The sequence below is a fragment of the Agrobacterium tumefaciens genome, from assembly GCF_009649785.1.
Taxonomy (GTDB): Bacteria; Pseudomonadota; Alphaproteobacteria; order Rhizobiales; family Rhizobiaceae; genus Agrobacterium; species Agrobacterium tumefaciens.
This window is the reverse complement of record NZ_WJOK01000029.1, coordinates 1-57,671: the sequence shown is the minus strand read 5'-3', so window position 1 is coordinate 57,671 and position 57,671 is coordinate 1. Positions and strand designations below refer to the sequence as shown.

45 protein-coding genes and 2 pseudogenes (1 of these 47 running past the window's edge) are annotated in these 57,671 nt (G+C 56.8%); 19 read left to right on the top strand and 28 right to left on the bottom strand.

The window, feature by feature from the left end; genetic code table 11:
- From GH784_RS23550 to GH784_RS23525, 6 genes are all read right to left on the bottom strand, one after another.
- On the bottom strand, positions 1–4,998 hold the 5' portion of the coding sequence (locus tag GH784_RS23550) for a hypothetical protein (protein ID WP_153793899.1). It extends 1,833 nt beyond the left edge of the window; the window shows 4,998 of its 6,831 coding nt (coding positions 1–4,998); its start codon is at positions 4,996–4,998; the stop codon falls past the left edge of the window.
- Entirely contained in the window at positions 4,995–14,117 is a 9,123-nt protein-coding gene (locus tag GH784_RS23545; protein WP_194843002.1) for a hypothetical protein, read from the bottom strand. Before GH784_RS23545 ends, GH784_RS23550 begins: the two co-directional genes overlap by 4 nt.
- Before the next feature lie 1,044 nt (positions 14,118–15,161).
- Entirely contained in the window at positions 15,162–15,818 is a 657-nt protein-coding gene (locus GH784_RS23540; RefSeq protein WP_153793897.1) for a hypothetical protein, read from the bottom strand.
- Between the two features lie 134 nt (positions 15,819–15,952).
- On the bottom strand, positions 15,953–16,519 hold the full coding sequence (locus GH784_RS23535) for a hypothetical protein (protein WP_210251792.1): 567 nt from the start codon (positions 16,517–16,519) through the stop codon (positions 15,953–15,955).
- A 353-nt stretch (positions 16,520–16,872) separates the two neighbouring features.
- Positions 16,873–17,244, bottom strand: coding sequence for a DUF1330 domain-containing protein (locus GH784_RS23530; RefSeq protein ID WP_153793895.1), 372 nt, complete (start codon positions 17,242–17,244; stop codon positions 16,873–16,875).
- A gap of 110 nt (positions 17,245–17,354) precedes the next feature.
- Entirely contained in the window at positions 17,355–18,212 is an 858-nt protein-coding gene (locus tag GH784_RS23525) for an SDR family oxidoreductase (protein ID WP_153793894.1), read from the bottom strand.
- Positions 18,213–18,371: 159 nt separating this feature from the next.
- Between GH784_RS23525 and GH784_RS23520 the strand changes: the two genes are divergently transcribed.
- Positions 18,372–19,328 carry a LysR family transcriptional regulator gene (locus GH784_RS23520; protein ID WP_210251791.1) on the top strand — a complete coding sequence of 319 codons (957 nt, stop codon included), beginning with the start codon at positions 18,372–18,374 and terminating at the stop codon, positions 19,326–19,328.
- A 342-nt stretch (positions 19,329–19,670) separates the two neighbouring features.
- Here the strand turns inward: GH784_RS23520 and GH784_RS23515 are convergent, their stop codons facing one another.
- From GH784_RS23515 to GH784_RS23485, 8 genes and pseudogenes are all read right to left on the bottom strand, one after another.
- Positions 19,671–20,786: an alkene reductase gene (locus GH784_RS23515; protein ID WP_246670491.1), complete on the bottom strand. Its 1,116-nt coding sequence runs from the start codon at positions 20,784–20,786 to the stop codon at positions 19,671–19,673.
- A 1-nt stretch (position 20,787) separates the two neighbouring features.
- Positions 20,788–21,492, bottom strand: coding sequence for an SDR family oxidoreductase (locus GH784_RS23510; RefSeq protein ID WP_015341825.1), 705 nt, complete (start codon positions 21,490–21,492; stop codon positions 20,788–20,790).
- A gap of 78 nt (positions 21,493–21,570) precedes the next feature.
- On the bottom strand, positions 21,571–22,572 hold the full coding sequence (locus GH784_RS23505; protein ID WP_015341826.1) for an NADP-dependent oxidoreductase: 1,002 nt from the start codon (positions 22,570–22,572) through the stop codon (positions 21,571–21,573).
- A 107-nt stretch (positions 22,573–22,679) separates the two neighbouring features.
- Positions 22,680–23,285 carry a TetR/AcrR family transcriptional regulator gene (locus tag GH784_RS23500; protein WP_153793892.1) on the bottom strand — a complete coding sequence of 202 codons (606 nt, stop codon included), beginning with the start codon at positions 23,283–23,285 and terminating at the stop codon, positions 22,680–22,682.
- Positions 23,286–23,974: 689 nt separating this feature from the next.
- Positions 23,975–24,430: a heme-degrading domain-containing protein gene (locus GH784_RS23495; RefSeq protein WP_153793891.1), complete on the bottom strand. Its 456-nt coding sequence runs from the start codon at positions 24,428–24,430 to the stop codon at positions 23,975–23,977.
- Positions 24,431–24,444: 14 nt separating this feature from the next.
- Positions 24,445–25,269, bottom strand: a complete 825-nt coding sequence (locus tag GH784_RS23490; RefSeq protein WP_246670490.1) for a TolB family protein — start codon at positions 25,267–25,269, stop codon at positions 24,445–24,447.
- A gap of 186 nt (positions 25,270–25,455) precedes the next feature.
- Positions 25,456–25,609, bottom strand: a pseudogene (locus GH784_RS27525) (recombinase family protein); the annotation flags it as partial.
- A 94-nt stretch (positions 25,610–25,703) separates the two neighbouring features.
- Positions 25,704–26,609 carry a LysR family transcriptional regulator gene (locus GH784_RS23485; protein WP_153793889.1) on the bottom strand — a complete coding sequence of 302 codons (906 nt, stop codon included), beginning with the start codon at positions 26,607–26,609 and terminating at the stop codon, positions 25,704–25,706.
- Between the two features lie 277 nt (positions 26,610–26,886).
- On the opposite strand from GH784_RS23485, the gene GH784_RS23480 reads away from it, so the two are divergent.
- The 6 genes and pseudogenes from GH784_RS23480 (at position 26,887) to GH784_RS23460 (ending at position 31,018) form a co-directional block, all read left to right on the top strand.
- Positions 26,887–27,873: an aldo/keto reductase gene (locus GH784_RS23480; protein WP_246670493.1), complete on the top strand. Its 987-nt coding sequence runs from the start codon at positions 26,887–26,889 to the stop codon at positions 27,871–27,873.
- A 162-nt stretch (positions 27,874–28,035) separates the two neighbouring features.
- Complete coding sequence (locus GH784_RS23475) at positions 28,036–28,407, top strand: NADPH-dependent FMN reductase family protein (protein WP_153793887.1); 372 nt, start codon at positions 28,036–28,038, stop codon at positions 28,405–28,407.
- Positions 28,380–28,442 (top strand): annotated as a pseudogene (locus tag GH784_RS27770) (hypothetical protein); the annotation flags it as partial. The gene GH784_RS23475 and the pseudogene GH784_RS27770, both read left to right, overlap by 28 nt.
- A gap of 45 nt (positions 28,443–28,487) precedes the next feature.
- Complete coding sequence (locus GH784_RS27235) at positions 28,488–28,706, top strand: hypothetical protein (protein WP_194843000.1); 219 nt, start codon at positions 28,488–28,490, stop codon at positions 28,704–28,706.
- A 242-nt stretch (positions 28,707–28,948) separates the two neighbouring features.
- A complete protein-coding gene (locus GH784_RS23465; protein ID WP_153793885.1) occupies positions 28,949–30,109 on the top strand; it encodes an NADH-dependent flavin oxidoreductase in 1,161 nt (386 codons plus the stop codon).
- A gap of 69 nt (positions 30,110–30,178) precedes the next feature.
- Positions 30,179–31,018, top strand: a complete 840-nt coding sequence (locus tag GH784_RS23460; RefSeq protein WP_194843004.1) for an SDR family oxidoreductase — start codon at positions 30,179–30,181, stop codon at positions 31,016–31,018.
- Positions 31,019–31,187: 169 nt separating this feature from the next.
- Here GH784_RS23460 and GH784_RS23455 read toward each other — a convergent pair whose 3' ends face one another.
- A complete protein-coding gene (locus GH784_RS23455) occupies positions 31,188–32,396 on the bottom strand; it encodes an MFS transporter (protein ID WP_153793884.1) in 1,209 nt (402 codons plus the stop codon).
- A gap of 426 nt (positions 32,397–32,822) precedes the next feature.
- On the bottom strand, positions 32,823–33,446 hold the full coding sequence (locus GH784_RS23450; RefSeq protein WP_153793883.1) for a nucleotidyltransferase family protein: 624 nt from the start codon (positions 33,444–33,446) through the stop codon (positions 32,823–32,825).
- A 214-nt stretch (positions 33,447–33,660) separates the two neighbouring features.
- Between GH784_RS23450 and GH784_RS23445 the strand changes: the two genes are divergently transcribed.
- The 9 genes from GH784_RS23445 (at position 33,661) to GH784_RS23405 (ending at position 44,304) form a co-directional block, all read left to right on the top strand.
- Positions 33,661–34,164: a cytochrome P460 family protein gene (locus GH784_RS23445; protein ID WP_153793882.1), complete on the top strand. Its 504-nt coding sequence runs from the start codon at positions 33,661–33,663 to the stop codon at positions 34,162–34,164.
- The gene (locus tag GH784_RS23440) at positions 34,161–34,859 is read left to right on the top strand and encodes a DUF4405 domain-containing protein (protein ID WP_323131493.1); all 699 of its coding nucleotides are present in this window, start codon (positions 34,161–34,163) and stop codon (positions 34,857–34,859) included. Before GH784_RS23445 ends, GH784_RS23440 begins: the two co-directional genes overlap by 4 nt.
- Complete coding sequence (moaA, locus tag GH784_RS23435) at positions 34,856–35,914, top strand: GTP 3',8-cyclase MoaA (protein ID WP_153793881.1); 1,059 nt, start codon at positions 34,856–34,858, stop codon at positions 35,912–35,914. Before GH784_RS23440 ends, moaA begins: the two co-directional genes overlap by 4 nt.
- A 148-nt stretch (positions 35,915–36,062) precedes the next feature.
- Complete coding sequence (locus tag GH784_RS23430) at positions 36,063–36,554, top strand: (2Fe-2S)-binding protein (RefSeq protein WP_153793880.1); 492 nt, start codon at positions 36,063–36,065, stop codon at positions 36,552–36,554.
- On the top strand, positions 36,551–37,543 hold the full coding sequence (locus tag GH784_RS23425; protein WP_153793879.1) for an FAD binding domain-containing protein: 993 nt from the start codon (positions 36,551–36,553) through the stop codon (positions 37,541–37,543). Before GH784_RS23430 ends, GH784_RS23425 begins: the two co-directional genes overlap by 4 nt.
- On the top strand, positions 37,540–39,921 hold the full coding sequence (locus GH784_RS23420; protein WP_153793878.1) for a xanthine dehydrogenase family protein molybdopterin-binding subunit: 2,382 nt from the start codon (positions 37,540–37,542) through the stop codon (positions 39,919–39,921). Before GH784_RS23425 ends, GH784_RS23420 begins: the two co-directional genes overlap by 4 nt.
- A gap of 55 nt (positions 39,922–39,976) precedes the next feature.
- Positions 39,977–40,954: an XdhC family protein gene (locus GH784_RS23415; RefSeq protein WP_153793877.1), complete on the top strand. Its 978-nt coding sequence runs from the start codon at positions 39,977–39,979 to the stop codon at positions 40,952–40,954.
- Positions 40,955–41,182: 228 nt separating this feature from the next.
- Positions 41,183–43,090 (top strand): adenylate/guanylate cyclase domain-containing protein, encoded by a 1,908-nt coding sequence (locus GH784_RS23410; protein WP_153793876.1) that lies wholly within the window; start codon positions 41,183–41,185, stop codon positions 43,088–43,090.
- Between the two features lie 320 nt (positions 43,091–43,410).
- On the top strand, positions 43,411–44,304 hold the full coding sequence (locus GH784_RS23405; RefSeq protein WP_153793875.1) for a LysR family transcriptional regulator: 894 nt from the start codon (positions 43,411–43,413) through the stop codon (positions 44,302–44,304).
- Positions 44,305–44,551: 247 nt separating this feature from the next.
- Here the strand turns inward: GH784_RS23405 and GH784_RS23400 are convergent, their stop codons facing one another.
- Both GH784_RS23400 and GH784_RS23395 read right to left on the bottom strand, forming a co-directional pair.
- A complete protein-coding gene (locus GH784_RS23400; protein ID WP_153793874.1) occupies positions 44,552–46,108 on the bottom strand; it encodes an ISL3 family transposase in 1,557 nt (518 codons plus the stop codon).
- A gap of 235 nt (positions 46,109–46,343) precedes the next feature.
- Positions 46,344–46,817, bottom strand: coding sequence for a DMT family transporter (locus tag GH784_RS23395; protein ID WP_153793873.1), 474 nt, complete (start codon positions 46,815–46,817; stop codon positions 46,344–46,346).
- Between the two features lie 84 nt (positions 46,818–46,901).
- Here GH784_RS23395 and GH784_RS23390 point away from each other — a divergent pair, with 84 nt between their 5' ends.
- Complete coding sequence (locus GH784_RS23390; RefSeq protein ID WP_153793904.1) at positions 46,902–47,825, top strand: LysR family transcriptional regulator; 924 nt, start codon at positions 46,902–46,904, stop codon at positions 47,823–47,825.
- Here the strand turns inward: GH784_RS23390 and GH784_RS23385 are convergent.
- Positions 47,800–48,561: a DeoR/GlpR family DNA-binding transcription regulator gene (locus GH784_RS23385; protein ID WP_153793872.1), complete on the bottom strand. Its 762-nt coding sequence runs from the start codon at positions 48,559–48,561 to the stop codon at positions 47,800–47,802. The two genes, GH784_RS23390 and GH784_RS23385, sit on opposite strands and share 26 nt — an antisense overlap.
- Positions 48,562–48,651: 90 nt before the next feature.
- On the opposite strand from GH784_RS23385, the gene GH784_RS23380 reads away from it, so the two are divergent.
- Positions 48,652–49,266 (top strand): NUDIX domain-containing protein, encoded by a 615-nt coding sequence (locus GH784_RS23380; RefSeq protein ID WP_153793871.1) that lies wholly within the window; start codon positions 48,652–48,654, stop codon positions 49,264–49,266.
- A 196-nt stretch (positions 49,267–49,462) separates the two neighbouring features.
- On the opposite strand, the gene GH784_RS23375 is transcribed toward GH784_RS23380, so the two are convergent.
- From GH784_RS23375 to GH784_RS23345, 7 genes are all read right to left on the bottom strand, one after another.
- Positions 49,463–50,101 (bottom strand): nucleotidyltransferase domain-containing protein, encoded by a 639-nt coding sequence (locus tag GH784_RS23375; protein ID WP_246670489.1) that lies wholly within the window; start codon positions 50,099–50,101, stop codon positions 49,463–49,465.
- Between the two features lie 218 nt (positions 50,102–50,319).
- The gene (locus tag GH784_RS23370; protein ID WP_153793870.1) at positions 50,320–50,709 is read right to left on the bottom strand and encodes a nuclear transport factor 2 family protein; all 390 of its coding nucleotides are present in this window, start codon (positions 50,707–50,709) and stop codon (positions 50,320–50,322) included.
- Between the two features lie 28 nt (positions 50,710–50,737).
- Positions 50,738–51,466 (bottom strand): alpha/beta fold hydrolase, encoded by a 729-nt coding sequence (locus GH784_RS23365; RefSeq protein ID WP_194842999.1) that lies wholly within the window; start codon positions 51,464–51,466, stop codon positions 50,738–50,740.
- A complete protein-coding gene (locus GH784_RS23360) occupies positions 51,456–51,917 on the bottom strand; it encodes a GNAT family N-acetyltransferase (RefSeq protein ID WP_153793868.1) in 462 nt (153 codons plus the stop codon). Before GH784_RS23360 ends, GH784_RS23365 begins: the two co-directional genes overlap by 11 nt.
- A gap of 54 nt (positions 51,918–51,971) precedes the next feature.
- Complete coding sequence (locus GH784_RS23355) at positions 51,972–52,754, bottom strand: SDR family oxidoreductase (RefSeq protein ID WP_153793867.1); 783 nt, start codon at positions 52,752–52,754, stop codon at positions 51,972–51,974.
- Complete coding sequence (locus GH784_RS23350; RefSeq protein ID WP_153793866.1) at positions 52,751–53,917, bottom strand: aminotransferase class V-fold PLP-dependent enzyme; 1,167 nt, start codon at positions 53,915–53,917, stop codon at positions 52,751–52,753. The genes GH784_RS23355 and GH784_RS23350 overlap by 4 nt, the downstream gene beginning before the upstream one ends.
- Before the next feature lie 14 nt (positions 53,918–53,931).
- Positions 53,932–54,396 (bottom strand): RidA family protein, encoded by a 465-nt coding sequence (locus GH784_RS23345; RefSeq protein ID WP_194842998.1) that lies wholly within the window; start codon positions 54,394–54,396, stop codon positions 53,932–53,934.
- Positions 54,397–54,483: 87 nt separating this feature from the next.
- Here GH784_RS23345 and GH784_RS23340 point away from each other — a divergent pair, with 87 nt between their 5' ends.
- The gene (locus GH784_RS23340) at positions 54,484–55,329 is read left to right on the top strand and encodes a LysR family transcriptional regulator (protein WP_153793864.1); all 846 of its coding nucleotides are present in this window, start codon (positions 54,484–54,486) and stop codon (positions 55,327–55,329) included.
- 86 nt (positions 55,330–55,415) lie between these two features.
- On the opposite strand, the gene GH784_RS23335 is transcribed toward GH784_RS23340, so the two are convergent.
- Both GH784_RS23335 and GH784_RS23330 read right to left on the bottom strand, forming a co-directional pair.
- Positions 55,416–56,447 (bottom strand): helix-turn-helix transcriptional regulator, encoded by a 1,032-nt coding sequence (locus GH784_RS23335; RefSeq protein WP_153793863.1) that lies wholly within the window; start codon positions 56,445–56,447, stop codon positions 55,416–55,418.
- The gene (locus tag GH784_RS23330) at positions 56,423–57,595 is read right to left on the bottom strand and encodes a type II toxin-antitoxin system HipA family toxin (RefSeq protein WP_153793862.1); all 1,173 of its coding nucleotides are present in this window, start codon (positions 57,593–57,595) and stop codon (positions 56,423–56,425) included. Before GH784_RS23330 ends, GH784_RS23335 begins: the two co-directional genes overlap by 25 nt.
- Positions 57,596–57,671 lie beyond the last annotated feature (76 nt).

The window sequence follows — 57,671 nt, the reverse complement described above, 5'->3', positions numbered from 1 at the left end:
CATGTCGTTCCACTCGAGGAAGGATGCATTTTCTTCGTCCGCGTTATAGGTGACCAGGGTGAAGAGCAAAGCGTCCGCCTGCAAAGTGTCGCGGAGAACCCGCATCGCACCGGTGCTCGATAGGCCATAGGCGAGATCTGCATCGACAGGATTCTCGAACTTGACGCCGTCTTCTCGGATCGTGATTGGTCGTATCTTTGACACCCTAAGTCTGGATACCGGTATAACGGCGGGCGAAAAGAGGGCGTGCGTGTCATTTCCAGTAGCCAGCGGCTGCACAACGCGGGTCTGCAGGTCTCCCTTGAATGTATCGCTTTGCCATAACGTTTTTACAGCGATCAGGGATCGGAGGAAAATCGGTGCTTCCGAGAGATCTGGAACGTCCGGTCCCTCAAAAAAGGGTTGCTCGACAGAGACAAGTGGCGAACCGTCCTCAGGGTCTATCGAAAGCTGAGCCAATATCGAAGCCGCTTGTGGTTTCGCAAGCGATAATGGGACCGTTCTGGAGGCAGGGGGCAAAGAAGGGGCGAATGTGTCGAACCACGCAGTCCGCCATTGCTTCGAACCCGTCTCGGGGGACTGCTTCAATACCGCCAGTGGACCGAGCCTGGCTGCTCCGATGCCGATAATCCATGGCATCGACAACAGGATTGAGGGCCAACGGCTCTCCTGTGCCGAATTGCTCTCAAGGTAGGACGAGGAACGTTTGCTTCCGATCAGTGAAGTGCCTGCCCCGATCAAAACAAGACCGGTAACATCGCTCGTCTTCTGCAGTGCCTCAAGTGTCATCTTGTCCGGAAAGCCGGCGGCGGCCAGGGCGCGTTCGACAATCCCACCGCCCACTATCGCAGGTGGTTTGTCGTTCAATTCTCCGCGGTAGGTCCCTTTGTATCGGGCGGCGAACGCGTAAGTTTCCTTTTTAATACCGGAGATAAACGAAAGATCGCGCAGCGTCGCCTGATCAAGCGTCGTCCAGCTCGCACGGGGTGTTCCTTCGCATTCGAGCCGGTGTGTCACGCGGACCATGAGATCAAACGGCTTTACAAGTCGCCCCTCGTGCGACAGCAAGTTGAGCGGCAACTGTGCGTTCTCGATAACACAGCTCGCGTGATGGTGAGCTGTCGTACCCGCCTTGATCTCGATGTCAAAGGCTGCGGTGGTCTCAGTATCCGGACGCTCTGCGGTCCTGGTGTCGACGTCAAGCGGCCATTCAACGGCGCTCTTGCCTTCGCCTTCCAGATCAAGCGCCATTTCGCTCTTCCACCGTTCTTTAGCGGACAGGAAGCTCTGTCGCAGACGACTGCAATAGACCGCGCTGCCTGTCTGCATCTTCGATGCCTCCAATCGAAGCATGCCCGAGATTCCGAGGTCGGCCGCGACGGCAAACAGGCCCATCCCAGACGTGCTGTCGAAATCCAGTCCGACTATCGGTGAAACGTCCGTCAGTTGTTTCTTAGCGAAATCGATCCGAATTTCGCTCGTTTCAGGTGCATAAGATGCATTGATCTCGGCCAGTTTTGTATTGAACCAGGTGATCGAACCTGCATATAGATCGATCCGCAGTTTGCTGGTGCCGTCCGACACATCAAACGGTATGTTAAAATAGGGTTCTGCCACGAACGCGCACGTGACTACGCCACGCTCGGTGCTGGGCCACCAAAGCGTACACCTCTTAAAGTTCAGTGCGTCAGTGCCTCCCGATGTTTTCAGGTCGAAGGAGAGCTCCGCTCCTTCCTTGTGGCTGCTTTTGGCGTAGCCGCTGAATACCACTTCACGACCGAAAAGCGTTATCGTCATTTCCGCGTCGGTGATGTCGCCGTCAACGCTCAGACAAATGGACAGTGTCGCCGGGTGTGGCTCGGGATTGTCGTCGCCTTCGGAGATGCGCGTCACGGGATTTATCGCATAGGACAGCGCGTGCATTCCGGGTCCGGCAGTCTCGACCTCGCCGTCCCTGATCCTGATTCTCATCACCTTGCGGACGAAGCTGTGCCCGTCGCTCGCGATCGAGTAGCTGATCAAGACCAGGTTGCTGGCGGGTCCGGAATAACCTGCTTCACTTTCGCCACTGGCATCCAGTCCATCCGGCGCAATGACGGAGGCAATGAACGCAACATGTTCCGGCTTTCCCGCGCGGATAGTGACTTTGTGGAGCCGCATCGGCCGGGCAACGAACCCGCCTGACAGCGGAACATCCGCAAGGTATTGACCGTCGTCGGTCGTCGACCATACACGCCATTCGTAGAGCGAGCTCGCAAACGCGTCCGGCGCCCAGCCATCGCGGCCGGATTGCAGGCCATCCGGCCCCATCCCGGCGCTGAAAACACCGTCTGCCAGAGGCAGGTCACGACACCAGAAAAACACATCCTTTTCAAGTAGTTCCGGCTTCGCGAGAGTTGTCAGGACCAGATTCTGCGCCTGGTGCAACAGGCTTACACGACGCGAAAGCGAGGCTTGTGCCGAGATACCAATTGCATTGACATCAAACATGTATTCGGTTGAATTCTGCCATCGGGCGACCGCGTTGCCGGTCACTGAAATGTCGATGGTCCTATGACCGTCGGTCAATTTCAGCAAAGCCCCTGTAATGCCGGCGAGGGCTTCACCTCCGGCGTAACGGTTCGATCCAAGTGAGTAGGATCCGATCGGAAGCCCTTGTCCATTGTCAACCTCAAAATTGAAGTCGACGGATCTCCATTCGAACTCCCCGGTGAGGTTGCCGACGTCGACAGAATGTCCGTTCATCGCATCGGAAAATGCGGTCCTGTGGCGCGTTTCAGTCAAGCGTGCATTGTTGCGTAAATTATCAAAGGCATCCTTTAGCCGGCCTGGGGCTGCTGCCGTGGCCAAGGACCTGCCAGACCTTGTCGAAACGCCTTTTTCACCGAGCAACAGTAGCGGCGTGTCATCAAGCTGTGTCGACGCGAACAGATCATCAAGCTGTGGAAGGTCATGGCGAAGCGAATATCTAAATCCCTTCGTCAATCCGGCGCGTTCCATGCCCGGCAGCGTCGGCAAGATTTGCGTGGTAGGAGGCGAACCCTCGAAGACTTCCCAGACGTCGTTGCCCACCCCAGACGCGAGCTTAGGCAGCGCTCCCTTCGGTGGCCACTCCAGCGTGCATTGGGCGTCGACATTGCGGGGGACGAGATTGCGGGCCGCTACGGGCAGGCGACCAGTCGTCGTCTGCGCAAAGTTGACGGTCGATATCCATGCTCCGTCGCGAAGCCATGCAAGCGGCTTCTGGGAAGGTCGGTCGACAGGACCGGTTTCGACAATGACAGCGTAGTTTGAAAGACCAACGACGCGTGCGGCGATGCAATCTTTTCTGGAGCCGGCGCCGAACCTGACGGGCCAGTCGCGCGTGCCTCCCGGTTTTAGCACCGGCAGGATTTCTCCATCAGCCGGCGAGCAGTCAGCGACGTGGATCAGACCGCGAAGGCGTCCGCTCGGCTTGAAGATCTCGAGGTCTATCTGCGGATTTGTTATCGGTTTTGTGTGACCGATCGACAGTTTTACGCCGCATGAGGAAGCTTCATTGACTTCGACGGCAAAACCCCTTCCCTCGTCGATCACAAAGGATGCATCGCCGATGAGGACCGAAGACGGTAGCGGCTGAATTTCATCTTTCGGGCCTGTCGGCTTGAGCGGCAGTTGCAGCCAGCCATGTTCGACAGGCAGAAACGCCTGTACGTCGCCATCACGCTCCTCATCGAAAACGCCCGCTTCACTGTAAAGCGAGCTCAATCGGGCTTTGACGTCTTTGATTGCGAGGCGCGACGCGCGAAATGTACGATCATCTCCTTTGGCGTTCCAGCTGGCCTCAGCCGTCTTGCGTGTCAGGGAGAGCCTGCTCGTGGGTTTTTTGTCCGATTCACTTTCTAGAAGAAAAACGCTTTGTCTGGCAGACCCCTCCCTTGTGACGTGCAGCATTGCCAGATCACATCTGATCGACGACGTGGATGAAATCCCGTCAATCGATGACAGGACATTGATCCGGAACAACGCTGCGTCGAACTGGATGGCCCAGTCGCGCGTGACATCGGGAAAAACCGGCCTCGACCCGCCGATGCGGCGCTCCAACGGCCATCCGAACGGCGGAACCACTGGCCGCTGATCGAAATCGACGCGGATTCCATAACTGTCACGCGCAGACTTGAAGAGTTCTTGAAGTCTGCCTTCGAGTAACGGTGCGTGAGTTATGTCCGCCGCGGGTTCCGGGATCGACCAGTCCGCCATGTCCGGTTCCTTGCAGGCACCGACGAACCGCAGGAAGAAACCGTTAAAAGGGATGTTTCTTTCCAGCCGGACCTTTGCCCAAATCGTCCGAGCGATACCGTCGAAGGCCTGCATCGGGTCCGGCACCTTCGCATAAAATGCTATTCCTTCGGATGAGAGCACGATTGGAAGCCAGGTTCCATCGGCATCGGAGCGGGTGAAAACATCGATCCCACTCTTGTCATCCCCGTTGCAGAAGAGCCTTTTGCGACCGGCGGTTTCGCTAAACCCGAACCACGGCTCCCGATCCGGCTTGTCTCCAGAATCTTTCCTCAGGAAAAGCCATGCCTTGATCTCGCCAGCGACGAGCTCAAAAGGCGGTACACCGATCTCACCATCCATCGCCGGCCAATCGGTGTTCGGGTCTCTTCGCGCGAGCACAACGTCGACAAGCCCGCCTGTTCCTTTCAGGACTTCATTGAGGGCACCCGATCCCTCGAATTCAATGACGAGGCGGCCCCATTCATGCGTTCGGTGCTCACGGGCCTCCACAGCCGCCACAAACAGCACCGGCTCGTGGAAATCGTAGTCCCGCTTATCGAGTGTGATTTCTGTGACCTGCGATTTCTGCGACAGTACCCTTATTGCCTGGGTTTTCTGCACTACCAGGCGGTTCGCACCGGGATCCGGCCCGGCATAAGCGACGGCAAGGTCCGCGCGCCAGAATTGCGAAGTCTGCGATGGCGCTTGAAAGACTGTGATTGCGCGCAGCCCGCTCATGACAGTTCCCCGATGTTGACCGGTCGAAGCCGGATCGTGTTGCGTATCGGGACGGCTTCGACCGTGGCAAGGCCTCCCATTCCGGTGCCGTTTGATCGGAGCGTGAAGCTCACAGACCATTGCCGGCCGTTCTTTGTTGGTCTCTCGACCCGTTTCAGGTCAAAGTTCCGTCCTGTCACTCGGATCGCATAGGCACCGAGTTGCGCGTCGGCTTCGAGATCGAACTCCGGCGAACGAATATCTCCATCGGGCGAGATCATCTGAAAACGGTAGACGAGAGCCGGGTCGGGCAGCTCGAAGAGTGCTGCGGAGGAATGATTGACGTCGTACCAGGCATCTCGGCTGTCCTTGTCCATGCAGTCCACGTAGCGGGCAAGCGGGAAGGTGATCGTGGTTTCGCGGCTGTGTGTATCGGTTACGATCCGGGGTGTGTCCTTCCAGTCAATATCGGTTGCAGCATCCGGCGTCGGAAGCGCTGAGGAAACCGGCGTCGAACTCGCGACCCCTGCGCTATTCGACAACAGAACCTCGTACTCGAAGAAGTACGGGAGGTCGTAGGCAGCAACTGCATTGGCACCGCGCCAGATATCCGGGAGGCCTCGCTTGACGGTCGTGCCCCTGGCCGGTGGCGTGGCCTGATCAATCAGCCACTTGCTCAATGCTCCGGTATCGGGTGCGGCAAGCAGCTTCGAGCGTAGCGGTGGCCGGTCTGGCGTGCCCGGCAGCATTGACGCCACCCAGGGCAGAGCCGACGTGCGCAACCGATGTCTCCACCCGATGTCGGACGAACCAATCTGGCGGGCTCCGGCCTGAGGGATATTGGCGCTGGCCAGAACCTCCTCGTCGGAGTGCGCAACAACAGCAATCAGTGCCTTGGCGTCAGCGGAATAGGCACTGGCCAGAAGAACCGGTCTTGCCACTTCGCGCGTGCGATCCAGGGTGACATCTATCCACGGCGTGCTTGAAACGGCGCCGCCGAAATCGGTTTCGACAAGGCAGCTCGCGTCGGCGCAGGGCCAGCCGCTCGCTTCGGCAAGATGATCGTAGCGACCGAACGGACGAATGTAAAACCGTCGCCACGAGCCAAGGTGACTTTCGTCGATCCAAAGAACGCTGATGCGGCCTCGCGCATCTGGCGTTCGCCGCAACGCCGCCGGCGCGTCCATCGTGGCGACCGCAAAACCAACATGCTGGAAATCGTCCCTCCAGTGAGCAATGCCATGTTGAAAGAAGCGTTTCTCCCATCTTCGGATCGCCCCCGTTTCGTCGAGAGTGTTTGTCCAACCCTCATAGCGGGGTCCAGCCAGTTGGCGTAGCCGATGGTGGCCATTGCCCCTGAGGTCCTCTATCCGTCGCGCGACTTCCAGCGGCAGGTCATCGAACATGAGATATGGGTTGACCGGCGGATCGTTGCTTTCGAGAGGTGTCCACAGGATCGGTTCGGTCTTGGGCCAGCCACTGCTGAAGCATCCCTGGATCTGTTCGGCTGCCTGGCCGGGTGAAAACCGTCCGTTGAAGATGACGGCCCGCGCGACAAGCTTCAAACCATTCGTGGGAGGCATGAAGGTATATTCGGAAAGAGGTTCGAACTCGTCGCCGCGGAGCTTCGAGAAACTTCCGACCCAGACACTTTGAGTGTTGCGCGCCTCCGCAGTCCGGAATTCAATAATGACATCGCCGTGGAAGCTTCGGCTCAGTGCGTCAGCGGTAAGTGTTGACGGTTTGTCGATATCGAGTTTGAAATACTGAATCATCGGCTTCTGCCTGTCGTCTCCGTCCGAATGAAGCCTGTCTATCGTCGGTCTGAGAGAAATCTGTACGAGAGGAAGCCCCTTGGGCGAAGTATGACGTGGCCTGTGGATGCGATCCTCGCCACCGACGATCAGAAGCTCTTCCGGATCGAAGAACTGTTCGATGAACGGCGTACCGAATTTCCAGCTTGAGCCGCTGTTACGTGCAATCGCCAGCTTCCAGGCCCACTCAAACTGGTCTTTCAGGTCCGTCGGCTTCACCCAGTCCTCGAACACGGTATCCCAGAGGCGAAAACCCGCGGCAAGGCCAAGCTGACGTAGGGCAGCCCAGCCGCCCTTGTCGCGCTCGGGTGCGGTATCGCTCAGCAGCTGCGCGGCACGAAGCCGATTCGCCGCTGCGCTGTTTCCCCCATCCACTATGACGCCTGCCTGCGCGGCTGGGGCACCTTCGAGTACCGGCTCGTATCGTCGGTATCCAGTCGCTCTGCTGAAATCGTCCTTCTGATAGCGCAACAGGTCGATGACATCGGCAAGAACGGGATGCAGTTCACTATTGAAGGACACGTCGACCGACGCAGTCCGCGCCACCCCGCCCGAACGATAGGCAATCTCAAGACGGCCTTGTGCGTACGCCGGTGCCTTTTCTTCCCGATCAAGGCCCTGGAGAACGGCACGGGCAAGCTGCGGGGTCAGGTGTGTGATCTTGACGTGTTGCCATTTACCATCTGCCGCATCTGGTTCTGCCAGAGCGTCTTTGGCCAGCAGCGCTCCGTCCGTGTTCAGCACCATGCGTGCAGGAACGGACGTTTCGCGATCTGTCCTGTGTTCGACCTCCAGAAGCCGCACCCGCATTTCGCCTGGCTGGCCGTGACCGAAGAGTTCGCCGATCAATCCTTCGTCGGGGACAAGCATCAGAGCTCGCCGTGCTGTTCTCTCTGGCCAGATCAATCGCGATTGCGACGCGGAAAACCATCCCTGTTCGCGTGACCGCAACGTTTCGCTCGGATAGGCGACAAGAAGTTTTGAAAGATCCTCGATCATGGCCGGCTCGCTGTTTGCAAGGGCACGCGGTTTGACAAGTACGCGCCCCAGCGGTCGGGCGAGCCTTGCGAGCTCAGCTGCCGACAATGGAGCAGATTGGGGCGGTTCCCGGTCGCGCGAGGCGGTAAAGACATCGAAACCGCCGATGAGGTCCGGACGGATCGCTGTGCCGTCGCACAGATCTGTCGGCCGTGCATTCCAGCTCAGCTTTATCGCGCTCCGCCCTTTAACGTCAGTTCGGAGCGTGAGCTTGTCGGACCCATTGAATTCCGCTCCCGGAAGGGGCACCAAATGATGGAGAAGGCCCTTCTCAGCCGACATGGCAGCGTAACCGAGAAGACGAGGGGCTGCGACACGCGGAAGCTCGAATTCTGCGACGGGAGCGATAAAATCGTCCGGTTGATTGCCGGTCAGTGGTGGAGTGTCACCTTGTGGCTTGCGAGCGATCCTTATCTTGAGGTCACAAAGTGTCCAGTGTGAAGGTTCAAGGGGCTTTCCTGGAAGCCGCGCAAAAATCTGTGTCGAACGGTGGCCAGGCGACGTGAGTTGGAGCAAGAGCTCCGCTTTGCAATACAGTGTGATCGGGGCAATTGTCAGATCGCTATGGCCGGGCTCGATAAGGTAAAGATTGACTGGAACGGAACCTGCTTCTTTCCTGTCCCAGGTCAAGGTATCGGTTGCGTTGCAAACAGGGTCGACAAACCTTTTATAATGGCGTTCAACGTCGAGAAGGTCCGCACCGTAAATGCCGGATCGCTCTCCATCTTCGCTGTCAATGTACAGTTCGATCTCGGTCGGCTTCCTGTATTTACCGTCTGCGTCCTTGGTGTCCTCCTTCTGCATGAAGACGGAAAGCCGGGCCGGAAGGACATCATCCTTTCGCGGGAACGTGAATTCCTTGCCTGCCTCAGAAACATAGTCGAATTCGATGCCGAGCCTCGTGAGCGGCCTGCGGCGTCTTGCTTCAGGCTCTGGCAGATCGACGCAGATCGGCAGGGACGGGTCCGTTTTCGTACCGGCATTGTCGATCGACACAACGGAATAGACAAGCGTGGGTTTCTCGGTCCCGAAGTTTTTATTCCAGACTTCAAGATGGCCTTCATACTCTATCGATTGCGTCTGGCTTACAGGCTGAGCGGGTTTATACCGCTGGAAGAAGAGGATCGCCCGACGCAGATCGTCGGGGAGATCCTTCAGGTCGTCCAGCGCCTGGAAATCGTCCCCTCCAGCTGCCGCCATTGCGTCGATTGCCTTGCCGCGCTTGGAAAGCCAGTTGCTGAAGAAGCGTTTGCTGAGGTCGTTCCCAACCCTGATGTGGCGCTGGATCGCGTAATGCAGGAGATGGTTTTCCGGTTCGTCGTAATCGCTGGCGAACATCCCCCATGCCGGGAGAAGCTGCCAATAAAGCTTGACCGTGTCCCCTTCGATGACGCCTTTCGGCTTTGCCAGTTGGGGCTGTGCATTGGCGAACATCCGCTCGATCGGATTGAGCAGTGCCACAGTGGAAATCCTGGGCGTGCCGTTTGCCGTGTCGTCCGATTTCGAGATGGTAAACTTCGCCATTCGGGGTCCGATCCCGGCGTCGTTGGGACTGAAGAGTGTGTCGAGCGTGACGCCAAGGGGGACCTTGGGATCATCGATACCTATTTCAAACGTCAGCCCAAAAAAGCGGGGATCGATGACATCAGGTGATGCAGTCACCCAGCCAGACGTCGATGCCTCTGCCAGCTGCTTGGCGCGATCGCAAATCAGCCCTATCAGGCCGCCGCGCGCCTCCAGGCATCCGATCGTATCAGCCCGCTCGTCTGGCCCTGCTGCAACGCTAAGCTCAGATTTCGGCTGGGTAAAGCGACCGGATTTCGGTGCAAGAAATCCGGTTGACACAAGGTCCGCGACGGTGGAGCCGGAGCTTCGGTCGATGATTTTGTCCCAGTTAGGCTTTCGAGACGCAGTCCGGGCCGTCTTCGCTGCACCTTCTAGCAGCGTGGATAAAACGTCATCCACATCGGTCATGAGAAGATATTCATGCCCATCCGTTAGATGCGGATCACTGCTGTTCAATGAGGGGAACGGCGATACAAAGAAATCGCCGTGGTCGCGATCCGGTATGAACATTACATCTTTTTCAGGCTCTGGATCGCGCGGCACGAACTGCAGGATGGCGCGACCGTTGCTGCCCTTGATCGGAAAGACGATTGCCCAAAAATCACACCCCGAGATTGCCTCTCCAGTGACAGGAGGGCCTGGTGTTCGTGCTGCCTCATCCCCAGGCGGAAGAGGATTTGCGTCCCGACGCTTCGCGAGCGCGTCCAGGGCGCGGTCGCCAGCCATTGCCCTTTGTGCTCTGGCTGGCTCTGGCAGAGGTGCAAGGCCACTTGCCGAATCCGGAACCGTCGCTCCAAGCCCCAGAGCCATGAAGCGTTCAACGCGGGCGCGCGCGTTCCCCAGCATTGCCTCATTGACACCCAGCGATACACCGAGACGAAGACCGCGCCCAAAGCGGCGGATCGACAGGGACGCCCGGGCGTGTGCGCCAATGCCTTGCGGGCTCACAGCCAGTTCCAGATCGACCCCGACATCGACGCGTTCGACCCAACTCGCAGAAGCTGAAAAGAACTTCGTGTCGACCCAGAAACTTATGGAAAAATCGAGCGCGATTGCGAGCTGCATGCGGCCGTAAAACAGGCTCTCGATTGGCCTCGCCGCACTGACATAGGCAATGAATTTACTGTCGAGCGCGAAATTCGCGACGGCTTCGGCAGAGGCTCCGACACTGCCACCCGCCCGTCCTCCGACTTTTACATGGCCGCGAGCGGCAAAAGCAAGGCCGTGGAGGATTGCTCCATCCTCGATACGCACGACCATGCCGCCGCTCAGCGCAACATAGATCTTGTCTTTCGGTGTCCCCAGTTCGAGCTTAAGCTCATACGGCCATCCAAGTTCGTGATGATAAAGACCCGGCGTAATGTAAAGGGTTGAGCTGAACTCGACGCTTTTCAGCGCCTTCTTCAGTGGCTCGGGCAGTTTTGGATGTTCGCCAATATACCCCGTCTTGTCTGATATCAGCCTGCCTAGGAAGGTTTTCTTTGGTGCCGATATATAGAGGTAGCCTCGCAGAAGCGGCTTCTCTCGCCATTCCTTTTGGCCGTTGCGCCAGTCTGCATAGTTGACGGCTACCCAGGCGCGCGCCGAAAGCAGGAAGGTTAGGTCACTGCGCAGTGCCGCAACCACGTCAAAAAGAACCGGATTATCCAGATCCTTTTCCCCCTGCTCATTGTAGACAGTGGGGGATGACGCGGTCGTGACACTGAAAAGTGCGCGCATCGCGAGGGTAACCCGATCTCCCGTTACCTCTGGCTGCCAAGCCGAAAAGGAAGCAAGATCGCCCTGACGTTTCGAAATGGGATCCAGAACTGTTATGAGGTCGCGGGGATCCGTGAGTGTTTCGGTCTGGGCAAGTGCTGCGAGCGTGTATCGGTACCCAAGGCCAAAGCCGACTTCTCTCAGATATAACGTCCCGACAGGTGTCGGGATCGGCTCTGCCAGCTGTTCCTGCTGCGCGTAGACGAAGAACGACAGTCTCCTGTCGCCGGGATGATCCTTGCGCTCAAGCTCCAGGAACCCCGCAGCGCCAGACATCGCAGCCCAGCCTTTCAGCATCAGGCGCCCTGAAGCGAGAAAGCCTTGCGCTGTCACGTTCGCAGGCAATACATCGGGTGCGTAGAGGCTGGGAAGTGAGCCGTCGACGGCGATCGCCGTCGCCTCGAATTCACCTATGGCGCCAATCTTCAGGCCAACGCCAAGGCCATCCATCCTGACGCGGGGCAGGGTTTTGCCGTTCTCCGGCCGTGCAACCCAAAGCTTATGAAATTCAAAACTTGGTTGCACAACGTCGAAGGAGTCGGTGAACCGCGCCTGGCCAGAGAGAGCGACCGCAGGAGGATTATCGCTCCACCCATCAAATGCGGGGTGAAAACCAACCCCACGCAGCTCGAAATCGAACTCGTTGAAGAGAGTGGCCCGGGCAGGGGGATCGATCGGTACCTGGAAATTGATTGCCTTGGAAAGCGCCCGGCCATCGCCCGCGATCGGCGCACGATCGAGATTGATGCATGCCTCTTGCAGACGAGACAGCAGACCGGAGGCGAGCTCACCCGGATTTGGTCTGAACTTGGCGCTGCCGGTCAGTTCACCGTAAAAATGAGCGAGATTGTCAAAATACTTGAAGCCGAGACCAACATGCGTCAGCTCGAAATGAAACCGCGTTCCTTCGCAGATAACCGGCTCGCTTGCCCGTTCCAGTCGCGCCGTCGCGCTTTGAATGTTGAATACGTTGCTGGACGTGTCGTGGCCAATCTGGATGCCCACATCGATCTTGGCTTCGCCAAGTAGCGCCGGCGGTAAAGCCCCGCTGCCGACGATGGAGGCCGATAGCAGACGACTGCGTTCCATGCGGACCTGGCCGCTTGAAAAACGGAATGGCGTATCGAGACCGCGCAACCTGACTGGCCGTTCGACAACGTCCGCTTCCAGGTCCAGTCCCTCCGTACCAAGCGCAAACCCGCGTTCGCCCTCGGCTTCGAAGCTTAAACTTTCGTTGCCACTTCCTATTTGGTCGAAGGCAAGGATTGCGCGTGCCAGCTTTGCAAGCCGGATCGACGGCGCTTCGGACAGCCGAAGTACCATCCCGCCCTGCGGAGGTTCTACCGAAAGGCGGGCACCAAAAACATCGATTGTCTCGGGACAATCGATTGGGATGTCCGCTGCCTTGAGCCTGAGCGTAAACGTCCGCGTATCGAAACTGCCTTGCATTGTCGAATTCAATGGTCTGCCGCCAAGCCTGGCATCGATCTCCAGGTTGATGTCATAGGTTAGAAGGGTTCCCTCCGCGGACACCTGCGTCCACCCGAGGACCTTGATCGTCGGTGCACTCGATTGCGACGTCCCACTGCCCACTGGGAAGATCGATGTAAGCTTGTCCTGGTTGAGCTTGACGTCGAGATCCATCTGGATCTCATGATCTCCTGGGACCAGGGGTACACCGATGCTGACCCCGCCTCGGATCTGTTCTGCCGGACCGGCCCCGAGTTTCTGCAAAAAACGTGCCTGGCCAGACTGGACGAGCGCCAGCGCAATCAATGACACCGATTTACCACTTGCCTGATGGAGCTTGGCGTCGATGGTCAGCAGGGGTCGGCCGTCTTGGCTGCGTGTCGCAGACATTCCCGCGTCACTATTGAGCCAGAGGTCGGTGGCGTATTGCACAGTGAGAACATCGGTAATCGGTGCGACTGCAACAGCCCACCAATTGTCTACGAGGTCAAACACCAGAAAGGGAGAACTGGTGCCACCGAATTCGACACTGAGCTCGCCCTGGCTCATGTGGCCAGCGGCGAGTGTATCGCCAGTGCGAGAAATTATAATCTGTTTGATCCGGCGCGCTGCGCTGTCCCAGCGGATTTCCAGAAGCAGAGTAGTGTTTTTGGCGCCAAGTTCTCCAAGCCGGTCAAACAGTCGCCGGCCGAAGTCGGTGACACCACGGCCAAGACCCAAAACGGCCTGTGCAGCGCTGGAGGCATGGCCACCCAGCCACCTGATGACGGTTTCCACCAGTTCCGCAAGCCTCGTCAGAAGCTCGTTGGCGTCTCCGATCGGCGTCAGCGTGACCGGTACAAAAAACCGCGTCAGCCCGCCAAGACTGCGTACTATCGCGGCGCCAACCTCACCGGTTCCTGGCGCAAGGAGCGCGAATTTTTCGAAGCGTTGCTCGGACGATGCTGTTTCAAGATTGTAAACAGTGACCAGATCGAAACCCACCTCGATCAAAGCTGACGGATCGTCTCCCCAAAGCGCCAAGCTTGAAACGCTGGTCGTGACAGTCAACTCTTTCGCTTTGAGCGCTGCCTCCACGCTCACACTCCGCCAACCGAGATGGAGCGGGCCGAGATTGATCGTGCGATCGGCAAGTTTCTGTTCCGGTGTGAGGATCGCGATCGATTGCTCGATCCCGATCGCAGACAAAGGGCCGGATACCCTGAAATGTTCGATCCTGAGAAGCGAGACGCCTTCGATTTCCAGGTGTCCAGACAGCGGCTCTCCTGGATCGCTGCCATCGTCGATACGGAGGGAAACCGTCGGCGACTGTTCGAGCCGAAGGATTGGCGGCCTGTCCCAGATGATCCGGGAATTCGGAAGCCAGCCCTGAGCCTCTGGAAGTGAAAGGTGCAACGCTGGCAAAGAAAGCGACGGAAAGTCCAGTGCCGGAAATGCAAAAGCAAAGCTCGGAAACCCGAAGGCGCCATCGATCTGCGGCATATCGCCAGTCATGGAAACATGAAGGCGCAAGGATCCCTGTATGCTGCCAGCCGCCAGGAGGAGATCGATATTCGCGTAGAGCCCTTCTTTCCTCGGATTAGCCGGTTGCCCAGACATGGCAGGAAGAACCACTGACGCTTCGACGGAGACCTGAGCGTCTTCAGGTAAGCCCAGAATTTTCTGGCGAGCAAGAAGATGAAGCGAACTTAGCTGTGTCCGTAAAGTAGCGTAGGCGGCACGCAGTTCATCTGTCAGATCAAGCCCGCTTTTGAGTTGATCATTGTGAACAAGGTTTGACGGGATTGATGGTCTGGCTCCGTCGATTGCGAACGCTGCCTCATTACCGGCTGCGTGGAAGACGACAGTATGGACAAGGAAGCGATCATCGACCTTATCACCGTGTGCAACCAGTGATGATGAATCGGAAAAATGCCGCAATACGACACGGTGTACCTGAGCCATAGCTGTCCCCCAAAGCCTAGCGCACGCATTACCGAAGTCGCGACACGATCAGGAGCTACGTTCTTTGGTGATTCGTCAATGTGAAGTTGTCGTTTTGCGAGTTGTGGCGGTTGATATTCACAGCTTGCGCAGACGCGCCTCTCCGTATGAGAGGCCTATAAGGTATTCATCTGCGTGCTTCCAAAGCGCGATTCGCCCTGCACGGGAACATCGATCCTGTCCGCGAGCAGATCGAGACTGTATATTTTGAAGGGTTTGACGAGCCGGGGCACAACGTCGAAAAATTTTTCGACTACTTGGAAGCCCTGAGTGAGCCCGAATAGGTCGGTTGCAGAATAGGGGGAGAATATGAATTCCTTTTCGAGATCAGGGATTGCATGGACAAACGAACACATCGTTTCTTTGATCAGGTGATTAGCGACGCATACCCCGGATAGTGAATTCATTGAGGGTATGAAGTACGACGATAAACTCGAACCCACTTCTGGCCAGCTAGAGGAAGGGTAGCTTCCACGCGACGTTTGAATAGTTTCGCTCCCAGATCGAAGTCGCCAACGATAGCTGTGGCCACCGCATTATCAACACCCGATCTTGCTATAGAAACGACAGCACCACTCCTGCAAAGAACGCTAAGGCCCATTCGGCTGAGCCACTATCAAAACTGAAGAACGGCATTAAAGTTACCAAACACCACGACATCATGGTGAACGCCACGCCAAAAATAGGCAGTCGTCTGCGGATCGAAACAAGAAGCTGATGCCTGACCATCGGCGAGGATTTGACATCGCCGGAGCCAAGTAATTTCCCAGCTCTGCCAAGAACGAAAACCCCCGCCAAAACACACATTACGATGTTCGCCGATACCGGCACGAGATAGCCCAAAACCGCCGCGAAAAAGACTGCAATGCTCCCGGCAAATACACCGTCCGCCACCCCCGACAATCGATCATGATACCAATTCGCAAGGCGGCTGTTTTCAGGTTTTCTTACATAGGTGGCAAAGGCGGGGCCAAGTGCTACGCCAAAGGCCGCTTCAGATAAGATGTGCGCCCAATATTCGTTGCCATTCAGCTTGAACCCCAGAGCGAGAATAAGAAACGACAACAGCTTCGCCGAATACCAGATGCCGCCTCCCCAATTCGGCAGACCTCGGCCAGGGCTGAGGCTTATTCCAAGCAGGCTATAGGCGGCGAAACCCGATATTGCAGCCGTCAAGTTATAAAGACCTGCGTCATTCAAGTTCATATCCACTTTTCTCTCCGTTGTGGGTAATGCTGCATGTGGCGATGGCATTGGATTAGTTTACGCCAACACTAGGAGTTTGTGGCTGATCGAAATGCGCAAACAGCTGGGCAGTTACTTCCAACTCTCCTGCAGGAGAGCCGTTACGGGCTCAGCCGCGTCCCGAAGATACTCTTCTCCAGTGTAGAACTGGTTAGGAGTTTCGGGCTCTTCGGGTTCGTCTTCCCTCCATCTCTCCCCGAGCATAGCATTGGCCACGGCGACCGATTGCTTGTTCTTTTGCCCAGAAGTGCTGCCATGATCTCTACTTCGCGGTTCAGCGGCAGATTGGACTCCCGTTTTTCCATATGATCGCGAGCCTCTGCCATCATCGCCTCCGGGAAGGACACCTTTGATAGTGCTCGTTTCAAACGTCCGGAATGACGGGAGAGGTCGGGCAATGCCGAATACGCATTGCGCCACTGTGCTGTCAGGTCGGACTCAGCCGTGAATGTGGTTTGTCCGGTCAAACCGGTCTTATCTAGCATCCGGGCAAGTGCGACAGCCAGACCGTAATGAGCGGCGATCACCCGCGGGGTTGTGAATGCCGAGCCACCCAACTGGTAACATGAGCGTCTGGCGCCTTGCAGTTTATCGAGGACGAGGTGGGCATCGATCCGCGACCCGTTGGTCCACGAGCGCGTGAAAATTCGCAACGCGGGTACCCTCATAAGCAACCTGCAACCTCACAGTTCATTCACCGGCCTAGGTGGCAAGGACTCTTTCTCAGCCGGATGTCTTCCTTGTCTCACTACAGACAGAAATCTAACTGTGGTTAGAGGTCAATTATGTGGGACGGGATCCTGCCGACAAGAACTTCGCAAACGCCAAGCGGGGCAGTCTCCTCTGCGCTACGACATACATGCAGCGCAACTGATGTGTCATCGGTTCAGCTCCCATCAAGAGCTTTGCAGTTCTGCGTTTGGACCAAAGCGGTCGTCTCCCATCCCTAACCATCCGCTTTCGGGCGGCGGGAAGAAACCTCCCCGCCGACTAAGCATTGCCGCCTTGGAGGCGCGCGGCATCAAGTAAGCTCGTCAGCTATCGTTAGCGGCTGGAGGACGATATCGGCGAGTGCCGATGCGCCGACCTGGAACGCGCGCTGATACTCTGCGTCATCAACCATCGCCTTAAACGCAGCTCTCCCCGGATACTGAACGAGCAATACCGCATCCCACATGCGCGTGTCGCCGTCCGTGAGGATTGGTAGACCATTGCCACGAAACAAAATCTTCGCTCCGAAGCGAGCCAGTATCGGTTCAGCCATTTTCAGATATTCGAGATGCCTCTCGCGGCCGCCATCGGGATCGAACCTTAGAAGGTTCAACATGATGACGGCTTTGTCATCTTTAGCGTTCAAGAACTCAGCGAACGCAGTGGGTGAAAACGCAACCATTCGATCTTCCTCTTATCTTGTGTCCGATAGGCCAAATCATTTGAGACGTTGTGGCCCACGGTCCTGAATCAGCACCGTGGGGTGATGACGATGTTGTCGGTGCTTGCTGCTCAGGCGACGTTTTGCAACGATCCCACCTCTTCAACGTCGGTTGAGAGGGCTATTGCCTTTTGAGCGTCGAGCGCGGCGAGGCGGCTGACAAGTACACCGCGTATGGCGGAGTAAGCATCGCTTCCCAGAGCCAGACGGAGAGGCGCGGGTTTCGCGTAGACCGAGTCAATCATGGCGTTCGCCATTTTGACCGGATCGCCATTGTTCGGGACCAGACCTTGTGCAACGGCGCGACGGAAGTCTCCGACGGGGGTCGCGTCGTAAATTTCCATCGGCTGTCCAGACACCATGCTTCCCCCCATGAAGTTCGTCCGTGCCAGACCCGGCTCGACGATGGTGACTTCGATGCCGAATGGGGCGACTTCCTGCGCAACGGATTCCATGAAGCCTTCGACCGCCCACTTTGTCGCATGGTAGACGCTGAGGTTGGGTATGGCGATTTGGCCACCCATGGATGCGAGCTGGAGAATGCGACCGCCACCCTGCTGACGCAGATGAGGGATGACAGCACGAATGACCTGGATGGAACCGATCAGGTTGGTGTCGATCTGGAGGCGAATCTGGTCGTCAGTCAATTCCTCAGCAGCGCCCGACAAGCCGTATCCCGCATTGTTTACGACCACGTCGATGTATCCGACCTCCTCGAATGCGGAACGAACAACGTTGCGGATCCCATTGATATCGGTGACGTCCAGACTTGCTACCGAAAGCTGGTCACCGTAGCGCGCCTTCAGGTCATCCATCGCTGCAATCTTGCGTACCGTACCTACGACCCGGTCGCCCCGGGCGAGGAGCTGCTCAACCAGAGCGCGGCCGAAGCCGGAAGAGGTGCCAGTGATAAACCATGTCTTAGCCATTTCGATTTCTCCGGTAAGTTGGCCTGGCAGCTCTCGGCTGACGCAGGGGCGAAGGATGATCGGTGTACATCGATGCCGTCCGATTGCCTTCGATGGCCACTTATCGCCGCGATCGGGATCGGGTTGAACCCGGAATGCCGCCATGGTAGTGTTGACTGCATGTCAATACCGCCCTTGTCGTCCGATCTACTCCAGCTCCTCTGGTTTACCCGCATCGTCGAAGCCGGGTCCTTCTCGGAAGCAGCAAGGCGGGCGAACAGCTCTACCTCCGCGATGTCCAAAGCGGTCAGTCGGCTGGAACAGGCGTACGGGGTAAGACTTCTCAACAGGACGACGCACTCTCTATCGACGACACCCGAAGGGGACCGTCTTCTGGCTATCGGCATCAAGCTCCTGAGCGATCTGGAAGAAGCCCGTGACGCCATCGGTGAAGTTGGCCATCAAGGAGCTGTGGGGCGTGTCCGTATCAGCGCACCGCCTTCATTTGCCAAGAGATGCATTCTGCCCCGCCTGCCGGATTTTCTCCGTGCGAACCCAAGCATTTCTGTAGAGATCGAATTCAGCGCCGATTTCCTCAATATGGCAGTGCGCGGGATCGATATCGCTATCGGAGGTGGAGACGTGTCAGGGCTGCCCGGTCACTTCGTTCGCCAACTTTGTACGTTTCCGTGGATCGTGTGCGCGACGCCCGACTACATCAGCGCTCATGGACGGCCGGTCACTCCGTCTGATCTAGCCAGCCACGATCTTATTGGTTTGCGCAATCGGGTAAATGGGCAGGTCGAAAGCTGGCGTTTCCGTAGCCCGTTGGACGGAAAAACGATCCGTCACCAGCCTAAGGCGCGACATGTGTTCGATGATCCAGAAGCTGCGTGGGACATGATCCGCTCTGGAGTTGGTATAGGCTATGCGCCAGCGTGGGTCGGTATAGAGGACTGGAAGCAAAGTGTTGTGACCGAGATTTTAGGCAATTGGCGCAGCGGTGAAGTCCCGCTCTACGCAGTGCGGATCGACAAACGTCATACGCCGTCACGCGTGCACCTCGTGCAGGATTTCCTCGTCGAGCTGACGAGAGCTTCGCACGAAGCGTTCTCTGAATTGGGTGTCAATCGCTAGTCGGGCACGATTCAAGTCTTGGACGAGAGTATCATTCGATCTCCTCATGACCGCTTGTGGCGCAAAGCTGCCGATATTGCCAAACCCAGCCGGCCTCTAAGTGGAGCATGTAGTTGCACACATGCGAAACTTTCTAGCAAGACACGACCACCGAACTGAGGGTAGGCGGTTCGATTCCATTCAAGGCGACGACCCTGGTTCACCCAAATCGCGAGATCGCCCGATCTCTCACCCATAGAAGACTGTCTGTGTGGCTTCCCGTTTTGCAATCTCCCGCTCCCGCCGTGAGCGGGCGCAGGTCGTTGACTGGACAAAGCCCGAGCAAAGATATGAGTCGGTGTTTTATGCCAGATTAAGCGTTGCGTAGTCGGTGTAGCCCTCATGGCCAGGGGTGTACAACGTCGCCATGTCCAAGGGGTTGAGAGGCGCCCCTGTCTGCATGCGCGCCACCAGATCCGGGTTGGCGATGAAGGGGCGGCCAACAGCAATCAAATCCGCCTGACCTTCCTTAAGTGCACGCTCGGCGCTTTCCTGGTCGAAGCCACCGGCCAGGATCAATAGGCCCTTGAACGCGCTGCGCAGGTGTAACTTCAGCTCGGCAGGCACTGGAGGGGCACCCAAGGCAGAATGGTCCAGAAGGTGGACGTAAAGAATGCCGAGCTGCGACAGTCCCTTGACGAGCGCCAGATACTGGGCTTCGACATCGGGGTAGCCGCCCGTGCCGTTCAACACGCCGAACGGTGACAGGCGAATCCCAACACGGTCTGCGCCAATGGCGGCAACAGTGGCGCGAACCACTTCCAGCGCAAAACGGTTACGGCCATGCAGACCGTCCCCATACCCATCGGTACGCCGGTTGACGCTGGCGTTCAGGAACTGCTCAATCAAATAGCCATTGGCCGCGTGCAGCTCGACACCATCGAAACCCGCCTCGATAGCCAGTTGCGCCGACCGAGCGTACTCCACTACCGCGTGGGCGATGTCCTCCGTGGTCATGGCGCGCGGCGCGCTGTGCGGCTGCATGCCCGACGAGTCGGTGTGGATCTCGCCGGGGCAAATGTCCGCAGTCGGTCCCAGAACTTCAGCACCCGACGGCAGGTTGTCCGCATGAGCCACGCGACCGGTATGCATCAGCTGCACAAAGATCTTGCCGCCCTGTGCGTGGACAGCCTGCGTCACTTGCTTCCAACCCTGCACATGGGCTTGGTTGAAGAGGCCCGGAATGCGTGGATAGCCCAGCCCATTGGGTGAGGGCGAGGTGCCCTCGGTGACGATCAGGCCGGCTGTGGCCCGTTGGCTGTAGTATTCGGCAATCAGGGCGTTCGGTGTGTTGTGTTCCACGGCGCGGTGTCGCGTCATAGGCGCCATCACGATGTGATTGCGCAACTGTAGGGAGGGATTAACGAAGGGTGTAAAGAGCATGTCGGGCTTTCTGTCGATGCGGGATTCATACGTCATTTCACTGGGCCTGGGGAAGGTAGGCCGGGCGCGGGGCCGTCAAGCCTCGCCGAACCTGTTCGGTGAACGCGTCAGCCAGCACCTCGTCGGCGCCGTCAGCCAGACCGTCGAGTGCGCGCTGAACGATCTCTTCGGGGCTGGTCTTCGGAATCTCGAAGCCGCGCGTGAGGTCGGTATCGACGCCGGCCATGTGCAGGCCCAGAACCTGAGTCTTCTGGCTGGCCAACTCGTGGCGCAAGGCATTGGTCAAAGACCATGCCGCTGACTTGCTCGCCGAATAGGCAGCCAGCTCCGCGCCGTTAATCCACGAGGCCACCGACAGCACATTGATCAATGCGCCACCGCCGTTGCTATTGAGCACGGGTGCAAAGGCCTTGCTCACGTTCAGCACGCCGAAGAAGTTGGTCTCGAAGATGCGTCGGGCCACCTCTTCGCTGTCATCGGCGAGAAAGCCACCCACCTGGGCTATCCCGGCGTTGTTGATCACCAGGTTCACGTCGGTGGCCACCCGTGCTGCAGCCGCGATCTCTTCAGGCTTGGTGACATCAAGCCGCAAGGCATGCACGCCCGGCAGCGTCACAGTGGCAGGGTCCCGTGCGGCGGCGTAGACCTTGCGGGCGCCACGTGCGAGAAGCTCGCGGGCAAATGCGAGGCCGATGCCACGGTTGGCACCGGTGACGAGGACGACAGAGTTTTCAATGTTCATGGAAGGCTCCAGTTGATTGGTTCAGTTTTCAAGTGAATTCGTCATGTTTCGGAGGGTGCTGCGTCGTTCTGTGGGACGTCATCGCATCTTGATCACCACCTTGCCTTTGGCCCGGCCGCTTTCGACATAAGCCAGGGCTTCGTTGGTGGATTCGAAGGGGAAGACCTTGTCGACCACCGGGCGGATGGCGCCTGCCTCGATGAGCGATGCGATCCGACGAAGCTGGCTTCCGTTGCCCTTCATGAACAGAAAGGTGTAGCTGACCCCGAGGCGACGTGCTTTGCGGCGAACGCTGAAACTTAGCGCTCTGAAGATCTGTCTCACTGGCCACGACGCTTTGATATTCTTGCCAAACTGCAGGTCCGGTGGCGCGGTGATGGACACGACGTGACCGCCAGGCTTGAGCACGCCCATGGACGTCTTCAATGTCTTTTCATCCTGACTGTTCAGCACCACGTCGTAGTCGCGCAGCTGATCTTCAAAGGCGTCTTTGCGGTAATCGATCACGACATCCGCGCCCAGGCTTTTCACCAGCGCCTCGTTGCCGGCGCTGGTGGTGGTGGCCACGGTGGCGCCCAGGTGCTTGGCCAACTGGATCGCAAATGTTCCGACGCCGCCGGAACCCGCCTGGATGAATACCTTCTGCCCCTTCTGAAGCTTTGCTTTCTCGACCAGCGCCTGCCATGCCGTCAAACCGACCAGGGGGATCGAGGCGGCCTCCTCCATGGTGATGTTCTTAGGCTTGAGCGCCACGGTATCCTCATTGACCGCAACGAGCTCTGCAAAGGTTCCGATGCGCAGGTCACGGGGCCTCGCGTAAACCTCGTCGCCCACCTTGAATTGACGAGCGCGGGCACCGACACGAACCACCACACCGGCCACGTCGTGCCCGAGGATGAAGGGGGTGCGGTAAGGCAGGATGAGCTTGAACTCGCCGTTGCGCACTTTGGCGTCGATGAGATTGACGGCTGACGCGTAGACCTCGATCAACACCTCGTCGGCCATTAGTTCCGGTTCTGGCACGTCAACAGCCCGCAAAGGCTCCCGCTTGCCGTAACGATCCACGATGAAAGCTTTCATAGATTTTCCTCAGTAGTGCCAGATTGAGGACCACAACCAGTGGCAGTTGACGGGGCTCTTGATATGATGGTCGTCATATGTAATGTCAAAAAAAATGAGGCGGCCAATCAAGACCCTGAGGAGTCAAGACGCTTCAATGCCGCACTGCACAAAGATTCCGACAGGGCGGCGTCATCGACCGCGCGAGCCAAGATTAGCGTGCCCACCATGGTAGCGACCGTCACCAAAGCGCGCTCATGGGCGTTTGGCTGCCCCCAGTCCGGTAGCTGGCGCGCGACCTGATCGATCATTTCCTTGATACCGCGCGTGGTCACCCGGCGCACCTCAGGCGCTTGACGGTGCATCTCGGAACCAAGTGCGGCCACGGGGCATCCCGTCTCAATGCTCATGAGATGCTCCTTGGAGATGTAGGCTTGTACCAATGCCTGGAAAGCTCCTTTTGAACACGCTGAGGAGAGGGCAAGGGCGCCAGCAGCGTTTGACTCGGCGCCAGCTTGCTCTGCCGCCTTGGCCAGCATGGCCTCTCGCGAGTCGAAGTGGGCGTAGAACGCACCATGCGTCAAGCCAGCCTCTTTCATGATGTCTGCCACACCCGTACCGTCAAAGCCACTGCGGCGGATGGCGCGTGCCGCAGCCTGTACGATCCGTTTGTGGGAAGCCTCCTTTGCGGCGGCTCGGGAATTGTTTGTTGAGTTTCGCATGATGATCATCATATAACACGTAAATCGATGACGCAAGTGCGGAGACGTTGATCGTTCAAATTTGCGGGAGTGGTTTCCCTGCGGGCACGAAGCCGAAAGAAAAAAGGTCAGCGGTATATCGGTGCCTTTGCCAAAGCACCAAAGGTCATGTCGTATTTCATACGGTGTCGCCTGCTTCTTATGCGGGTCACGTGCCGTCAGCCAACGCATCTTCCACGTGGCCGTATGGACCCCCACTATCTCCCTAAGGTCACCGTCACTCAACAACCTTCAGCCCGAGCGCACGGCGAGATAGATACATGGTGCCGCTGTATCGAGGGGGGCATTACGTCGTCGGTTCAAGGACCAGCGCCCAGTTAATCGTAAACTGCGCGAGCAATCCGAAGAAGATCCTGACGCGGCGCTGCAGCAGACGGGACCCGCTCTCGGTAAGGTACATTAGCTTCGCTGCTGGGCTCTTTAACTACGGAAAAAGAAATCCACCCGTTGGTCTTGGCGGGACTCTAATGTTTTCGATCTGGCGGAATTGAACGCGGTTGGTGACATAAGTCGTCGAGAGAGTTCGCCTCTTACCTATTGGCCGTTGGTTCGATACCCATCAAGGCGAAGAAGGTGATATTGACCGCGATAATATTCGAAAAATCGCTCCGTAGAAGGAACTGCCCTACCGCTTGGGTAACCGATTCAAGTGAGATAAGCTTCTACGCAACGGCCCGTAGAGCTTCGACAATCAATCGATGATCATCAGTATCTGGCAAGCCACTGACACAGGCGGTTCCTATAAGAGTGCCGCCGCGTATTATAAGTGGAAAGCCACCACCGCTAGCTACAAACTTGTCCGTTGGTAAGCGAAAACGTTTGTTGAAATCGTAGCCCCCTGCCTCCGCCTCAAGGCGGACCGCAAGCGAGCTCTTGTGAAAACGATGCGCAACGGCCCGTTTGCGCGCGGTCCAGTCGAGATTGTCTATCGTTGCGCCGGGCAGCAGCGTCGTGAACACCGGGGATAGACTGTGACTGATTTCGATTGCGACAGGCGCATTTTCAGCGCTTGCCCGTGCGTGAATTTCTTGTCCGAGAGCCCATGCAAAATCGTAGTCGAACCTTTCGAGCTGAAGCTCTTGTTGTTCGGTAGCGAGACTCTCCAAGGTGTAGGTCATCAAAAATCATCCATTCACGAGGCATTGATAGGATAGGCAACGAACGCAAAACGTTTGCTGTCCGGAGACCAACTGTTGACGTTGATCGTCCCTTGCCCTCCGAAAAGACGGGCAACGGTTTTGGCTTTAGACCATTGATCGTTCTCAACTAACTTCAATTCAACCCAAAGATCGGCTGGGTGGCCCCGCGTACCAGGAGGATAGGCAAGGTATACCGCTTTCTGGTCGTCCGGGGAGATATGAGGAAACCAGTCGACAGACTCGTCTTCGGTCAGCCGCTCGGTTTGAGTTCCGTCTACACGCATTCTGGCGATTTGGGCATGGCCCGAGAAAGCCTCGGTGTTGAAATAGAGCCATGCTCCATCCGGACTGTACTCCGGACCATCCGTTGGAACGCCGCCTGACGTGATCTGCTGAAACCCCTTGCCATTGACTCCGAGTGTGCAAATCTCTGCCGACTGAAACGAAAGCCGTCCATCAATGAGTTGAGCCTTAACACCTACGAACGCAAGTTGCCGCCCCTCGGGCGAAACGCCGTGCAAGAAATGAAGCAGGTTTTCAGGACCCTCCCGGCCGGAGATCTTCACAGCTTCGCCGCCATTCAAAGGTGCCCTATAGATTTGCCAGTCGTCATAAGTCGAAACAAAGATGTGTTCGCCATCCGGATCGAGCACATGGTCGTTGTTCACACGGGGAAGGCCACTTAGGGGTAAGAGTTCAAGGTGGGGCGACGACACGGGAAGACGCCACAAATGCCCATCCCCATTCAGGATGAGGGTATCACCATTTAGGTTCCAGTTCGGAGCCTCCAAGAGGAGTTCTTCCGTTTCGTAAAGCAACCGATTGTCTCCGGTCGCTGTATCGTGGATCCAGATCTGACATATCTGATTTGGCGCCAGCTGTCGCAGTGGAACACTCATGGCAGGATGCGTCCTCTCGTTTGAATGCCAAAAACCTTCTGCGGAATGCCCACTTCGGGCAAATTGCGGTCTCTCGACTTTAGCCGACGGCCCCATGTCTCAATTAAGCGGCCGTACCATCGGTAGCCACGTTTGAGCAGACGCGATCAGGTCGTCGAGATAGAGTTTGTCTCGCCTCTTCAATGCCGCTTTGATCGCTTCTGTTCTCCTCGTGAAGTCCCTAATTGCCCGGCAGCTTGCCACGGGCTTGTGCAGTCTTGTGTAGCTCAATAACACAAGCGCATTCGCGGTCTCAAGCGCGCCGGAATATGTTCTAGACGAGCAGTCGAAGTAAAATGACAGCTGGGCTGCAGCTACCGGATATTCGGTCCTGAGTAACGAAATGCATTCAGGATCAGCGAGAAAGCGGGTGTTGGTTGTCGACGGCTCGGGTAATAGAGGTGATATCCAGAAGCCAGCGGCGACCAGTCGGCAAGCACCCTGATCAACTGACCGCTCGCAATGTGCGTTACAACAACGTCCTCGGGCAGATATGCGAGGCCTGCGTCCGCGAGTGTCATTTCGAGTGTGCGGGCAATGGTATTAATGACTGCCTGACCCTGGGGCCGGACCTTTAGTTCGTGTCCGTCCTTTGCGAATGGCCAGGACCACAGCCCTCCCGATGTCGGCAACCGAAGCCCGATGCAAGCATGGCCAGCGAGATCATGTGGTGTGAGCGGGATTGGGTTTCTGTCAAAATAGGCTGGCGAACCAACCACTGCCCGGCCGTAATCCGGCCCGATGCGAACTGCGATCATATCCTGGGCGACTTGCTCACCAAGACGAATACCCATGTCGAAGCGCTCCGTAACAATATCGGAGAGGCCGTAGTCGTCGATGATTTCAACAGTGATCTCCGGAAACTTTGGTAGCAGCTTAGCCAATGCTGGAACAAGGATAGTCTGGGAGGCGTGTTCTACAGAGGTGATCCTTAAATGGCCTGCGGGGCGATCTCGAAGTTCGCCTAACGCGGCAAGCCCGGCATTGATGCCGTCAAAATGTGGGCCGATAGTGTCGAGTAGGCGTTGGCCAGCCTCCGTCGTCGATACACTACGCGTGGTTCGTGTCAGCAACCGAACACCAAGTCTTTGTTCCAGATCCCTGATGGTTTTGCTCAACGCGGGCTGGGATACACCCATCTGTGCAGCAGCTCGCGTGAAGTTCTTCTCCCTAGCGACTGTCAGGAAAGCGATCAGGTCATCAACAGTCTGTCGCGCCATTCATATCTCTCAGTTATAAGAACAAGACATCAATAGCGTCTAATCATATAGGTTTGCCAGTGATACCTTCGTGAAAACTGCCTGAGCGGCGACACGGAGGATGATTATGGACAATAAAGACGCGCAAAATGCCCTTCAGCAAGACCTCCTTGCCGAAGGCCGTCGGCAGTTTCTGAAAGCAACAGCCATGCTTGGTGCGGTTGCCACTGTCCCGCTTTGGGGCCAGGGCTCGGCGCAGGCTCAAACTCCCACCCAAACATCGTCAGGAAATGCGACAATGAAGACGCGGAAGCTAGGAAATCTGGAAGTATCCGAACTTGGATACGGGTGCATGAGCCTCAGCGGCAACTACAATGCGCCCGTCAGCAAAGAGCATGGCATTAAAACCATCCGTGCCGCGGCTGAAAATGGCGTGACCTTGTTCGATACAGCTGAAGTCTACGGACCTTACGTTAACGAGGAACTGGTCGGCGAAGCACTTGAGCCGATCCGTGACCAGGTGAAGATCGCTACGAAGTTTGGCTGGGCTATCGACGGCACGTTGGCTCTCGACAGTCGCCCTGAACGTATCCGCAGGGTTGTCGAGGAATCACTCAAGCGACTACGCACTGATCACATCGATCTCTACTACCAGCACCGCGTCGATCCGTACGTCCCAATCGAAGACGTCGCCGGTACGGTTAAAGACCTCATTAATGAGGGCAAGGTTCTCGGCTTCGGTCTTTCCGAGCCGAGCGTCAAGACCATACGCCGCGCTCACGCTGTGCAGCCGCTGACGGCGGTCCAGACCGAATATTCGCTCTGGACTCGGAACGTGGAGAACAACGGTGTTCTTGACACTTGCAACGAGCTGGGTATCGGTTTCGTGCCGTGGTCCCCGGTCGGAGCAGGGTTTCTAACGGGCAAATACGATCTCAGCACCGAGTACGATGCGAAGACGGACTTCCGCGCAGGCTTTCCGAAGTTTTCCAGGGAATTCATGCCCCTCAACATGCCGATCATCGAATGGCTGAAGGATTATGCGGCGGCCAAGGGTGCAGAACCCGCGCAGATCTCTCTCGCATGGCTGCTGGCGAAGAGCCCCAACATCGTCCCGATCCCTGGCACACGCAACGAGGCGCATCTGCTGGAAAATCTCGGTGCACGGTCGATCGCATTGAGCCCAGAAGATGTCCAGGCCATCGATACGTCGTTGTCCAAGTTCCCCGTCTACGGCGACCGTATGGGCAAAGATCATATGCTGTCGATCGATTACTCCGTCTGATCTGACAGGAGATCGCTCCGGCCGGTGATACCATCGGTCGGAATACATATTTGTCTGGTGAACCACGACACTCTCATTGAGCAGCTTTGTTGGCAGTCGAGCCTGCTGCACTTGCGATACTCGCCTTTCCGATAACGTCATTTCAAGCGGTCGGAGTTGGCCATGATGTTCAAGCTCAAACCGGTCATTCTCACCATCGTGGCCGTCGTCGCGGTTGCCAAGGTAGTTAACGTGATCTCGGTTGTCGTCATAGATTTTCTGCAGCATTCCCGTAACGAGCGATATGTTTCGGACAATTATTCCGGATCTGCAGGTCAACAGGCGTTGGTGGCCTATTTCTCGAGGTCGGGTAATACCGAGATCATGGCCATGGAAATCGCCCGCGCCAAAAACGCGGTCACGGTCGAACTGGTGGCGGAGTCTTACAAATTGGATTTTGGGGCTGGATCAACGCCCTGCGGGATGCTCGACGGCATGAAGCTTCAATCACGCCTAGCGCAATCGATCTGTCACGGTATTCGACGATTTACGTAGGGTCTCCCATCTGGCTCTATAGCCCCGCGCCGCCAGTATGGGAGTTCGTTCAACGAAACAATCTTTCCGGAAAGAGGGTGGTGCTGTTCAACTCGCTCAACAGCAAGTTCGACCAGAAGTATATCGACGAATTCGCCGATCTGGTGAGGCGTCAGGGTGGCGAATTTGGCGGGCACATGTTCATTATCCGTGGCCGAATGACCTATCAGATGGATCTAGACGCGTTCGTGCGCGAGACCCGTCGCCAGATAAATGGGCTCGGCCGATGCTCAGATTGTGACAGCGCTCATAAACGCTAGACAGGCATCTTTCCGCAGGGCCTCTACTCCATCGTCCTCATAGTGTTTGTCCGCTGCTGCTTCCATTTAACCACCATTCGTGGGTGCACGCTGAGCAACCGAAGGATTCCCTCATTCAACTGCCGTAGCAGCATTTAGAAACCGCGTTTCTAACTCCATGCAAATTATACAGAATAATCTACCACCGGGTTTGTTGCTATGTGTGCTTACAACATCCTCACCCGCTAGAAAGACCGCATGTCATGAATAATCTCCTATTCGAACCATTCACCTTTTCAAACGGACTTACTCTCCGAAATCGTGTCATCATGGCCCCTATGACGACATGGTCGGGCAACGACGACGGAACTGTTTCCGATGAGGAGATCAGCTATTATCGGCGCAGAGCACAGGGCGTTGGCCTGGTGCTGACAGGCTGCACGCATGTTTCAGCCAACGGTATCGGCTTCACTGGTGAATTCGCGTCCTATGACGACAAATTCACACCAAGTCTCAGCCGCCTTGCAAATGCCGCCAAAAGCGGAGGAGCGCCCGCGGTGCTTCAGATATTCCATGCCGGCAACAAGGCAGAGGCCAGCGTCGTCGCCGCTGAGGATATCGTCAGCGCAAGTTCTGTCCCGGTGGCCGCCGGCCCTTTCAACGCTGCTGGCACGGTACCGCGACCCCTGAGGCAAGAGGAAATCCTCGACGTGATTTCCGCTTTCGGCGCAGCAACACGCCGCGCCATCGAAGCGGGCTTTGACGGGATCGAACTTCACGGTGCTCACGGCTTCCTGCTTCAGAACTTCTTCTCGCCGGCCTATAATCAGCGAGACGACCAGTGGGGTGGCTCTCGCGAAAATCGTATGCGCTTTCCGATTGCCGTCGTGAACGAGGTCAAAAGGGTTATCGCTGAGTTCGCAGACCGCCCCTTCCTTGTGGGATACCGCATTTCTCCAGAGGAACCGGACGAAGGCGGTCTGAGAATCGACGACGCCTACGGCCTGATAGACCGACTTGTCGATGCAGGTGTCGACTATATCCACGCGTCGCTGAGCAATATCCTCGAAGCCAAACCAATTGATAGCGGCGACGATCACACAATCGCAGAGCTGATCGCTAAATTCGTTGCGGGAAGGGTTCCGGTCATTGCAGCCGGGCAGATCAGGACACCTGACCAGGCAAGACGTGCGCTCGATCTCGGCCTGTCGCTCGTCGCGGTCGGGCAGGGGCTGGTCATCAACCCAAACTGGGTCGAGTTGTCCGAAAACGGCGACGAAAAACACATCGAGATTGAAGTCAGAATGTCCAGGGTCCCGGAAATCGAAATCCCGGGCAAGCTGTGGGGCGTCATTCAGGCGGCAAAGGGCTGGTTCAAGGTAATTGACGACCGCACTGAAGAGCCACGGAAGGCAACTGCCTAACTTGTTCAAAATTCCGCACGAGCTCGATTTACAGCCGGCGCGGGGATACCCAACATGAGGAAAACATTGATGAGTAAAGTTTGGATGATTACAGGCGCCGGTCGCGGGATGGGCCTCGACTTTGCCAGGGCGGTTCTGGCGTCCGGCGACATGCTGGTCGCCACAGGCCGTAGACGGGAGCGGGTCGCCAAGGCGATCGGGCCATCGGAAAATCTGTTAGTGACCACGCTTGATGTGACGAAGTCGGCCGATGCCATTGCTGCCGTCAACGCAGCGATCGAGCGGTTTGGACGTATCGACGTGCTGGTGAACAATGCCGCAAGCTTCTACGCTGGTTACTTCGAAGATCTGACGCCTGAGCAAATCGAACTGCAGCTCGCAAGCGGTCTGATCGGCCCCATGAACGTCACCCGCGCCGTGCTGCCGGTTATGCGGCGCCAGGGCGCCGGCAAGATCGTTTCGATCTCGTCGACGGCAAGCCTCGTCGGCTTTGAATTCTGCAGCGCCTACGCCGCCGCAAAGTTCGCATTGGATGGATGGATCGAGTCGCTGCAGCCGGAAGTAGCGCCGTTCGGTATAGAGACGATGATCGTCAATCCAGGGTTCTTCCGTACTGAGTTGCTGAGCGAAGATTCCACGCATTACGCTGACTCAGTTGTGGCCGACTATGCTGAACGACGAGCCCAGAATATTGCAGGCTGGACGTCCGCAAACGGACAGCAGCCTGGCAACCCCGCCAAGCTTGCACAGGCCTTGGTTAAGTTGGTCAACCTGCCTGAGCTACCCCGTCGGTTTATTGCCGGCGCCGATGCGGTGGGGATGGTCGAACAGAAGCTTGCTTTGGTCCAGCAGCAGATCAATGCTCACAAGGAGCTGTCCAGCTCTCTGGCGTTTGACCAGCACGACTGACATGCCTCGAGCGGTTGACTATAGGGGACCCGCTCAACGTTCTGAGGTGGTCCCGCCAACTCGGTTTAGGATTACTGGCAAGCTTTGGCGAAGAGCTCGGGACCGTGGCCCGAGCTCGATGGGAACTACTGCCTCAAGGGCGCTTGGATGCGCGACCCGCTTGCGCGTCTTAACAATTGGTTCCCAGCCAGTTCCGTCCGAAAAGCCAGAAAGCCAGCGCCGACAGCGTTATCGACACACCACACGTCATAAGTGCCGTCCATCCGCCCCACGACCAAACCACGCCAGCCAAGGCAGATCCAATGGCTCCGCCCACGAAGTTGGAGGCAACGAAGGCGGTGTTGAGCCTGCTTCGGGAAGCGGGGTCCACCGACAGAATGCGTGACTGGTTTAGCACGTTCACGGCCTGGATCGCTACGTCCAGTAAAAGAACGGCAAGAAGAACCATGAGGATTGAGTCGGCACCTGCGATGGCGATCAGTAGAGATGCGGCCGCAAGACAAAGTGCGAGACCGGAGGCGGCTATCGACCAGCCACGATCGTGAAACTTGCCAACGCGCCGCGCTGCAAGTGCGCCGACAAGGCCGACAAGGCCTACGAGACCGATCTGGGAGACCGTGTAGGAATAGGGCGGAGCGCTCAGCAGAAACGTCAGCCCGGTCCAGAAGAGTGTGAAAACCGAAAACGCCATGGCGCCAATCAAAAGGGTGATCTGGACCTTGCGGTATTTCGCCACGATCTGAAAGACTGACAGAATAAGCGTGCGGTAGGCAAGACGGGGCCGTGGTGGTTCAATGGGTATGATAAACCGGAGCACGGTCGCCATCAGCAGCGTGCACATCGCGGCGACCGCATAGACAACACGCCAGTTGAAGGCGTCGGCAAGAACGCCACTGACAGTCCTGGACAAGAGGATCCCCGCCAAAAGGCCTGAGACTATCGTACCTACGACCTTGCCTCGTTCCTCAGGTGTCGCGAGATCTCCGGCGAGCGGTGTCAGAAGCTGCCCGGCCACGGTGGTCATGCCAACGGTAGCAAGTGAAGTCGCAAGTGCCACAAAGCCTGGCGACAAGGCGCCACCGAGAAGTGCCACGGCAGAGCAGGCCATGACGCCCGGTATCAGGGCACGTCGCTGCAGCATGTCGCCGAGAGGGACGATCAGGAGCACGCCGACCGCGTAGCCAATCTGGGTCAAGGTGACCAGCAGGCCTACGGTCCCAGCCGATACCTGGAGTGCCGCTGCGATCTCACTCAGGAGCGGCTGTGCCCAGTAGAGATTTCCCACGGCAATCCCGCCGGCGATTGCAAACAGTAAGGCCAGCCTGCCCGAAAGGCCGGCCCCATGGTGGCTGCCGATATTTGGCTTTCTTAGCTGCATTGCGTGACTTTCGGTGCATTTATGTGGCCAGCGATCACGGGCCCGCCCGCGTGAACTGTGCTATGAAAATCAAGGCCGAAAAGCGCAATTCCGCAAAAGGCAACTGCGACGAGCAGTACCCCGGAGCCAAGTCTGCGGGCATAAATATGGTGGTCTTTTGGATCGTATGACATATTTATTCTCCCGGTTTCGCGCTTCCAGATCACTGGGATTCAGTCGACGACCATTGTCGCCGAAATATCACCGGTTGATAACGGGCACATATCAGCATGAGTTTAGAAACCAGGCTTCTAAATAGAGTGCGAGGGCTTGAAGAGAGGCCGGTGATGGATCGTGATGGTCTATGGATACGACCATCTGCCTTACCGACAATCATAGGGTTCGTGTCGGTAGTAAGGTACCCGGATTTAATGTCCGGAGAAGGGCTCAACCGCGTAGTACCCCGCCATTTCCGATGATGGCGGTCGGCGTATCGACATCGAGTAAAGCCGCCGGCCCGATATCGATCATCATGACAGGGAGTTTGCTATCGGCGATAAGCTCTCGTGCTCCCATATCGCCCGTCAGTCTGATCAGGCGCTTGTAGAGCACGCGTGGAAACAGGACGGGATGTCCAGGTTTGTTGGCAGAGCTCGCCCGCACAATCGCTCTTGCGTCTGATGTCTGGAAGGCTCGCAGTAGTTTGTCGACATGCTCGGTGGTGATGCCGGGCATATCGGCCAACATCACAAGCACACCGTCGCACGCGGCAATTCGAGGATGTGATATCCCGCATGCCAACGAGCTAGCCATGCCGTTCATGTATGACGGGTTGAAAACAGTCGCGATATCAAGACCCGCCAGAGCATCCTCGACATCTGCTTGACGATGGCCGGTCACCGCAACGACCGGCCTTGCACTTGAGGCCAGCAAAACCGTTGTAGAACGCCGCACCAGTGGCACACCATCGAACTCTGCAAGCAGCTTGTGCGGGCCGTTTTCTCCCATGCGCTTTGCCTGTCCGGCTGCCAGCAGGATGGCTGCGATCGAAATGTCCTTCGTGTGTTCCATTCTTCCTCAATCAACTTCCATCAGTGGTCGGCACCTATCCGAATGTTGCATCAGTTTCATTTTAAAAGGGAAAGTGGGCAAGGGGGCGCTCACTGAGCGATTTAGAAGGCCGGTTTCTAACCGCATGCAAATGGGGCCGTCTAATTCCATCGATGGAACGAGGCTAGTTTAGGCTTGAATGTCTTTACCCCGCCCGAACCTGTGAGGAACCCGAATGCCTTCAACAAGACAGTGGTCGCTCTGTCCCAAGATTACCGGTGTTATCTTATTGTCTATCGTTTTCGCCGGCATGAGCCTTGTCAGTGGCGAAGCTTTTGCGCAGGCAACCGGTAATCGCGCGACGTTCCCGAAGAACTTTCAAGACTACGTGCTTTACGGCACCTATGACCGTGGTTCTTCGAAAGAGGAAGCTTTTGCCACCGCCGAGACCATAGCGATTGCGAAGTCCGGCCAGCCGCTACCGCCCGGTACTCAATTGGTGCTTGGCATCTGGACGGATTACAAGCTGGTGAGCTATTTCGTCATGGAAAAGGGCGTCGACTGGGGCCTTGCCTCATCCGAAGACGAGCGCACAGGCGACTGGCATTTCCAACAGTTCGATACCAATGGGCAGATCAAACGTGAAGCTATCGCCGATCGCTGCCAGTCGTGCCACGGTGGACAGGCCGATAACGATTTCATGTTCACAATCGACCGAATGCGGGCTTACATGCCGTGAAGCCACTTTTCCTCTTTCGCTTGATTCTGGATTTGCTCGCGGTCAGCTTGTTGCTGGCCGCGTTCGCTTACAACTGGTTTGGCAACGCCGCCCACGAGATCATCGGCACCTTGATGTTCTTACTGCTGATTGGCCACAACGTCTTCAATGGGCGGTGGTATGGCGTGGTCGCAAAAGGCTGGCGGGAACCACGGAGCATGTTCAGCAAGACCATCACGCTCTGTCTCTTGGTGATGATGCTGGGACTGCTCGTCTCGAGCGTCATAATCTCGCGGACCGTTTTCGACTTCCTGCCTTTCCGCAGCACATTTACGGTACGACAGATCCATGCGCTCGTTGCATATATCGTGCTCGGGATCGCGGCCCTCCATGTAGGCTTGCAGTGGACGATGATCATGCGGGTAGTGGGCAACGCCTCGGGTTTGAAGATGAATGCCAGACTTCAAACCCTCGTCTTACGGGTTCTTGCCTCTCTCATTGCCATTTACGGTGTTCACAGCCTGTATGTTATCGACATAGGGCCAAAGCTTCGAATGGAATCGACGCTCAGCTTCTGGGATTTCGAGGCGGCCGCCATCGAATTTGTCCTTCGTCATGCGGCGATCGTCGTGTTGTGCGGCATGATTGCGCATTATGGCCTAAAGCTACTCACTCGTTCCAATCCAGCGCGACGCACTACCGGGGTCACGAAATGAAAGCCGACCTAGGTCTATCTGGTTTCTCGGACCACCATGCCACACCGATCTCGACAAAAGCGCAGTCGCTGATCGACCCGTTTCAGCGGTCTGTCACATACTTGCGGGTTTCGGTGACAGACCGCTGCGATTTCCGCTGCACTTACTGCATGGCTGAGAACATGAGTTTCCTGCCGAAGAAGGATCTCCTGACGCTAGAAGAGCTCACCAGGATCTGTTCGGCTTTCATCGCCAGAGGCGTGCGCAAGCTGAGGCTCACCGGCGGTGAACCGCTGGTGCGCAAGAACATCATGCATTTGGTCCGCGAACTCGGAAAACGGATCGGCTCCGACCTCGACGAGCTGACGTTGACCACCAATGGTTCGCAGCTCGCACGTTTCGCCGATGAGCTGTACGATTGCGGCGTGCGGCGGATCAACGTCTCGCTCGATACGCTCGACCCCGACAAGTTTCGGCAGGTCACGCGCTGGGGTGACCTTCAGAAGGTCATGGAAGGTATCGATGCTGCGCAGAAGGCGGGCTTGCAGATCAAGCTCAATGTCGTCGCTCTGAAGGATTTCAACGACGTCGAGATGCCTGAAATGCTTCGCTTTGCTCATGGCCGCGGCATGGACCTGACCGTCATCGAGACCATGCCAATGGGTGATATTGGAGAGGATCGCGCCGACCAATTTCTGCCGATCTCCAGGCTTCGCGCAGACCTTGAGCGGCAATTCACCATGAGTGATATTGGCTACCGCACTGGCGGGCCAGCGCGATATGTTACAGTCGAGGAAACCGGCGGTCGGCTGGGGTTCATCACGCCTATGACCCATAATTTCTGCGAGAGCTGCAACCGGGTCCGGTTAACCTCGACCGGCACTCTCTATATGTGCCTCGGCCAGAACGACGCCGCTGATTTGCGCACTGTGATGCGCACTACCGAGGACAACAGCCTTCTCCATGCTGCCATCGACGAGGCGATCTCACGAAAGCCCAAGGGCCATGACTTCATCATCGACAGGACCCATAACCGTCCTGCGGTTGTCCGACATATGAGTGTCACGGGTGGCTAAGGCCAGGTGCATCTCAAAATCCTGAAGTTCAATAACTCGGATGATTTAGCAATCCCCTTTCTAACCCTATGCAGTTCTGACCGACTAATCGCTCGCCATCAACCGAGCTAGGTTCGATCATGAGGACCTGGGTTCGAAAGGAGACGAGATGTCAACCGCCCGTCAATTATCCCTTGAGGTCAATGGTAAAAGCCATGATCTCCAAGTCGACATACGAACGACCTTGCTCGACGCGCTTCGCGAGCACGCCGATTTGACCGGAACAAAAAAGGGCTGCGATCACGGACAATGTGGCGCCTGTACGGTCCATGTCGATGGCCAGCGCGTGCTGAGCTGCCTCACCCTGGCGGCGCAGGTTGAAGGCCGTCAGGTGACCACGATTGAAGGCCTCCAGTCAGCGGATGGTGTGTTGCATGCCGTTCAAACCGCCTTTATCGAGCATGATGCATTCCAGTGTGGGTACTGCACGCCCGGCCAGATCATGTCGGCCGTCGCCTGCATTCGCGAAGGCCATGCGGGCACTGACGAGGACATCCGCGAATATATGAGCGGCAACATCTGTCGGTGCGGCGCGTACCCGCATATTGTTGCTGCCGTGCGCGACGCCGCTAGCCGCCTTCCTAAGGAGGCAGCACGATGAGAACGTTTGACTATCTGCGTGTTGATAACACCTCATCCGCTATTGGCGAGGCAGCCAAGCCAGAAACGCGGTTCCTCGCAGGCGGCACCACCCTGCTCGATTTGATGAAGCTGAACGTGGAACGGCCGGCTCGTCTTATCGATATCACCCGTTTGTCCGGTCTCGACACGATCGAGGTCTCAGCCGATGTCATCCGCATCGGTGCTCTCGCAAAAATGAGCGCGGTTTCCGATCACCCCGATATCAAGGATGCGGCCCCGGCGCTCTCGGAAAGCCTGTGGCGAGCCGCGTCGGCGCAGCTCCGCAACATGGCCTCCATTGGCGGCAACCTGATGCAGCGAACCCGTTGCATGTATTTCCGCGATCCGGGCGCCTATCCCAACTGCAACAAGCGAAATCCCGGTTCCGGATGTGCGGCCCTTGAGGGTATCAATCGAAACCACGCGGTGCTGGGCACCAGTGACACATGTATCGCCATTTATCCCGGCGATTTCGCAGTCTCGCTGGTTGCCTTCGATGCCACCGTTCTGGTGCAAGGATCGGTTGAACGCCGCATTGCCGTCGACGAGTTTTATCGGCTGCCAGGCCAGACCCCGCATATCGAACACGAGCTTGAACCCGGTGAGATGATCGTCGGCATAGAGATCCCGCGTGTCGCCGCCTTGAAGCGCTCGCATTATCTCAAGGTTCGCGACCGTGCATCCTACGAATTCGCCGCTGCCAGCGCGGCGGTTGGTATCGACATCGAAGCGGATGGCAAGACAATCCGCGACATACGCATTGCCGTGGGTGGTGTAGCCACCAAGCCCTGGCGTCTGCGCGCTGTCGAAGATTCGCTCAAGGGCAAGTCCCTCGACGAGGCAACGCTTCGAGCTGCTGCCGCGGCAGCCGTCGATGGCGCGAAGTCGAGCGGACACAACGCATTCAAAATCGAACTGACACCGAAGGTCGTGGCCCGCGCCCTGATGACGGTAGGAGACATCGCATGACACAGAGAGAAGATTTCGCACTCGATCGTCGCACCGTCATGAAACTAGGAGCAGGTGTTGCCGCTGTTGCAGGCGTGGGCGTCAATATCGCACCAGGAGCATTCGCGGCCGAGCCCGTCCCCGCAAAGGTGCCAGCACTTGGCTCCCGCCTCTCTCGGGCCGAGGGTCCGTTGAAGGTCGCAGGCCAGGCTCGTTATGCCATCGAGCAGAAGCTCGAGAACATGGCCTATGGCGTCACTGTCCAGTCGACACGCGCAGCGGGGCGCATCCTCAATATCGATACCGCCGCCGCAAAAGCAGTACCCGGTGTGATCGACGTCTACACGTTTCAGAATACGTTGAAGATCAACAAGCCGACCGTCTACAGCAAGGGCGGCGGCGCCACGGAGGAATTTACGCCGATCCAGGACGACATCGTCCGCTTCAACGGCATGCACATCGCGCTGGTGGTCGCAGACACATTCGAAGCGGCGACGGAGGCTGCGAGCCTTCTAAGGGTGGATTACGAGGACGGCGACGCCATTCTCGACATCAACGATCCCAAGGCAAAGTCAGTGCTCATCGAACCGATGGGAGCCACATGGGGCGATGCGGCGGCGGGCCTCGCCAGTGCCGAGGTCAAGGTCGACGTCACCTACACGACCGCGCGGGAGTACAACGTGCCGATGGAGCCGCACGCCACGATAGCCTCGTGGGATAATGGCAAAATCACCGTGTGGGAACCCAGCCAGTGGGTTGGAGGCGCCAGAAGCGTGGTGGCAGAATTTCTCGGCATCGATATCGAAAACGTGCGGGTAATCTCGCCCTATGTCGGTGGCGGTTTCGGGTCCAAGATCGGCGCCCACCCTCATGTCGGATTGGCCTGCGCAGCATCACGAAAGCTCGGCCGCCCGGTCAAGGTTTCCCTGACGCGTCCCCAGACATTCACCGGTCTTGGCGGCCGTCCGGCAACCCGGCAGACACTCTCCATAGGCGCCTCGAAGGACGGAAAGATCACATCGATCGTCCATGAGAGCTGGAACGAGACGGCGATCGACGAGGTGCATGTTGAGGCCTGCAACAACGTCACCAAGATTATGTATGCGACGCCAAACTTCTCCACGCGTTTGAATGTCGTGCCCGTTAACTCCGTTCAACCTGGCTGGAAGCGTGGTCCGGGCGAAAACCCTAGCGCATATGCACTGGAGAGCGCGATCGATGAGCTGGCCTATGCGCTCAACATGGACCCGGTCACATTGCGCCTCGCCAACTGGGCCGACGTCGATCCGAGCAACGGCATGCCGTGGACAACGCGGCAGTTGCGGGAAGCCTATGCTGCTGGCGCCGAAGGCATCGGTTGGTGGAAGCGCAATCCTGCTCCGCGCTCGATGCGGGAAGGCCGAGAGCTTATCGGTTACGGGATGGCGGCAGGCTCATATCCCATGATCCGCACCGCAAGCGAGGCCAAGCTCGTCTTCCATGCCAACGGGCAAATCGAGGTTCTCAGCGCCGCGACCGACATGGGTACCGGGACCTATACGATCCTCGCCCAGACCGCCGCGGACGCATTGGGCGTTCCTGTCGAAACAGTGGTCGTGCGCCTGGGCGATACCGCACTGCCGAGGTCGGCACTCGCAGGCGGCTCACAGCAAGCCAACAACCTTTCCGGGGCGGTTGACAAGGCAGCACGAAACGCACGAGACGCTCTTCTCAACCTGGCTGCATCCGATCCGAAGTCACCGTTGCAGTCATTGAAACTGGCGGAACTGACATTTGAGAACGGTTTGGTTCGACCCACACGTCGACCAGCGGGTGGCATCAGCATCGCTGATTTGCTGAAGGCCGTGGGTCAGGACAGGCTGGAAATCGAAGGCAACACCTTCGCTGCGGGCGCGACGGAAGACATGAAGAACGCCGCCGACCGCAGTTTTGCCCAGCTGAAAGGTGCGGTCGAAGGGGGCGTTTCGGCTCACAGCTGGGCTGCCCAGTTCGTCGAGGTTCGCGTTGACGAAGACTTTGGCACGATCCGGGTGAAACGGATGGTCTCGGCTTTCTGCTGCGGCAGGATCTTCAATCCGAAGCTTGCTGAAAGCCAGTGGATCAGCGGTATGGTTATGGGCCTCGGACAGACACTGCTCGAAGAAGGCTTTGTCGATCAGCGTGACGGGCGTACCGTCAACGCAAATTTTGCCGACTACGCCGTGCCGGTCAACGCAGATGTGCCTGACATCCAGGTGATCTCTGTTGGCATTCCCGACATGCAGGCCACGGCGCTTGGCGGCAAGGGAGTTGGCGAGATCGGTGTTGTCGGTGTCGCTCCCGCGATCGGTAATGCCGTCTATCACGCGACAGGCAAGCGCATCCGTAGCCTGCCGATCACACTCGAAAAACTGGCTTGAACGATGACTGCTGCGGCCGTGCACGCCGCAGCAGTCCCATTGGCAAGGATCGTTTATGTTGAACTCGTTTTCTGTGCTTCATACGCCACCCACACCATTTTGCGCATTCATGACCGACGATTCCGAAGCAATCGTCAACTATGCGGCTGATGGCGCCGAAACGGAATTCGGGAGCGCGTTGGTTACCCTGGTCGAAATCAGGGGAGGTGCTGCCCGCGCGCTCGGCGCACAGATGGCCGTTCGTGGCGATGGCAGCTATTGCGGGTTTGTATCCGGCGGATGTACCGAGGCGGCTGTCGCCGCTGAAGCAATCGCTGCGATCGCAAAAGGGATGGATCGATATCTACGTCTCGGTGAAGGTTCGCAGTTTTTCGACGTTATACTACCATGCGGGGGAGGGATTACGCTTGCCATTCACGTCATCAAGGATTTGGAGCCGCTGCGGCAAATTCTAGTGGCGCTCGAGAGGCGCAAAAGGATCGGACTGCGTTACGACCCCGCTGCCCAGACGATCAGTGCTATCAATTCCCCTAAAAGTGCCGCATCATCTTGGATTGGCGCCTCCTTTGTACGGTTCTACAAGCCCAGTCTTCGGTTGATCCTCTGCGGCCGAGGAATTGAAGTTGAAGCCACAGAGAGAGTTGCCCTTGCCTCGTCGCTCGAAGTGTTTTCCTTTGAGCGGCGCTCTGACGAATTCGACCGCACCGGCATCGATCAGGACACGGCATTTGCTGTGCTTTTCCACGATCTGGATCGGGAGTTGCCTATGCTTGAAACAGCACTGCGACACAAACCGGTGTATGTTGGTGCGCTTGGCAGCAAAAGAACGCACGCGCGCCGTTGCGAGGCTCTCTGGGCTCTCGGTTACACACCTGCCCAAACCAGCCGAATAAAAGCTCCTATTGGCATGTTTGGACCCACGCGCGATGCCAACAGTCTTGCGCTTTCGGTCATTGCCGACGTGGTAAATGTATATTCCGCAGGACCACCCGAAGGGTTGACCCGTCAGCATGGCACAGGCGTGGTCCGGTGATGCCGATGTGACGAGCAATTCGCGAGGGAATGGGGTCCGACCACGGATGGTTCATCGTATCAGGATTGAGTGTTTTGCAAAACACGTTCGCCCCCATTCAAAAGTTACGTTTCTAAGGTCATGCAAATTCTGGAGGCTAATCCATTCGCAGCCCTGGAGGTACATTACTCGCGAAAATTACCAAGGTTGGTGTTTTGAGAACCGTAGCTATTGCAACAGGAAGTAAGCATGGACCGTAAGCTTGCAGCGATCATGGCTGGAGATATCGTTGGCTACAGCAGTTTGATGGCCGAAAACGAGGCTGCAACCTACGCTGACCTGCGCATGGTGTTTGATGATCTGATTGAGCCAACGATCAAACGATATGGCGGACGGACCTTCAAAAATGCCGGTGACGGATTTCTGGCTGCTTTTGTCAGCGTCAACGATGCGCTTGATGCCGCCGTGGAAATCCAGAACGGGTTTGATGAACGCCGGTTCGAATTCCGTATCGGTGTCAATCTTGGAGATGTTATCGAGGATAATGGCGATATCTACGGCGATGGTGTCAATGTGGCCGCCCGACTGGAATCCATGGCAATACCTGGCAGTATTTTTGTCAGCGGCGCAGTCGTGATGAGTGCTGACCGCAATCGCGGCAAAAGCTTCGTTCATATCGGACGCAGAGCAGCAAAGAATATTCCCGAACGACTTGATGTATATTCGCTCAAGCGGGTTGGACAACGCGACCCTCGCTGGAGTCGCTTGCGTGACTTTGCTCCACGTGTAAGTGCTCGCCTCGCCTATGCGCTTGGCGCAGCATCACTAGTCATGATCGGACTCTCGCTGCAGCCGGTCCCTTTGTCGGCCATGATAAACCGGTTGCCCTCAGGGCTACTGGAGTTTGCGGGCACTGAAATAACTGATCCTCGGCCATCCGTTGCTGTCATGCCGTTCGCCAACATGAGCAGCGACCCGGCGCAGGCTTACTTTGCTAATGGACTGACTGAGGACATCACCACCCAGCTTGCCCGGAATCCCGACTTGCAGGTGATCGACCCCAACTCCACATCCGCAGTGCTGGATGATGCATCCAATATCCAACGGATCGGCGACAGATTGAATGTTGCATATGTCGTTCAGGGCAGCGCGCGCCGCTTCGGCGACCAACTTCGTGTCGCAGCACAACTGATCGATGTGAAGAGTGGTGCGCATTTATGGACGCAAAGTTACGACCGTCATGTCGATGATATTTTCGCTGTTGAAAGTGAGCTGACGTCACAAATCGTCGTAAGTCTGGCTTCTTATGTCGGCAAGACTGAACAGAAAGTGGCGATCCGGCGCCCTACAAGCAATTTGCAGGCCTACGACTTTGTTCTTCAGGCGCGTAGTCGTTTCAAGCATGACTTTAAAGATCCGGATGGACTGTTGGCCGCACGCGCGCTGTACCAGCAAGCATTGGAACTCGACCCGTCTTATGCTGTAGCGCGGGCCGGTCTGGGTATGACTTACATCCTCGATGTGACACAGCGCGTCACAGGTCGCGCGACGGAACGAGATGCGGAAATCGGTTTGAGCGAGGCGCGTCAGTCCATCCGGCTCGACCCAAATCTTGCGATCGGGTATCAGGTCGTAAGTTTCGGACTGTCTGCCACCGGTGATTACGTTGGCGCACTTCAGGCGGCGAGTCGGTCCGTGGAGCTCAACCCGAACGATCCTGACAGCCTCATGGCGGTCGCCAAGGCTCAGGTTCGCTATGGAGATTATGACGATGCCGTTGCCAACGCAGAACGCGCACGGCGTCTCCACCCGATGGCGCCAGAATATTATGCTTATGTTCACGGGCAGGCGCTTTATGCTGCTGGTCGGCGCAATGAGGCAGCGATCGTTATTCGGGAATGCTTGATCAGAGCCCCGCAGGATGCAAACTGCCTGCTCATTCAAACCGCTCTTCAGGCAGCAAGGAAAGACTTCGGAGATGCGCAGACGTCCATGGGCAGTCTCATAAAAGCCAACCCGTCGTTCTCGCTTAAGTCGGAACGTCAATTTAGTCGATTTGGAGACTCACCTGTCATGCAACAATTTCTGATTGATCTGGAGAGCGCTGATGCGCCGGAAACAGCGATGACACTCGGCTCCAACAATAATTGTGCGTAGCCACCTGTTTAAAGTACTTAGATACTTCTCAGAATCTCGTTTGCAGTCGATATCGACGGATTGTCTTCGTTCGGAGACGGCATCGTCATTTGCGGCTCTTTTTTAGTATCCCAGTTCGATAAGCGGCCAGCCGACCTCGTAATGTGCCACCGATGACCTCATCTTTTTTGCCGGGACAAACTCCGTCATTGCAAACATCGATCAGGAAGGGCTGCGGCTTACAGCCGCATCGATCAATGGTGCGTGAAGAAGCGTAGCGAGACGAGACATAAGTCAATCTTTTGCTATAATCCCATTATAATTAGAAATGGGATCAATAAATGAGACAGGGTGACTTCAGTGAACTTGTAGCCTTCATCGCCGTAGCGGAGGCAGGAAGTTTCACGCGCGCTGCCGCAAAGTTAGGGCTTTCTCAGTCCGCGGTGAGTTACTCAGTCAGGATGCTGGAACAAAAGCTTGGGGTGCGACTGATCTCTCGAACAACACGAAGCCTCTCTCTGACCGACGCTGGACAGCGCATGCTGAGGAATCTCAAGCCCGCTTTCGAGAATATCGAAAGCGAAATTTCGGCGATTTCCGCACTTCGTGACAAGCCCACTGGCATGATCCGTATAACTACGTTCAGATACGCCGCTACAAGTGTGCTCTGGCCCGTAGTCAGCAAGTTCATGACGGAATATCCCGACATCCAACTGGAAATCACTCTCGATGAAGGACTGACAGATATTGTCGCGGACCGGTTCGACGCTGGGATACGCGTTGGCGAACAGGTTCAAAAGGACATGATAGCAGTCAAAATTGGCCCTGACCTCCGCATGGCAGTTGTAGGCTCGCCAGCCTACTTCGCAAATCGAAAAATTCCGCAAACGCCTCGCGATTTAGGCGAGCATCTTGGCGTGAGCTACCGCCAGACGACAAGTGGTGGTTTGTATGCCTGGGAATTCGAGCGCGGTGGAGAAGAACTCCAAGTTAGAATGAATGGGCCGCTGATCATCAACGATGGACTGATGTTGGAGGCCGCTGCGCTCGATGGTCTGGCACTTGCTTACACCTTTGAAAGCCAGGTCGCGCAATATATCGAAGATGGCCGCCTGATCAGGGTTCTGGAAGACTGGTGCGAACCCTTCTCCGGCTATCACCTCTATTATCCCAGCAGACGTCAACACACCGCCGCCTTTGCTCTGCTTGTTGAGGCGTTGCGTTACAGGAGTTAAAACTTGGGGCGGGAACAAGAGCAGTCCGAAATCGTACGCTAAGAGAGAACGGAAGGGGAACTTATGCGACTCGCCGTAGCCCGGCTGGCAGACGAAGCGATCGAAATCCGTCGGGCATCTGGTGTTCGGCATCCCAGGTGTAGATGCCGGTAAGGTTGATGTGCTCCCAACTGAGCGGCGAAATATGCTTCAACTGTTGATTTGCACTGAGAGCTGGCTCTGACGCACATTTGCTGTCGTGCCGCTCCTACGATGCGCCGATTAAGCGCGCTTGCAGCAGATCGAGTTTTGCTCTTCCGTACATCTGGCGTTTGATGAGCTTTAAGCGTGTGATCTGTCCTTCCGTTTGTCCATTCGACCACGGTGAGATGATCGCGTTTCTCACCGCTTCGAGGTCCTTTTCCACGCCGCCGGCGAAGGATCCGACAAGGCTGTTCCTAGCAGCTTCCAGCCACTCATAAAGCTTTCGGGCTGTCTTCGAGCGGATCATGGACTGGAAGTCACCGATGGCCGTGCGGGCAACCACAAGGTCCGGGACGTTCACTTCGATCGCCGCCACCAGGATTGCCTCGGGTTTTGCGAGGTCATCGCGTGCGGTGGTCATGAGCCGAGCGATGACACGTGCCGATGGCGTTCTGGCGAGCCCACTCTGATTGGCCTTTTCCGCAAGACGTCGGCGTTGAGCCCATTGTGATACGACGCCACTCTGTCCCGCAAAGCCCTTCGTCTTCATTTCACGCCAGAGTGCCGAAGCGTTACGTGCCCCTTCTTCCCAGCGGTTGTTGAGCCAAGGCAGCCAGCTATCCAGAGAGCTGGGCCGTGTTCGGAACACGTCGAGACGCTGCCCCCTTAAAACGTCGCGAACGAGCTTTCGGCTATGGCCGGTTTGCCGCACAATCTGCCGAATTGATGTTCCATTCTTCGACAGCTCACGAACCGCCTCGTTCGTTTCCTGGCGGCGTAGATACCCTTCATACTGCAGCTTCTCAGCGTATGTCAGAAGCTTAGGATCAACGACATTGCTGCCGACCGCCTGCCTGATCTGTCGCATCGACTTGCTGACTGCATCGAGGAAGGCTCGACTGGAATTTTCCATTAGATGCCAGCGATCAGCAACCTGCTCAGCATTGGGCAATGCCTTCGCTATGGCCTCGCCATAGCCGCCGCCCCGATCGCGAGCGACGATGGAGATCGACTGATGCCCGGCAAGCCACGCTCGGGACGTATCCAATGCTCGATCCGGTAACAAGGTGACGGGCTTCCGCCGCTCCAGATCACAGACGATCGTCCCATAGCTTTGGCCCCGTCGGAAAGCAAAATCATCAATGCCGATGACGGTGAGTTCATCATCCTGATCGGCAATACGGCGGCGAACCACCCGCAGCAATGTGTCATTGCTCACCGGCACCATCAGACGATTGGCAAAGGCTGCTGCCGGTCTGCCGCCGAGCGCCAAACCGAGATGGTGGACAATGGTCTCCAGCCGCTGGGTGCGCCGACCGTAACGTTCCAGCACGCCACTATCGAACTGTTCGCAGAAGATACGCCGACCGCACAGAACGGCATCGCACCAGAACCGACGCGCCACGATCGCCAGCTCAACTCGCCGACCGCCGAAAGGCAGGTCAGCGGGCCGGCGCAGATATCGGCTTTGAACTCGTCGGCTCTGTCGACCACAGGCTGGGCACGCTCCCGAGGGCGCGCGCGATCGCAGCCGAACTTGAACGCACTCTGCGACAACCATCACTTCGTCAACTGCAAAGCCGGACGGCGCGAGGCTCGCCCGTTGAAATCGTCGTTGCATTGCTGATCCTCCGATGAACTGGCAGAAGCATCATCCTCAACAGCAGCAAATGTGAGTCAGAGCCAGTTCTCAGTGCAAATCGACAGCCAGGTCCCGGTAAGCGATTTGTGCCTGTGGATGCAGTCTCAAGAGGCAAGCCGTGGCTTCGGCAGACAGCAAGCGGCTTACAGAGGCCTCGCCCGAAATGCTGGTGTCAATGTGCAGAATTTTCATCGTACACTCATCCAAATCTGTGTCATCCACGGCTCGAGCTGCCGATAATGGTCTGCCACTGCATGACCAAAATGCCCACGAATACGACGGAAAGCCCGAGAACTCGGGTCGGCGTTACCGGTTGTTTCGGGAAGCCCATTAGTCCCCACTGGTCCAATGCGGCCGATGCGAGTAACTGACCAAGGATGATTGCTACGATAAAATTCGCTGCACCCAACATTGGCGCGATGATAAGCGCCCCGGTGACATAGAGTGCACCGACCAAGCCGCCGATCCATATCCAGCGTGGAGCCTGAGCCGCGGCAGTAAGGAGGGGTGTATCGATCCGAGCGGCAAGCATTATCGGGATGATGCAGATGAGGCTGACAAGCAGCGAAACTGCCGTTGCCCACAGTGGATGGCCGAGGCTGCGCCCGAGAGCGGCGTTTGCTCCCGCCTGGAAGGGGACGGCCGCCCCGGTGATGATAGCCGGGATGAGCAAATAGAGTTGGTTCATGGGTTTTATCTCCGTTCAAGGAGCGTGATGGACCATCCATTTGCAGAATGAAAATTCTTAAATATTATTCGAAATATGAGCGTGATGAATAATCTTAGGGGTGTCGACCTCAATCTCCTGGTGGTCCTAGATGCGGTTTTGGCCGAGCGGCATGTCTCTCGCGCATCACTTAGGTTGGGAATGAGCCAGCCTGCCGTAAGCCATGCGCTCGCGCGATTGCGAGATATGTTCGATGACCCCTTGCTTGTTAGGAGAGACGGAACATTTGTGCTGACCACCAGGGCGCAGCAACTCGCTCCGCTACTCTCCGACACATTGCACCAGATCCGAATGGTCGTCGGTCCAGAGCAGTTTGACCCAACGAATGAAGTGCGACAGTTCCGGATCGCCATGTCGGACTATGGCTCGGCCGTTCTTCTACCAAAACTTATGCCAATGCTTAGGCATGAGGCGCCGGCCGTATCCGTTGTGGTCACCCACTCTGACCGAAGCGGCATGGTCCGGCAGATCATGGACGGGGAAGTCGATCTGGCGCTCGGTGTATTTTCCGAAAGCCCCACAGACTTCGCAGGGTCGATCCTGTTCAACGAACGGTTTGTCTGCGTGGTAGCCGATGATGCGCATGAAGGATCAGGTACCCTTACTATGGAGACCTATCTGCAGCGTCCGCACATTCTGGTTGCCATGAAGGAGGTTGGACGTAACGAGATAGATGTCGCGCTGGCAAAATTAGGGTTTTCCCGGAGAATTGCTCTGGCGCTGCCTCATTGGAGTGTCGCTCAAAACTTGGTATCGGGCACAGATCTGATTCTTACGATCGCCAGCCGAGCGGTGGGACCGCTTGGCATGTCTGGTAATACCGTTGTCCTTGAACCGCCATTTTCCATACCGGAATTCTCATTCACGATGAATTGGCATGATCGGCGCACGCACGATCCCGCACATCAGTGGTTTCGCGAAGTAGTGAGGCGCGCCGTCGGGTCTAGTGATCCGTCTCGACAACTGTAACCGTAATCGATTTAAACGGTCGAAGCTGTTCGGCATCATCAGGACGTTCAGTGACTAATGTCGTGATTTCGCTCAAGGGGACGATTTGATAGGGCGATGCTGCGCCGAGTTTTTCCTTCGTAGCAATCACAACCGTCTCAGCTGATTGTTTTGCAATCAAGCGTTTGATTGATGCTTCCTCTGCATCACCTGTCGTTGCGCCTGTCTCGGGATGCAGGCCTGTTACCCCCATGAAGAAGATATCGGCTCGAACGCGCGCGATGGCTTCAGCGCTGGTGGAGCCCACCGTGACGATAGAATGCTTGAACAATCGACCGCCAATCATTTCGACATCGATCGATGGATGTCCAACCAATTCGACGGCGATGCTTGGGCTGTGTGTGATAACGGTCGCTCTGAGATCCCGCGGGATTTGTCGAGCTAACTGTATGTTGCTCGTGCCTCCGTCCAGAAAAACGATCTGACCTGAGGCAATCAATCGAGCAGCGGCGAGGCCAAGGGACGATTTGGCTGAGGTTGCTGTCGCCTGGCGTGATGCGAAGTCCGCCTCAGCCGCCGACGCCGGAAGCGCTCCACCGTGGACCCGCTGCAACAAACCCTCTGCTGCGAGCTCGCGAAGATCGCGCCGAATAGTGTCTTCCGAAATGCCGACCTCCTGACTGAACGCCTTTGCCACCAAGCGCCCATCCCGTTGCAATACCTTTTGGATTAGAGATTTTCGTTCAACCGTCAGCATGGCAATCCCGCAAATAGTTCTTGACTCTGCACGATATTGCACGAATTCTCACGAAAATCCACATGGCTTGTCGAGTAACTGGAGCAGGTAATGAGCATCTCCGATCGTGTCCGCGTAAACGGGGTCACTGTGCTGTCTGATGATTGGTACATACTGAAAAAGACTGACTTCTCCTTCCGTCGAGCTGACGGCAGTTGGCAACAGCAGTCGCGCGAAACCTACGACCGAGGGAATGGTGCGACCATCCTTCTCTACGATCGCGTTCGTCGAGCTGTGATCCTCACGAGACAGTTTCGCTATCCGGCATTCGTGAACGGGCATGACGATTTGCTGATCGAGGCACCTGCCGGGTTACTGGATAATGCCGATCCGGAAACGCGGATCAAAGCAGAAACGGAAGAGGAGACCGGGTTCCGCGTGCGCGAGGTTCGGCAGATTTTTGATGCTTTTATGAGTCCAGGCTCTGTGACCGAACGGCTTCATTTTTTCGTGGGAGAGTACGAGCCCGATGATCGAGCGGGCCAAGGCGGCGGTAATGAGGACGAAGGGGAAGATATCGCCGTTCTCGAGACCTCGATCGAGGATGCGCTGGATATGGTCTCTCGCGGGATTATCCGGGACGCAAAAACAATCATGCTTTTGCAGTACGCCGCGCTCAACATATTTTATCCGGCCAGCGTTTCACCAGAGGTCGACCCGTGCTGATTTGAATGCGGGCCTATACCGTTCACTTACCGGGGCCGGCCTCTAAAAGATGACAGCCGGCCTGCTGCGGCAGGAAGAAGCCTCATGGCCTCTGTCTCATGCGGAACAAGCGCTTATGAAGAACCGCGTACTGGAGTATTCAGCCACCGCTAATAGATGAGCGCTACGAATAGAGCCAAACGAGGTGATCGCACTTCTATTGAAGCGATGAAATCCATTGATGACCGGGATACGTCGCCCTCAACCAAGAGCCCAGATCGCTTCTTTGCTGAGCGTCCAGCTTCGGCAATGCGGTACTGAAGTCTTGCATATCCTTGTCACGAAGGTGCTTGGCCTTGAAGAAAAGGACAAGAGCGGGAGCAAGATAAGGAATGCCACCTAGCGTTCTTTGGACAGCGGCAGATCTGGGCAAACGGAACGAAGGGTCGCGCTTGTAAACCCAATCATTTGGCGTGCCTTGCTCAATCATCATGTCGACGCGCCAGCATCGGTTGTCTAAATCGGCTCCCCAAATTTGGGAGACGTCCGGTAGAGGCTTCGTTGCCGGGGCAAGATTGGCAGTTGCTTCATTCAGGACTTGGAAGAACTGGAGTTCGCATAAGACCGTGCGATATAGATCAACATCCTCTGATAGCACGCAGAACTCCAGGTCCTCGTGATCACGGGTTTGGTAGCCGTGCCACAAGTCCAATGCCCAGCCGCCAGCAACATACCACGGTGAGCTTTGATGCCGCAGGCGATCAAAAAGTAGCTCCGGTGTCCAAGCGTTCCACGCGTCGTCCCGAATATGCTGCATCACGCCTTGCTGGTCCTCGAACGTTCGTGGTGTCATCATCAAAAATGGCCGATAGGATCACCGGCGGGCTTGGGCAAATAGCGGACTTCAGCCGCTGTTCGCCTCAAATTATTCCAAGGCAACAGTCCATTCATCCATCTCCACTTTAGACCGTTGACGTGGCGGTGAGTGTGCTGTCTGCAATCTAGAAATGTCACAAGGTTAGCTACCCCATTGGGCAGCCACCGCCTGGACGATCGGCAGTCGACATCATCCGGTTATTCTGAGGGCGATAACATTCTGGGCTCGCTCGTTTTGAACCAAGCTTTGGCAATTTTGCTGTCTTCAATCTCGTAAATGCAGACAACGTCGATCTCTCCCTTCCCCTCCGGGAAAGTTCTCGTCACCGTCTCGTGGTCAATGACGATGTTGCCAACCACAATGCGTGACAGGAGCGTACCGAACAGGTCAGGTTCTTTGAAACGCTCGATGTGACGCGCCATGATTTCACCCGCTCCGTTCGCGAGGAGCGTGTCTGGAAATGCGTAATACTGGCAATCATCTTTCCACCAAGGCATGAACGCCACTATGTCTTTCGAATTGTAAGCCTCAAGCTGCTTTTGCGCCGGCAGGCTAACTTTATCGAGCGTGTCTGCTTTATCTTTCATTTGCATTCCTTTGGATTGTAGACACTCGCTAAGACCGATCGATCGATCCTGCGAATTTTCGTATTGCCGCCGCGCATTCGTCCGGTGCCACCTGAAACAAGAAATGCGGCGCGCTGATATCTTCAATAGTGAGCCTTTGCGCTATCCGGGCGACATCGGCCCCAGCTGCCCTGCTGATCAGCCGGTCTTGCGTGGCACGAAGGTAAAGGACGGGGCATGTGATGCGGTGGCCTTGTTCCGTCATGTCAACGGTCAGTGCAGAGTTCGCACGTCTGCTGAGAACGGATGCCGAAACGGTGCACAGAGCGCCTCTGAGCTGCTGCTCGATGGTAGGTGTCGTGCTTTTTCCCAGCAGCATCCATGTCAGCAAACGCATTGGCACGAGGCGAGGGGAAACCGCTCGAACGAGTATTTTCAGCAGCCACTTCGCACGAATGTCAACGCGAGCGAACGATGCGCCTAATACGACGCCTTGCAGCCTTTCATCCGCCTTGAAAGCCAGTTGCAGAGCCAGCGGGCCCGAAAAGGATTCACCAACGATAATGTAGCTGGTGTCGGGGAGCTGTGGTCGAATAAATGCCATTAGGTCGTCATAGCCCATGGGTATTTCCGGCGGATAAACTATCGTCACCACCTTGAAATCGGATTCGAGCGCTCGCGCGAAATCGCCAAGCAAAAGACCGGTGCCATCAAGACCAGGCAACAAGACAATAGTATTGACGGGCGACAGATTTGGACCCGAGCCTTTAGCAGCCATAATGCATGACCACGTTGTCCTCGCCATTGGCATCACTGCGGCCTACGGTGTTCCAGCCGAGCTTGCGGTAACAGTGCTCTTGGTCGGGCGTATATAAATATAGATCTGAAATGCCGAGCGTGGCAGCCTGACGAACGATTGCTCGCATCATCGCTGTACCGATACCGCGCCCACGTTGATCGGGTGCGATGATGACATCACCGATCCAAAATAGCCTGTCGGGATAGTCTGGCAGTTCGTTGACCTTTAGGCTGGCACTCCCGACAAGCTGATCGCCGTTCAGCGCAATGAGTGCCATTGGCGCTTTCAAGGTTGTCATGCGGTCCTCGAGCGAGGCGCGCAGTTTGTCGGTATCAGACCAGTTATTCAACGCGCCCCATTCCGCATGTAACATTTGCACAAGTGCGATGACATGCTGCGGATGCAGTGCCAGCGGCTCGATCCGGATCACTTACTCTTCCTGCCAAATGTCTTTACGATAAATGTCCATACCAGTGCAGAGTCGTCAAATCGAACGACTAAGTCCTCCGTCCACCGGCAGAGCCACACCCGTGACATAACTTGCCTCTTCGCTGGCGAGAAACGCAGCGACGGCGGCGAATTCGTCCACCCTCCCATATCTGCCGACCGGAATTTCCCGCTGGCTGTCGGCTGCGACGACGCCCTGATCTATACCGCGCTGTGCGGCATCCATCGCGTCAAGCCGGGTCGTCCGTTCGGTCGCAAACCGGCCGGGTAGAAGGACGTTGACAGTGACACCTTTTCCGGCGACCTCAGTGGCGAGCGTTTTGGCCCATCCGGCCAGAGCCGAGCGCAAAGCGTTCGAGGCAGCGAGGCCGGGGATCGGCTCGCGAATGCTGGTCGATGAAACAGCGATGATGCGGCCGAAACCACGTTGGCGCATGCCGGGCAAGTAATGGGCTGCGATTTCCAGCTGACTGAGGAACATTGCTGAAAACTGCTTCTGCCAGAATTGTTCGTCATAGTCGGAAGCGGCAATCGGAGGAGGGCCACCGCCATTGAGCAACAGGATATCGATGCCGCTCACCCGCCGATCCGTTTCCGCGATCATCTGTGCTACACTGTGTGCGTCGCTCAAATCGCCAGCGATGGAAATGGTTGAGCCATCGCGACCTTGCAGCTTGGCTTCCGCCGACTGCAGCGCAGCTTGATCTCGACCGACAAAAATCACATCAACACCTTTACGGGTCAACGCGTCTGCCACGCCAAATCCCAACCCCTTGCTGGAGCCGAGAAGAAGTGCGGTGCGTTTGGGGCTGGAATTCATTTGTATGTCCGTTCCGCTGTTTCGCAGTAGGGCGCGATTGCGACGACCCCAGCGACAAGCTTCTCGATATCCTGGTCGGTGGTGCTCAAGTGGACCGAAGCCCGCAACAGCTCGGGTATGCCTCGCATGTCCAGATCGTAGGGCGTGTATCCTCGCCCATTCATCCCGATGCTGATGCCTTGACTTGCGAGCGCGGCTTTGACTGCCGTGCACGAAACGCCGTCCACCAAAAAAGTGACGCAGGCGGATTTTTCCCGACCCAGGTCCAGAACCCGCACGGCGGGAATGCTCCCGAGAGCGAGCCTTAGCCGTGAAGCCTTTTGATCGAGTGCTTCACGCGTGTCCGTAAACCCGAATTCAACGGCCTGCCGGATCGCTTCTCCGAGCCCCAATTTCAGCGCAACCGATGCCTCACCTATCTCAAATGCCTTTGCCGTGTGTGAGGGTTCTGCATCTTCAGCATTCCAACCTTGAGGAAAATTGTCGATCTTGCGCGGGATCGCCGCCTTTGCGAGACGCGGCGAGATGTAGGCAAGCGCTGTCCCGCGCGGACCCCGCAGGTATTTTCGGCCACAGGCCACAAGTGCATCGCAGTAAAGTTCCTGCACGTCGACCGGAACCTGTCCTACAGCCTGGCTCGCATCGATAAGGTAGAATGCGGAGGAGCCGCTATCGCGAATTGCCTTGCCAATGGCAGCTGCTGGATTGATGAGTGCGCCACTCGCACCGATCCAGGTCAAGGCCACGATCCTGACATTTGGAGAGAGTGCATGTTTCAGCGCCTCGACGTCGACCGCAGTGCTCTCGTCGGACGCCATGACCGACAGTGACGCACCGCTCAAGTTTGCTGCGTTCTGGAGGCAGGCTATGTTTCCCATCCACTCCTGCCGGCTGACCAATATCTTGTTCTCGGCCAAGAGCGGGATCGCCGAGACAATGTCTCCGAAAAGCTGACCGTGCCCCGTTCCGAAGACGATGTCGACCGGCCTAGCATTCAGCAGGCGTGCGGCCAGATCGTAGAAGGATGCCTGTTGCCTGCTGACCATGGCGGACGCTTCCATTGGCCCGTGCTCAGCCTCAAGATGCAACTGCTCGATCACCGCCCGAAGTGTTTCCGGTGACGGCAGCCCGGCTCCAGCGTGATTGAAATGAACGACTGGCATAATGCTCCTATCCTTCACCGAATGTGGAATACGGCTTCGACCTCGACCGGCACATTGGCGGGCAACCCGGCGACCCCGATTGCAGAACGCGCATGTTCTCCACGCGCGCCGAATACGGCGTTCATGACCTCAGACGCGCCGTTCCCGATTTGTGAGAAGGTCGTGAAGCCTGGTGTGGCGTTGATGAAGATGGTGAGTTTGGCAAGATGAACGACGCGATCGAGGTCGCCGCCCAAGGCATCGCTCACCCAGTAGATGGCATTTGCCGCACACAGCCTTGCGCTCTCCAAAGCAGTTTCGACATCGATCTCAGCGCCGACTTTTCCGGTGAATGCTATTTCACCCGCAGCTTCGGGGATCTGCCCGGAAACATAAAGAACATCTCCGATGCGCTGTGTCGGTGCAAACGGAAGATTGGGGCGTGCAAGTTCCGGCCACGCAATGCCACAGGCTTCCAGTTTCTTTCGGTAGTCGGTCATGATGTCTCCTTGTGTGAAGAACGACATTGCCAAACGGCGAAGCATGTATGTACTCTTATAATAATTGTATCGATATCAGGAAAATTTATGGAAGCGAATTTCGACATCCGGTTGCTGAGGATGTTCATCGAGGTGGCTGAAACCGGGGTCGTCAGCAAGGCAGCTGGACGTCTGGCCCGTACTCAGGCGGCCGTCAGCATGCAGTTGCAGCGCATCGAGCAGGATCTGGACGCCCAACTTCTTGTCCGCTCCTCGCGGGGCGTGTCGCTGACTGATGCCGGCAGTTCGTTTCTCGCATATGCGCGAAAGACCGTCGCCTTGACCGAGGACATGCATCGAGGCCTCACCGACAGGCGTCTGGCGGGACGAGTGCGTATAGGGCTGTTCGAGGATCTCGCGTTCACGAGGCTCCCCGCTGCACTGGCCGACTTCCGTCGCAAACACCCGCATGTGAAAATCGAATTGACATCGTCCTATTCGAAAGAACTGGCGCGATCGTTGAAGGAAGGACACGCAGATCTAGTCATCGCCGATCCGGCTCGCTTCACCGAGCCACCAACGAGTTTCATCTCCCGACGCTTGGTCTGGTGTGCAAGTCGGCTCATCGATTTGGATGAAGGGGGCTCTCTACCGATCATTTTGTTCGACACGCAGTGTTCCTGGCAGGATCGAATGCTATCTGATCTGGCCGAAAACAACATTGGTTGGCATGTCGGCTGCAAAGTGAAAACGCTTCCAGCCATGCTTTCGGCGTTGCGGGCAGGTCTGGGGCTCGGACTACTGTTTCCCGAGGCGGTGCCTTTGGATTGCGAATTGATTGATGGGCAACACGGATTGCCTAATGCGCCAGCAGCCGAATTTGGCGTCTTCTTTGGAGCGGACGCGTCGCAGCATGTTCAGGAGTTGGCGTTGTTTTTACGGCAGGATTATTGATTGGTCAGTCCTACGAGATAACGGGTCGCCGGTTCACATCCCTTCAAGGCGAAGAACGAACTGGATATGATACGCGGTGTCGCCGATTAAGCTCGGGGGCGCCGCTCCCACCTGGTCGAGCTATTGAGCAATCGCTGAACCTCGGAATCAACGCGGCCGTGTGAAAGCCCCGCTATGCCGAACCTGTCAAAGAGCGACGCGAGCAAGGGCAGAAGAATTTCGGCTAACCTGCCTTCGACATCGTCTGACGAGAGAGAAGTTTCCAGTACTGCCTCGTCGCTTCGTGCCGCGTAGCCTTCAATGAGCATCTCACTTAAGGGGTTCGCCCATGAGCGGAGCACGCGACCGGTTAGACCCGTGTACATCGCGCGAAAATGGATCGTGACGACGCTGTCTAGCTCCCGTTTGAGCAACGATGCCAGTCGTTCCGCGTGCAACAGCACTTCGCCCATGCGCCATAGGGGAAGCGTTGTGTCGAGAATGCTCCCGGCTGGAAATGTCTCGTTGCTGTCTTCCTGATAACCCCGGATCAAAAACATATTGCCGGTCGGGGCGGCTCGCCAAAAATCGCAATGGGCAGGATCGCTGAAGCCGCGTTCAAGATCGTTGCTTTGCGGCGCAAGCCAGCACTCGATGACCCCGTCGATTTCACGGGCCCCTAACTCTTCGCGCGTTGGTAGGAAGAATGGCGGCCATCCTGTTTTTCGGACGACTGCCTTTTCAAGAGTGCGCTCGAAGATACCCAGATCGGGGATTTTAAGGTCACCTTCGAGCCAATAGTCAATCCGATAAAAGCCATTCGGGAACCGTGCAGGTGAGTCCGTCGGAAGGGTCGTGGTCAGCTGCCGCCAACGCTCGTACGCCTGACGGACAAAGCGCGACTGAGCATCCCCCTCCGCAGGCTCGTCGACAAGACCAACGACCCGCAAGATGTCGAAGGCTTTTGCCAGCGTCAGTGTTGTGTCGCCACGTTCGAAGGCAGCCATCGTCGGATAGCTTACGCCTGCAAGCGCTGAGTGGTCCTTCTGGGTGAGACCCTCGGCCTTGCGTCGACGCAAGGCTTCCTCGACGATGCGCTGCCAGGAGAACGGCGCTATGCTTCCAGTATTCTCAAACATGCGTTGTCCACAATCTCTTTAAACCTGTTCATGAAACCATCCGGCGGCTCGGCATCGGGCGGCTGAATTATTGGTGCGGCCTTCGCAACCTGACGCTTCAACTGTTTGAACGCTTGGTTGACGGCTGATTCAGGTAAGCCGATCGTCTTGCCGAAGGTGCGAAAAAGCCCTTGGTCGGCATCTTCTAATTGAACTTTCTCACCGCCAAACGATAGCGCCAATGTCTGGTCGAATCCGTCATAAAATGCGGTATTCACAACGTCATAGGCGGGGGAAAGACGCAGGCCACTCGCGGTCTCCAGGAGCGAGAAATTCTTCAGATGTCCATCGCAGTTACCGATGAGCGCGAACAGGACCAGACGGTTAAAAAATCGATACAGATCGATCTGCGCGCGGGATGAGTGCTGGCGAATGATTTCGGCCACATCCTCGTAAGCGGCATCATATTTGCCACCATAGTCCTGCCCCTTGGGCTTGCCGAGAATCTGCGCGCAATCTTCAAGCCGGAGCTTCTCGCCCTTTGCCGTTCTATCGAAACGCGTGACGATTAGCCCGGTCTCATCGATAGCTGCTATATAGGAAATCTGGAATGCAGTCACTTCACTTGGGCCGAGGACGGCCGCCGTCCATCGAAGGCTAAGCGCTTCATTGCGCACAAGATTGGTGATTTTCTCGGAATTGAACTTGGCGATATATTCAGCCGAGCCTGTAGACTTTGCCGGAACGAACTGACCGTTGGCATCCTTGGTAACGAGCAGCTTCTTTTGCACGCCGGATACCGTGCGACCGGGACTGGCCGTCGCTTCCGTTATCTCAGGAAGTTCTGCGGACCCTTCAGGTGGGCTAACGCCGACCGCTCCGATGCAGTCTGCACCGTAGCGCAGGAGCAGTCCAAGATCGTCTTCTTCGACCACGTGCGCTGAGCGAGCTTGCTCTTCGCGCAACCAGCCTTCCGGACCAAGGTGCTGGAAATAGGGATGCAGCCCCACCGCCCAGTTGTGTTCGCGCTTGGTCGAAGGCAGACTGCAGGCGATATCACCCTTTTGCCAGTCGGCATTGTAAGAAAACCGTGTCCCTCCTGCTGCGGTCTCCGTCAGGGTGCCGGCCACTTCTTCCTTGAATAAAATGTTGGCAGTGCGGGGTGGCATTAATTAGGCCTCCATGATGACTTACCTTGGCGCTAAAAAGGTCCAATTATCAATCTATAAGTGGATTATTAAGAGC

Bases quoted from the DNA above. Each gene is read 5' to 3' on its own strand.
- GH784_RS23545 (WP_194843002.1), bottom strand. From the start codon at position 14,117: ATGACTGGCGATATGCCGCAGATCGATGGCGCCTTCGGGTTTCCGAGC.
- GH784_RS23535 (WP_210251792.1), bottom strand. From the start codon at position 16,519: ATGAGGGTACCCGCGTTGCGAATTTTCACGCGCTCGTGGACCAACGGG.
- GH784_RS23530 (WP_153793895.1), bottom strand. From the start codon at position 17,244: ATGGTTGCGTTTTCACCCACTGCGTTCGCTGAGTTCTTGAACGCTAAA.
- GH784_RS23525 (WP_153793894.1), bottom strand. From the start codon at position 18,212: ATGGCTAAGACATGGTTTATCACTGGCACCTCTTCCGGCTTCGGCCGC.
- GH784_RS23520 (WP_210251791.1), top strand. From the start codon at position 18,372: ATGTCAATACCGCCCTTGTCGTCCGATCTACTCCAGCTCCTCTGGTTT.
- GH784_RS23515 (WP_246670491.1), bottom strand. From the start codon at position 20,786: ATGACGTATGAATCCCGCATCGACAGAAAGCCCGACATGCTCTTTACA.
- GH784_RS23510 (WP_015341825.1), bottom strand. From the start codon at position 21,492: ATGAACATTGAAAACTCTGTCGTCCTCGTCACCGGTGCCAACCGTGGC.
- GH784_RS23505 (WP_015341826.1), bottom strand. From the start codon at position 22,572: ATGAAAGCTTTCATCGTGGATCGTTACGGCAAGCGGGAGCCTTTGCGG.
- GH784_RS23500 (WP_153793892.1), bottom strand. From the start codon at position 23,285: ATGATGATCATCATGCGAAACTCAACAAACAATTCCCGAGCCGCCGCA.
- GH784_RS23495 (WP_153793891.1), bottom strand. From the start codon at position 24,430: ATGACCTACACCTTGGAGAGTCTCGCTACCGAACAACAAGAGCTTCAG.
- GH784_RS23485 (WP_153793889.1), bottom strand. From the start codon at position 26,609: ATGGCGCGACAGACTGTTGATGACCTGATCGCTTTCCTGACAGTCGCT.
- GH784_RS23480 (WP_246670493.1), top strand. From the start codon at position 26,887: ATGAAGACGCGGAAGCTAGGAAATCTGGAAGTATCCGAACTTGGATAC.
- GH784_RS23475 (WP_153793887.1), top strand. From the start codon at position 28,036: ATGATGTTCAAGCTCAAACCGGTCATTCTCACCATCGTGGCCGTCGTC.
- GH784_RS23465 (WP_153793885.1), top strand. From the start codon at position 28,949: ATGAATAATCTCCTATTCGAACCATTCACCTTTTCAAACGGACTTACT.
- GH784_RS23460 (WP_194843004.1), top strand. From the start codon at position 30,179: ATGAGTAAAGTTTGGATGATTACAGGCGCCGGTCGCGGGATGGGCCTC.
- GH784_RS23455 (WP_153793884.1), bottom strand. From the start codon at position 32,396: ATGCAGCTAAGAAAGCCAAATATCGGCAGCCACCATGGGGCCGGCCTT.
- GH784_RS23450 (WP_153793883.1), bottom strand. From the start codon at position 33,446: ATGGAACACACGAAGGACATTTCGATCGCAGCCATCCTGCTGGCAGCC.
- GH784_RS23445 (WP_153793882.1), top strand. From the start codon at position 33,661: ATGCCTTCAACAAGACAGTGGTCGCTCTGTCCCAAGATTACCGGTGTT.
- moaA (WP_153793881.1), top strand. From the start codon at position 34,856: ATGAAAGCCGACCTAGGTCTATCTGGTTTCTCGGACCACCATGCCACA.
- GH784_RS23430 (WP_153793880.1), top strand. From the start codon at position 36,063: ATGTCAACCGCCCGTCAATTATCCCTTGAGGTCAATGGTAAAAGCCAT.
- GH784_RS23425 (WP_153793879.1), top strand. From the start codon at position 36,551: ATGAGAACGTTTGACTATCTGCGTGTTGATAACACCTCATCCGCTATT.
- GH784_RS23420 (WP_153793878.1), top strand. From the start codon at position 37,540: ATGACACAGAGAGAAGATTTCGCACTCGATCGTCGCACCGTCATGAAA.
- GH784_RS23415 (WP_153793877.1), top strand. From the start codon at position 39,977: ATGTTGAACTCGTTTTCTGTGCTTCATACGCCACCCACACCATTTTGC.
- GH784_RS23410 (WP_153793876.1), top strand. From the start codon at position 41,183: ATGGACCGTAAGCTTGCAGCGATCATGGCTGGAGATATCGTTGGCTAC.
- GH784_RS23405 (WP_153793875.1), top strand. From the start codon at position 43,411: ATGAGACAGGGTGACTTCAGTGAACTTGTAGCCTTCATCGCCGTAGCG.
- GH784_RS23400 (WP_153793874.1), bottom strand. From the start codon at position 46,108: ATGCAACGACGATTTCAACGGGCGAGCCTCGCGCCGTCCGGCTTTGCA.
- GH784_RS23395 (WP_153793873.1), bottom strand. From the start codon at position 46,817: ATGAACCAACTCTATTTGCTCATCCCGGCTATCATCACCGGGGCGGCC.
- GH784_RS23390 (WP_153793904.1), top strand. From the start codon at position 46,902: ATGAATAATCTTAGGGGTGTCGACCTCAATCTCCTGGTGGTCCTAGAT.
- GH784_RS23385 (WP_153793872.1), bottom strand. From the start codon at position 48,561: ATGCTGACGGTTGAACGAAAATCTCTAATCCAAAAGGTATTGCAACGG.
- GH784_RS23380 (WP_153793871.1), top strand. From the start codon at position 48,652: ATGAGCATCTCCGATCGTGTCCGCGTAAACGGGGTCACTGTGCTGTCT.
- GH784_RS23375 (WP_246670489.1), bottom strand. From the start codon at position 50,101: ATGATGACACCACGAACGTTCGAGGACCAGCAAGGCGTGATGCAGCAT.
- GH784_RS23370 (WP_153793870.1), bottom strand. From the start codon at position 50,709: ATGAAAGATAAAGCAGACACGCTCGATAAAGTTAGCCTGCCGGCGCAA.
- GH784_RS23365 (WP_194842999.1), bottom strand. From the start codon at position 51,466: ATGGCTGCTAAAGGCTCGGGTCCAAATCTGTCGCCCGTCAATACTATT.
- GH784_RS23355 (WP_153793867.1), bottom strand. From the start codon at position 52,754: ATGAATTCCAGCCCCAAACGCACCGCACTTCTTCTCGGCTCCAGCAAG.
- GH784_RS23350 (WP_153793866.1), bottom strand. From the start codon at position 53,917: ATGCCAGTCGTTCATTTCAATCACGCTGGAGCCGGGCTGCCGTCACCG.
- GH784_RS23345 (WP_194842998.1), bottom strand. From the start codon at position 54,396: ATGACCGACTACCGAAAGAAACTGGAAGCCTGTGGCATTGCGTGGCCG.
- GH784_RS23340 (WP_153793864.1), top strand. From the start codon at position 54,484: ATGGAAGCGAATTTCGACATCCGGTTGCTGAGGATGTTCATCGAGGTG.
- GH784_RS23335 (WP_153793863.1), bottom strand. From the start codon at position 56,447: ATGTTTGAGAATACTGGAAGCATAGCGCCGTTCTCCTGGCAGCGCATC.
- GH784_RS23330 (WP_153793862.1), bottom strand. From the start codon at position 57,595: ATGCCACCCCGCACTGCCAACATTTTATTCAAGGAAGAAGTGGCCGGC.